The organism is Reyranella sp. (assembly GCF_004297405.1).
Taxonomy (GTDB): Bacteria; Pseudomonadota; Alphaproteobacteria; order Reyranellales; family Reyranellaceae; genus Reyranella.
The window spans coordinates 1-42,156 of sequence record NZ_SCVC01000027.1 but is presented as its reverse complement, the minus strand read 5'-3'; the positions used below and the strand labels follow the sequence as shown (position 1 = coordinate 42,156).

The window sequence follows — 42,156 nt, the reverse complement described above, 5'->3', positions numbered from 1 at the left end:
CTTCAGACAGACGCTCAGACGTGACCGAATAGGGCAGGTTGCCCACAAACAATTTGCGACTCATTCAAGGCTCTGGGCTAGAGGAAGGATCGAGCGGAGTCCGGCGCGCGCTTGCTGGACTGATGTGTCCAAGCGTTTCGTTGACCTTTGACAGATGACCAAGAATCTCACGGAAGACGTTGACCGGTATCGCGCTCCGCGACCGCGCCGAGACTCATGATGATGCTCGTCGGCTAGTGTCGCAATGCAGCACTTATGCGCTGAATCCCGCCGTGAGTCTACGGCAGGGTTGAGACAGTGGGAGTCACGTCACACAATCGCCACGAGAACGGGAGGGACCCTAGATGATTGTCGACCATCGTACGTACGAACTGCAGCCGGGCCGACTGCGCGAATTTTTGGCACTTTACGAAAAGGAAGGACTGCCGGTTCAGATGAAGCATCTCGGCAATCTTGTCGGATATTTCACAACCGAGGTCGGCAATGTGAATGAGATTGTTCACATCTGGGCTTATGAAGACCTTGCTGATCGCACCAAGCGTCGCGCGGCGATGGCGGCAGATCCCGCCTGGCAGTCTTATTTGCAGAAGAGCCGAGAATTCATGAAGCACATGAACAACAAGATATTGGTGCCAACCTCCTTCTCACCCACGAAGTAAGGGAAAGATACTAGATATGGCCACCGTACACCCGCGCCGCAGCGGCGCGCAGGTTCTGATCGACCAGCTTCGCATCCACGGCACCGATACGATCTTCGGCGTTCCCGGCGAGAGCTATCTCGCAGCGCTGGATGCGCTCTACGCCCAGCGTAATTCCATCCGCTACGTGATCTGCCGCCAGGAAGGCGGCGCCTCCTACATGGCCGAAGCTTACGGGAAGCTGACAGGCAAGCCCGGCGTCTGTTTCGTCACGCGCGGTCCAGGCGCCACCAATGCCAGCGTCGGCGTGCATACCGGCTTCCAGGATTCGACGCCCATGATTCTGCTGGTCGGCCAAGTGGCGCGCGAGCAGACCGAGCGCGAGGCGTTCCAGGAAATCGACTATCGCCGCATGTACGGCCAGATGGCCAAGTGGGTCACCCAGATCGAGGACGCTCGCCGCATTCCCGAAATCGTGAGCCAGGCTTTCCATCGCGCCGTCAACGGTCGGCCCGGGCCGGTGGTGATTGCGCTGCCGGAAGATATGCTGACCGACGAGGTCGAAGTCGCCGACGGTGGTCCGTTCAAGATTTCGCGAGGTGCGCCAGCGCCTGAGGACATGGCGACGTTCCGCGATCTGCTCGCCGCGGCGAAGCAGCCGCTGGTCATTCTGGGCGGCGGCGGTTGGGACGCGAAGGCGTGCGCCGACATCAAGGCGTTCGTCGAAGCCAATCACCTGCCGGTGACGACGGCGTTCCGCAATCAGGACCTGATCGACAATCGCCACGCCAACTTCGTGGGAGATCTCGGCCTCGGCGTGAATCCGCCGCTCGGCAAGCGTATCAAGGAGAGCGATCTGATCATCGCCATCGGTCCCCGTCTCGGCGAGGCGACGACCGGCGGCTACACCATGTTCGACTTGCCGGTGCCGGCGCAGAAGATGGTGCACGTCCATGCCGGCGCCGAAGAACTCGGCCGCGTCTATCAGGCAACCTTGCCGATCAACAGCGGCATGGCGCAGTTCGCCGCCGCCGCGAAGGCGATGAAGCCGGTCGATGCCTCTGCGTGGAAGACTGGTGTCGCCACGGCGCGTGCTGACTATCTGAAGAACATCGAGCCCTCGCCGCAGCCCGGCTCGGCCAATCTGGCCGAGATCGTGGCTTGGCTGAACAAGCGTCTGCCGGACGACGTGATCGTCACCAACGGCGCCGGCAACTACGCGGGCTATGTTCACCGCTTCTTCCAGTATCGCGGTTTCCGGACGCAGCTTGCCCCGACCAACGGCTCGATGGGCTACGGCGTGCCGTCGGCGGTGGCGGCCAAGATCGCCGCTCCCGGCCGCACGGTGGTGTCGTTCAGTGGCGACGGCTGCTTCCTGATGAACGGTCAGGAATTCGCCACCGCGGTCCAGCATGGCGCCAATGTCGTGTTCATCGTGGTCGACAACGGCATGTACGGCACGATCCGGATGCACCAGGAGCGTGAGTATCCGACGCGTGTGCACGGCACGGAACTCAAGAATCCCGACTTCGCCGCCTATGCCCGTGCCTTCGGCGGCCATGGCGAGACGGTCGAGAGGACGGCGGACTTCGAGCAGGCCTTCGAGCGTGCGCTCGCTGCCGACCGGCCTTCCATCATCCACGTGAAGACCGACGCCGAGGCGATCACTTCGCGCATCACCTTGACCAAGCTGCGTGAGCAGGCGCTCGCCAAGCACAAGCACTGAACTGTTTATCGGCCTCCTTCCCCGCCGTGCGCGGGGAAGGAGACGCCGGACCAGGGGGCTTGCGCGGGCCCGGTTCGGCCTCTATAGAGACGCCCGTGGTGATTTGAGCCGACCGGCTTGCGACCACGTTAAACATCGCTAAAAGGTCGGAGTGCTCGCAAAGCCCCCGTCCTTCCAGGTCGGGGGTTTTTCGTTTGCGGTCCTGCGCGCAGGCCGCGGACGAGAGGAGAGAGTGTGATGGACGGAGCAATTCCCAGGAAGAAGACCGAGGCCGATACCAGCAAGTGGCGGCCGCAGACCCGTGCGGTGCGCAGCGGGCAGATCCGCAGCAACTTCGACGAGACGTCGGAAGCGCTGTTCCTGACGTCGGGCTACGCCTATGCCAGTGCCGAGGAGGCCGAGGCCACCTTCAAGGGCGAGAGCAGCCACTATCAATATTCGCGCTTCGGCAATCCGACCGTCAGCATGTTCGAGAACCGGCTGGCCGCTCTCGAAGGGGCCGAGGCTTGTCGTGCCACTTCGACCGGCATGTCGGCCGTGTTCTTCGCGCTGTTGGCGCTGCTTAAGGCCGGCGATCGTGTGGTGGCCGCGCGCCAGCTCTTCGGCTCCTGTCACTACATCGTCTCCGATCTGCTGCCGAAGTACGGCGTGCAGAGCGAGCTGGTCGATGGTGGCGATCTCGCGCAATGGGAGAAGGCGCTCAGCAAGCCCACGCAGGCGGTGCTCTTCGAATCGCCCTCCAATCCGATGCTCGATATCGTCGACGTCAAGGCAGTGTGCGATCTCGCGCACAAGGCTGGCGCCAAGGTCGTGCTCGACAATGCCTTTGCTACGCCGATCCTGCAGCGGCCGCTTGAGTTCGGCGCCGACGTCGTCGTCCATTCGGCCACCAAGTACATCGACGGCCAGGGCCGCACGCTGGGTGGCGCAGTGCTCGGCAGCAAAGAGTTCATCCTCGACAAGCTGCAGCCGATCATCCGCAACTGCGGTCCGTCGCTCAGCCCGTTCAACGCCTGGGTGTTGGTGAAGGGTCTGGAGACGCTCGGCATTCGGATCGAGCGCCATTGCGTCAACGCCCGCCGCGTCGCCGATGCGCTGGCAGCCCATCCGGCGATCGGTCGCGTGCTCTATCCCGGCCGTCCTGACCATCCGCAGCACAAGCTCGCGGCCAAGCAGATGTCGGATTTCGGCGGCGTGGTGACGTTCGATCTCAAGGCTGGCAAATGGGCCGCGTTCGAGATGCTGAACCGTCTGCAGATCGTCGACATCTCCAACAATCTTGGTGACGCCAAGAGCCTGGCCACGCATCCGGCGACGACGACGCATATGCGCATCGGTGCCGAGGAGCGCACCAAGCTCGGCATCACCGACGGCACCATCCGGCTTTCGGTCGGTCTCGAGGATGCCGAAGACATCATCGCCGATCTCGTTCAATCTCTCGGAACCTGAGACGGAGCAACTGAGATGACAGCGGTCGAAGTGACAATGGCCGAGGCGTCGGCCCAAACGGCTGGCGCCGCGCCACTGTCCGCGACCCTGTGGGCGGAGAACGCCGATCTGGCCGAGCGCATTCGGGCGCACGGCTTCGTGCGCGGACTGGCTGACGGCAGCCTGCAGATCCAGCGCTTCAAGGGATACGTCGCCCAGGATGCCTACTTTCTCGAGGCCTTCGCGCGTGCCTACGCCTTTTGCCTTGCCAACTCGACGTCGCGCGAAGATCTCTATGGTTTCGCCGATCTGATTGCCGGTGTCCTGGAGGAGCTCAAGCTCCACAAGCGCTATGCCGAACGCTGGCAGGTCGATCTGTCCTATGTGACGCCGGTCGAGGCAACGAAGGCCTATGTCGACTTCCTGCTGGAGACGGCGCGGCGCGGCGATCTCGGCGAGACGATCGCGGCCATGACGCCCTGCATGCGCCTCTATGCCTTTCTCGGCCGCTCGCTCGCTGCCGCCAAGGTGGAGCCACTCTATGCGGAATGGGTGAAGACCTATGCCGATCCCGGCTTCGAGGCGCTGGCGGCAGGGGTCGAGGCGCTGCTCGATCTACATGCCAAGGATTGCGATGCCGTCCGCGCTGCCTATCGCCGCGGCATGGAACTCGAATACGGCTTCTTCGACGCCAACATCTGAAGGCGTTACAGCGCCGCCAGTTTTTCCATCGAGCGCTCGAGCGCGCCATGCAGGTCGGTGGTGAGCTTGGCGCCCATCGCCGTACGTACTTCCTGCTCTGCTGCCGCCCAAAGCGGCAAGGCGCGCTTGAAGAGCGCACGTCCTGCCGGTGTGGCGACCAGCTCGTGACGGCGCTTGTCGGCGGCCGTGGCGCGTTCGACCACTCCCGAACTCAGCAGCGGCCGCAGGTTGCGCGTCAGGGTCGTGCGGTCGGTGGCCAGCAGGTCGGACAGCTCGGTGATGGTGACTGGACCCCGGGCGGTCACGAATCCCAGCAGTGAGAATTGCGAGATCTTGAGGCCGGTCGGCGCGAGGTGCCGGCTGTAGATCTGCGTCACGCGCCGCGCGGCGCTGCGGACCCGAAAGCAGGTGCAATCGGCAGGCGAAGGCCGGATCGGGAGCGGTGTGTTCATCGCTGTGAGCTTAGCTTCGGTGGGTTGCGCCGGCAAAGCATTACTGTGTATATGCACGCAAAATTGAGATGGAGAAGAGCATGGCCGCGACGGCGGGATATGGCGTGGTGCCGATCGAACAGGTGCGTCCGATGGACGGGCTGGCGCTCTTCGAGGCCATGCGGGAGGGCCGCCTTCCGGCGCCGCCGATCTCCAGGGCTCTGGGCATGTCCCTCGAAGAGGTCGAACTGGGCCGCGTCGTCTTCGGTTACCGTCCAGTGTTCGACCACTACAATCCGTTGGGCACGGTCCATGGCGGCATTGCCGCCACCCTGCTCGACTCGGTGATGGGCTGCTGCATTCACACCACCCTGAAGGCAGGGACCGGCTACACGACCGTCGAGATCAAGATCAACTATGTGCGCGCCATGACCGACAAGACCGGCCCGGTGCGGGCCGAAGGCAAGATCATCAATGTCGGTTCGCGCATCGCGACGTCGGAAGGCCGGCTCACCGACGCGTCCGGCAAGCTCCTGGCGCACGGCACCACGACCTGCCTGGTTTTCCCGATCTAGGTCGACGACAGGTTGAGGCCGACGATCCCGATCACGATCACGGCGATCCACATCAGGCGGTTTGCCGAGGCAGGCTCGGCAAAGAGCAACATGCCTGCGAGCACCGTGCCTGCCGCGCCGATGCCGGTCCAGACGGCGTAGGCGGTGCCGACTGGCAACACCTGTAGCGCCTTGGTCAGCAGGTAGACGAAAGCTGCGAGCAGCAGCAGCGACGCAGCCGTCCACACCGGATTCGCAAAGCCCTGCGCCTTCTTCATCGTGAGCGCCCAGGCGACGTCAATGAAGCCCGACGCGACGAGGTAGATCCAACCCCAGCTCGTGCTCATGACGGCGTTACTTCAGTTCGGACCATCGTGGGTTACCGATTTGTGAGTGAATGCAGATGCATTGATATGGATGCAATTGCATTAAATTTCAAGTCAGCCGATGCGGCCTCGACCGCCCTTCGGCGGTGCGGAGAGTTGCGATAGTCTGGCCTCCGCATGCAGCCCTCCGCCGAACAACGACTGCTGAAACTCTCCATCGCAGTGACAATTGCCGTGGCGGCGGCTGGCGTGCTGTTCGGCCTGCTGTCGGGTTCCATGTCGATCGTGTTCGACGGCGTCTTCGCCGCGATCGATGCCGCGATGTCAGGCCTGGCGCTGTTCGTGTCGCGGCTGGTCAGCCGCGTGACCGAGAACCGGCGATTCCAGTTCGGCTACTGGCATATCGAGCCGATGGTGCTGGCCTTCAACGGCGGCACGCTGATGCTGCTCTGCTTCTATGCCTTCCTGAATGCCATCGACAGTTTCCTGGCCGGTGGCCGCCAGCTCAATTTCGACTGGGCAATGGCCTACGCCGTCGTCGTCTGCGCCGTCTGCTTCGCCATGTTCTTCTATGAACGTCATGCCAACAGGCATATCGGCTCGGATTTCATACGGCTGGATGCGCAAAGCTGGCTGATGTCGGCCTGCATCACTCTGGCGCTGCTGGTCGCCTTTGCCATTGCCTGGGTTCTTACCGACACGCCCTATGCGCGTTTCACACCATACGCCGACCCTGTCGTGCTGGCGCTGCTGACCTTGGTGCTGGTCTTCGTGCCAATCCACACTGTGCGCAAGGCTTTGACCGAGATCCTGCTTATCACGCCGTCGGAACTCGACGACCATGTGCGCAAGGTGATGGACGATGCCGTGGCGCGTTACGGTTTTCGCACTTACACGAGCTACGTCGCCAAGGTGGGACGCGCGCAGTTCATCGAGATCCATATTGCCGTGCCGGCCGATACGCCGATAGACAGTGTCGCCAAGGCCGATGCCATCCGTCGCGAAATTGCGGCAGCCATCGGCGAGGAAGGGCCGCATCGCTGGCTCACGATCGATTTCACTGCCGATCCGCAGTGGCTCTAGCCTGTTTGACCTTTTGGCGGGAAACTCCCATCTCACTGTCGCAAGGAAATCATTGAGCGATGTACTCCGCCACAACCCGTGCCATTGTCGTCACGGTCACACCGCAATATCTGCCTGACCAGTCAGATCCTGCGAAATCGCAGTTTGTCTGGGCCTATCAAGTCCGCATTGAAAATAAGGGCGATATCGCGGTGCAGTTGCGCAGCCGGCATTGGAAGATCACCGACGGGCTCGGCCGCCAGCAGGAAGTGAAGGGCCCCGGCGTGATCGGCAAGACACCTTTGCTGCGCCCGGGTGAAATGTTCGAGTACACTTCCGGCACACCGCTCTCCACGCCATCGGGCTTCATGGGCGGCACATATCAGATGGTGAGTGAGTCGGGAGAGGCCTTCGATATCGAGATTCCCACTTTCTCGCTGGACACACCCAGCTCGCAACGGCGGCTGAACTGAGCAGCGCGGCTGAGGGGTATGGGCAAAGGAGAGCGATGATGAACAAGATCATGAAGAAGAGCGAGGTGGTTTCGCTCGCCACTGGTCTGACACGGCCCTCACGCGACGAGGCCGAAGCCGCGGTGCGTACGTTGATCCGCTGGGCTGGTGACGATCCTGACCGTGAGGGCCTGATCGGCACACCCGATCGCGTGGTGCGTTCCTATCAGGAGTTCTTCTCGGGTTACGACGAGGATCCAGCCGAGATGTTGCAGCGGACCTTCGAGGAGGTCGAGGGCTACGACGAGGTCGTGGCACTGCGCGACATCCGCCTCGAGTCGCATTGCGAGCATCACATGGTGCCGATCATCGGCCGGGTCCATGTCGGCTACCTGCCGGACAAGCGCGTGGTCGGGATCAGCAAGCTCGCCCGCGTGGTCGACGCCTATGCCCACCGTCTGCAGATCCAGGAGAAACTGACGGCGCAGATTGCCAACACCCTTCAGGACGTGCTGCAGCCGCGCGGCGTCGCCGTCGTGATCGAGGCGGCGCACCAATGCATGACCACGCGCGGCGTGCACAAGTCGGACGTCACGATGGTGACCAGCCGGATGCTGGGTGCTTTCCGCGATAATGGCGAGACACGACGCGAATTTCTGACCATGATCGGTCGCAACACGATTTGATCGCGACAAGGACATCATGGCCGGAGAGATCGTCAGTTCCGTCGAAATGCTGCGCAGGCTCGTGGCGTTCGATACCACCTCGCGTAATTCCAACCTCGCCCTGATCGACTATGTCAGGGACTACCTCGCCGGACACGGCGTCGAGAGCAAGCTGGTCCCGAACGAGGATGGCTCCAAGGCCAACCTCTTCGCCACCGTCGGCCCCAATGTGAAGGGTGGCGTCGTCCTCTCGGGCCACACCGACGTGGTGCCGGTCGACGGCCAGCCCTGGACGACCGATCCGTGGACGCTGACCTTGAAGGACGGCAAGTATTACGGCCGCGGCACTTGCGACATGAAGGCGTTCTACGCCATCGCGCTCGCCATGCTGCCGGAGTTCAAGAAGGCCCCGCTCAAGAAGCCGATCCATTTCGCGCTTTCCTACGACGAGGAGATCGGCTGTTTCGGCGCCCATTCGCTGGCTGCGCGCATGGCGAGCGAGGTGCCGAAACCCAAGGTCATCATCATCGGCGAACCGACGATGATGACGGTGGTCCACGCCCACAAGGGTAGCCAATCCTACGTCACCAAGTTCACCGGCTTCGAGGCGCATTCCTCGATGACCCATCTCGGTGTAAGCGCCATCCACTTCGCCGGTGAATTCATCCACTACCTCAACGAGGTGCAGGAGGAGCTCGAGGCCAAGGCGCCGAAGGACAGCGAGTTCATGCCGGCGGCCGCGACCTTCAACGTCGGCACGATCGTCGGCGGCACGGCGGGCAACATCCTGGCGCGCGAGTGCGAGGTGCTGTGGGGCTATCGCGAGCTGCCGACACGGCCGATCGAAGAGTTGGGCGAACGCGCCAAGAAGTGGCTCGCCGAGGAACTGCTGCCCAAGATGAAGGCCAAGCATCCGTCGGCCGCCATCGAGACCGAACTGCGTTCCTCGACCCCGGCCTTCTCGCCTGAGGGCAACGACGACGCCAAGACCCTCGCTGGAAGCTGGTCGGGTTCGAACACGGTCGGCAGCGTGGTCTACGCCACCGAGGCCGGCATCTTCCGCAAGACGTTGGGCGTGCCCACGGTAGTCTGCGGTCCGGGAGACATTGCCCAGGCGCACCAGCCCAACGAGTTCATCCTCGAGCCGCAGATCGGCGCCTGCGAGGAATTCATGAAGCGTATGCTGGAGTGGGCCTGCCGAGACTGAGGCCCTGCCGCCGGCCCAGAATGCCGATATTCTCCTTAGTATAAAAAAGTAATCTGGAGGGCCTTGAAGCTCTCCAGATTTTTTTTGCCCGACCCTTGTTTTTAAATCCGATCAAGATATATCTTAGACATGTTCAAACATAAAAGGATACGGTCAATGCGACCCTCCCATCATCATGGCCATGAGGGCCACAGACATCATTTCGGGCGGCGCGGCCCTGGCCATCATGGCCGAGGCTGGGACAGCGGTTCCGGAGAGCGCCGGGGCGGGCGCCGCCGCGTCTTCGACTCGGCCGAACTCCGGCTGGTGCTGCTCAAGCTGATCGCCGACCAACCCCGCCACGGCTACGAACTCATTCGGGCCATCGAGGATCTGACCGGCGGCAGCTACGTACCGAGCCCTGGCATGGTCTATCCGACGCTGACGATGCTGCTCGAGATGGGCCACGTCGCGGAAGCCAAGTCGGAAGGTCCGCGCAAGGCGTTCGCGGTCACCGAAGACGGCATTTCCGAGCTCGCTGCAAAGAAAACGGAAGTCGACGCGCTGTTCGCCCGACTGGCCGAACTCGCCAATCAACAGGAGCGCACCGACTCGGCGCCGATCCGTCGGGCCATGTCGAACCTTCGCGCCGTGCTGATCCATCGCCTGGGCCGAGAGGACATCCAGATGCAGACGCTCCATGAAGCGGTCTCCATCATCGACGAGGCTGCCCAGAAGATCGAACGGCTCACCTAAATAGGAGATTTCGATGACGATCCTCAGCACCGTGCGCGTGCCCACCACCAACGGCAGTCGCTACCTCCAGCAGCTCTGCAAGCACTGGAGCCACAACCTCGCCGTCGAGTTCACGCCGGAGAAAGGCAAGGTCGTGTTTCCGCGAAATGCCCGCGGCGCCGACTGGCCGGGCGACGCGACGCTGTTGCTACAGGCAAACGGTGACAACCTGGAATGCCGCCTGGAGGCAAGCGTCGAGGGGCAGTTGACGGCTCTGAAAGATGCTGTTGCCCGCCATATCGATCGCTTCGCCTTCCGCGAGGCGCCGCTGAAATTCGACTGGACCGACGCCTAGGCGTTTGCGACTACGCCGCGGAGGCGTAGATCCGGTCGAGATCGCGATCGTCGTAAGTGTATTCGGTCGAGCAGAACTCGCACTTCACCGCGACCCGTCCGGTCTTGTCGCGCAGGTCGTCGAGTTCCTCGCGCTTGATCGATCGCAGCACGCGGTCGATGCGGTCGCGGCTGCAGCGGCAGCGCGCGGCAAAGGCGCGGGGCTCGAACTGGCGCGGCCGTTCCTGGTGGAACAGGCGGTAGAGCAGCTTGGTGCCGGGCAGCGCGGGATCGAGCATCTCAGCCTCAGTCGCCGAAGCCATCAGAATGACGGCCCGTCGCCAGTCATCCTCGCGCTGTTCCAGATCGACGTCGATTCGTCCGGCATCGAGTTCCGGCATCTGCTGAACCATCAACGCCGCGGCATGCCAATGATGGCCGCCCTCGCTCGCCTCGCGGCGCGCGGAAATCTTGATGCCGGTCGGAAGCTGCTCGGACTGGCGGAAATAGGTGTGGGCGCAGTCGGCCAGAGTAGCGCCTTCGAGCGGCACCACGCCCTGGTAGCGCTCGGTGTGCTGGCCCTGGTCGACGGTGAAAGCGAGCCGACCCTGGCCGAACAGCTTCGGCACGTAGCCCTCGGGCGCATCCTCGTTGCCGCTACCCAGCGCCACCGCAAGCTTCCAGGAGTCGAACTGGGCGTAACCACGCAGCGCGCCATCGGTCGTGAGGTCGGTGACCAGCAGGCGGATCGGCCCGTCCCCCGAGATCTGGAGGGTGAAGATGCCGTCGTACTTCAGCGAGGTCGCCAAGGTAACGCAGAGCACCATCGCTTCGGCCAGCGGCCGCGCCACGGCCAGAGGATAGCCGTGGCGTTCGATGATCTCGTCCAAGGCATGGCTCAGCCGGACCAAGCGGCCGCGCACGCCTAACGCATCGAGCTGGAAGGGCAGTACGCGATCCCAGTCGGTGGAGGGAGCACCGTCGGAAGGGGAGCCTTCCGACGTCTTGCTCATGAAAGGCACCAGGCGAGGATGCTCTTCTGTGCGTGCAGGCGGTTCTCCGCCTCATCGAACACCACCGACTGCGGCCCGTCGATCACCTCGGCGGTGACCTCCTCGCCGCGATGTGCCGGCAGGCAGTGCATGAAGATGGCATCCTTCTTGGCCTGCTTCATCAGGTGCTTGTCGACCTGATAGGCGCGCAGGAGATTGTGTCGTCGCGCGGCACTCGGGCTCTGCGGATCCTCGTCGCCCATCGACACCCAGGTATCGGTGACGACGCAATCGGCGTCCTTCACCATCGCCTCGGGATCGTGGCCGATCGAGATGCGGCCCTTCGACTTCTCCGCCCACTGGACGACGTCCTGCGGCGGTTTGAGTTCGGTGGGGCAGGCGATGCGCAGTTCGAAATCGAACTGCACGGCGGCATGAATCCAGCTCGTCGCCATGTTGTTGCCGTCGCCCGACCAGGCGATAGACTTGCCCTGGATCGAGCCGCGATGCTCCTCGTAGGTCATGACATCGGCCATGAGCTGGCAGGGATGCGTCTTGTCGGTGAGCCCGTTGATCACCGGCACGGTCGCATACTTCGCCATTTCGAGGAGTTTCTCCTCGACGGTGGTGCGCATCATGATGATGTCGACGTAGCGGCTCAGCACACGTGCGGTATCGGCGATCGTCTCGCCGCGGCCGAGCTGCGTGTCACCGCGGCCGAGCATGATCGTCTCGCCGCCAAGCTCGCGCATGCCGACTTCGAACGACACGCGGGTGCGTGTCGACGGCTTCTCGAAGATCATGGCGAGGGTCTTGCCGGCGAGCGGCTTGTCGTGCCCGCCGTTGGACCTTGCCTTCTTCATCGCCTTGCCCTGATCGAGGATCTGGCGAAGCGTTTTGGGATCGACCTGGTCGAGGTCGAGAAAGTGTCTAGGCGCAGCCATGGTGCCTACTCGGCAGCCTTGGACGACTCGAACGAGACGGCAGCCTTCTCGAGGATGGCGATGCCCTCGTCGAGTGCGGCCTTGTCAGCGATCAGTGCCGGGAAGACGCGGATCACGTTCTCGCCCGCCGGTGGCACGAGCAGCCCCAGCGATTGCAGGCGTTCGACCATCTCGCCGGCCGGCACCACGCAGCGCAGGCCTTGCAGGAAGCCGGTGCCGCGCTGTTCGGCAAACACCTTGGGGTGCTTGGCGACCAGCTTCTCGAGTTCGGCCTTGAGGTACTTGCCGCGCTCGTGCACGCCCTCGATGAAGCCGGGCTTCAGCAGTTCGTCGAGCACTGCGTTGGCCACGCCCGTGGCGAGCGGATTGCCGCCGTAGGTCGAGCCGTGCGTGCCCGGCACCATGCCGACGGCCGCCTTCTCGGTCGCCATGAAGGCGCCGATCGGGAAACCGCCACCCATGCCTTTGGCGATCGCCATGACGTCGGGCGCGACGCCCGACCACTCGTAGGCGAACAGCTTGCCCGTCCGGCCGAAACCCGTGTGGATTTCGTCGTAGAACAGCAGCAGGCCGAACTCGTCGCACATCGCGCGCAGCGCCTTAAGGAACTCGGGCGTCGTTTCGCGAATGCCGCCTTCGCCCTGGATCGGCTCGACCAGGATGCCGGCGGTCTCGTCGTCGATCATGTCGCGCACGACGTTGGCGTTGTTCAGCGGCGCATGGCGGTAGCCGGGCGCCGGCGGGCCGAAGCCTTCGAGATACTTCTCGTTGCCGGTCGCGGCGAGCGCATTGAGCAGGCGGCCATGGAACGCCGCCTGGAAGCAGATGATCTTGTACCGCTTCGGATGGCCGTTCATGTACTGATACTTGCGTATCAGCTTGATGCCACCCTCGATCGCCTCGGCACCGGAATTACAGAAGAACATCGTGTCGGCGAAGGTGAGGTCGGCCAGCCGCTTGGCCAGCTTCTCGCCATTGCCGATCCGGAACAGGTTGGAGGTGTGCCAGAGCTTCGAGCCCTGCTCGGTCAGAGCCTTGACCAGGGCGGGGTGGCAGTGGCCCAGCGCGTTCACGGCGATGCCCGAGGTAAAGTCGACATAACGTCGGCCGTCCGTCGCGTAGAGATAGTTGCCTTCTCCGCGTTCGAACACGACGTCCTTGCGACCGTACGTCGGCATCACAGCCGTAATCACAACCAGTCCTCCGTCAAAAGTAAAAAGCCTCGCCAGAGCCGGCGATTCCGGGATGGAAACTCCGGGTTTTGGCGAGGATCGGGCACTATCTTATCCGGGTTAGGGTGTGTCAACTTGAGCACTCCAGGTGGGAATTGATGCGAAGGGCCCGCCTTGAAGGGGGGGCAGCCCCTCTGCTAGGAGACCCGCCTTCCGATGAAATCGCTGCCCACTCGCAATTCCAAGCTCGCCTTGCACCGCGCCGGCTTCGCCTCGGTACCGGCGATGCTCGACTATGCGGCCGAGGGCGAGACCGGCGTGACCTTTTATAATGCCAAGGGTGAGCAGCTCTCGGCCTTGCCGTGGAGCGACGTACGTCAGCGTGCCCATGTCGTGGCACGCAAGTTGATCGGCGCGGGATTTGCGCGCGGCGAGCGAATTCTGATTACGGCCGATACCTGGCCGGGTTTTTTCGATTCTTTCTTCGGCGCGCAATATGCCGGCCTCCTTCCTGTGCCGGTGTCCATTCCGGTCGGTATCGGTGGCAAAGAAGCCTATCTCGACCAGCTTCGCCGCCAACTCGACGCCTCCGGTGCGGTGGCCGCCTTCGGTCTCGACGACCTCGCGGGCTATCTCGGCGAAGCGGCCAAGGAGTTCCCTGGGGTCCGCCTCCATGGCGGCATGGACGTGCTGCACGAGCTGCCCGAGAAGCCGGTCGATCTTCGTCCGCTTGGTGTGGACGATCTTTGTTACATCCAGTTTTCATCCGGCAGCACGCGCCATCCGCACGGTGTGCAGATCACCCAGCGCGCGCTGATGGCCAACCTCGCCGGCATGACGGGCCCGGCCGGTCTTGACGTCGTCGTGGGCGATCGCGCCGTGAGCTGGCTGCCGCTCTATCACGACATGGGCCTGATCGGCTTCCTGATGGCACCGCTCAGCGCCCAGCTTTCGATCGACTATATGACGCCGCGTGACTTCGCCCGCCGGCCGATGCAGTGGCTCAACCTGATGTCGCGTAATCGCGGCACGATCTCCTACAGCCCGAGCTTCGGCTACGACCTTGCCGTCCGTCGTGGTGCCGCCCAGGTGCCGGCCGATCTCGACTTGAAGAGTTGGCGGCACGCCGGCATCGGCGGCGACATGGTGCGCGCCGATGTACTGGAGCGCTTCGCGTCGACCTTCGAAGGCGCAGGCTTCAACAGTAAGGCCTTCATCCCGAGCTACGGCATGGCCGAGGTGTGCCTCGCCATCACTTTCAGCCCGCACGGTACAGGCGTGCGCACGGATACGGTCGATCGCACGACGCTCGCCGAAGCCCAGCGCGCAGTGCCCGCCGCCGATCCTGCCGACGACCGCCAGGCGCGCCGCTTCGTCCTGTGTGGGCGCGTGCTGCCGGGACATCAGCTCGAAGTACGTGGTGCCGACGGCGAGGTACTGGCCGACCGCGAAGTGGGCCGCATCTTCGTTGCCGGGCCCAGCATCATGCCTGGCTATTTTGGAGAGCCCGAAGCCAGCCAAGAGGTCCTGTCGGCCGATGGCTGGCTCGATACCGGCGACCTTGGCTACACGCTGGCGGGTGAAATCGTCGTCACCGGCCGCGCCAAAGACCTGATTATCGTGAACGGCCGCAACGTGTGGCCGCAGGATATCGAATGGGCGATCGAGGCCAAGCGCCTGACCAAGAACGGTGACGCTGCTGCCTTCTCGATAGACACGGGCGAGGGCGAGCGCGTGGTGGTGGCCGTGCTGGCGCGTGTTTCCGGCGAGGAGGCACGGCTGGCCTTGGCGCGTGATGTTGCCGGCGCCGTGCGCGAAGCGATTGCCGTCGACTGCGATGTGGCATTGGTGCCGCCGACGGTCGGCCTGCCGACCACGTCGTCGGGCAAGCTGTCGCGTGCGCGGACCAAGGCCAACTATCTCGCCGGTCTCTACGCGTCGGCGTCGCCGTCCTTGAAACCCGCAGCGGCCTGATCCGGCGATGAGCAAGCTGGTCGCCGTCACCGGTGTCACCGGTTTCGTCGGTCCGCACCTCGTAGCTGCTCTGGCGCGTCGCGGTTGGCGGCTTCGCCTCCTGGTGAGACGCTGGTCGCCGTTGCCGTCGCTGGCCGGCATCGATGCCGAGATCGTCATGGGCGACGTTCTCTCCGAACCCGCCTTACGGGAATTGGTCCGTGGGGCGGATGCCGTGGTCCATGCTGCGGGCCTGATCAAGGCCCGCACGCCGGCTGACTTCATGTCCGTCAATCGGGACAGCGCCGCGCTTCTCTCGGCCTTGGCGTCCGAGGCGACACTTGTCCTGCTTTCCTCGCTCGCCGCCCGTGAGCCGCAACTCTCGGCTTACGGTGCCAGCAAGAGGGCGGGGGAGGTGGCCATCGCGGCCCGGAGCGGCCCCTGGCTCGCGGTGCGGGCGCCGGCCGTCTACGGGCCGGGTGATCGGGAGACTTTGGCTTATTTTCGTTCTGTGAAACTCGGGTTGGCGCCGCAGCCCTGGCTCTCGTCAGCGCGACTGTCCCTGATCCACGTCTCAGATCTGGCCGAGACCCTGGCGCTGGCTGTCGAGCGGTCGCCGGAGCGGTCGATCTACGAGATCGACGACGGCACGGCGGGTGCATATTCCTATGCCGACATGGCCCGGGCGGCGGGGGCGGCGCTGGGGCGGCAGCCCTGGCATGTGAAGGTCCCGCGGCCGATTATGGCCGGTATTGCAGTGTGGAACGGGCTTCGCCAGTCATTGGGCGGGCCCACCCAGATCCTGACCCAGGGCAAGGTCGCCGAGATTTTTCACCAGGACTGGTCCGTCCATGATCGCCGGCTCGCCGCCGCCATTGGCTTCCAGCCGCGTTATGACCTGACGGCCGGCTTCCGTGACACCGTGCAGTGGTATCGCAGCCAGCATTGGCTTTAGGGCCTGTGAAACACTGCGTAACAAATTGTTATTTCACAAGGAATCCGGGTTTCTGGCACAAGTTGCCCGCCTGACCCCGGGACCCGGAGAGCGTTTTGCGCACTGCCCATCAAATGATCGTCGAGAACGACGGCATCGCCGACACCCTCGAACTGCGCCGCGGGAGCACGCTCGCGCGTGGCGAAGTCATGGGTGAAATCTGCCATCACCTGTCGCCGTTCCAGGTTGGTGAGAAGCCGATCGCCGGCGACACCGTGATCGCAAAGGACCTGACCATCGATTCGCTGGCGATCATGGACATGGTCATGGAACTCGAGGATCGGTTCGACGTCTCGATTCCCATGAACGTCGTGGCCGAGATCCATACCGTCGACCAGCTCGCGGATACCATCCTGAAGCTCCACGCCCGGCGTTAGCCATGGGCCTGTTCGATCGCCATGCGGGCCTGCTCGAGGCCTATCGCGACGTTCGGACCACCGGTTACGATCCGTTCCAGATCCGTATGGAACGGGTCCTGTCGCCGACCGAAGCCATCATCAACGGGCGCAAGACGCTCCTGGTCGGCACCAATAATTATTTCGGCCTGACCTTCGATTCCTCCTGCATGGAGGCCGCGATCGAGGCCATTCGCGCCGAAGGCACCGGCACGACCGGCTCGCGCATCGCCAACGGCAGCTACAACGAACACGTAGCGCTCGAGCAGGAGATCGCCGAGTTCTACGGCAAGAAGCATTGCATGGTCTTCACGACCGGCTATCAGGCCAATCTCGGCATCATCTCGACCCTGGCGGGCGAGGGTGACCAACTCCTGATCGACGCCGACAGCCACGCTTCCATCTACGACGCCTGCAAGATGACGCAGGCCGAAGTCGTCCGCTTCAAGCACAACGATCCGTCGAGCCTGGAGGCGCGCCTGCGCCGGCTGGGCGACCGGCCGGGCAATCGGGTGGTGGTGCTGGAAGGCATCTACTCGATGCTGGGCGATACCGCGCCGCTGCGCGAGTTCGTTGACGTCTGCAAGAAGTACAACGCCTACGTTCTGATCGATGAAGCCCATTCGCTGGGCGCACTGGGCGAGACTGGCCGTGGCCTCTGCGAATCGACCGGCGTGATCGACGATTGCCACTTCATTGTCGGCACCTTCTCCAAGACCCTGGGCGCCATCGGCGGCTACTGCGTCTCCGACGATCCGGATTTCGACATCCTGCGCGTCACCGTCCGCTCCTACATGTTCACGGCCTCGCTGCCACCGTCGATCGTGGCGTCGGTGCGCCAGGCGCTCAAGGTCGTGAAGGCCAGGCCGGAGCTGCGCAAGCAGCTCTGGGACAATGTCGCCACCCTCTATGACGGGCTCGCCGCCCAAGGCTTCAAGCTCGGCCCCGAGCATGGCCCGGTGGTCGGCGTGCACCTGCCCGACCGCATGGTCGCCATCGGCTTCTGGCGCGCCATGCTCGATGCCGGCATCTACGTGAACGTCGCCGTGCCGCCCGCTACGCCGAACGGCGTGTCGCTGCTGCGCTGCTCGGTCTGCGCCGTGCATACGCCGGAGCAGCTCCAGCACATGGTCGAGGTCATGACGGGCATCGGCCGTCAGCTCGGCGTTATCGACGACCGCACGCGCCGCGTGGTTGGCGGCGCCCGCTAGGGGCGGCCGCCATGTTCACCCTGGCTCATCTGTCCGACCCGCATCTGCCGATGCCGCGGGCACGCATCGTCGATCTTCTCGGCAAGCGCGCCACCGGCTACGCCAATTGGTGGCGCAGCCGCGTCGGGATGCATCGGCCCGAAGCGCTGGCCGGCATCGTGGCCGACATCAAGGCAGAGAATCCCGATCACATTGCCCTGACCGGCGATCTGGTGAACGTCTCGCTGCCCGAGGAATTCGAGCGCGCTTCGCAGTGGCTGACCGGGCTCGGCTCACCCGATCGCGTTACTCTCGTGCCGGGCAATCACGACGTCTATGTCGCCACGAAGTGGGGGCAGGGGCTCGGCCGGTGGGGCGCCTATATCTCCGGCGATGGCGCGCCGCCGGCTTCTGGATTCGATGTCTTTCCAACTGTACGTCGCCGTGGGCCAGTGGCCCTGGTGGGGCTGAACAGCGGTGTGCCCAAGCCGCCCTTCTTTGCCACCGGCACCCTCGGCGCAGCGCAGATTGCGGCGGCCGAGAAGCTCCTGGCCGATCTCGGCTGCGAAGGGCTTTGCCGGGTGGTGTTGATTCACCATCCGCCGCTCACGACCGAGAAACACTTCAAGCGGCTGACCGACGCGGCCGAGTTCCAGGCGATGATCCGCAGGGTCGGCTGCGAGATCGTCCTGCATGGCCACAATCATCGCAGCGAGGTTGCGCGCATCGCTGGTCCGCAGGGCGCTGCCGTGCCGGTGGTCGGCGTCACCTCCGCGTCAGCCGCACCGGGTAGCAAGTACGGCCGCGCGCGCTATCACCTGCTCGGCATCGAGCGGGCAGGAGCGGGTTGGCGGATCGGCGTCCAGCTCCGCGCCCTGAAGGCCGACGGTACGGGCTGCGAGCCCGATGGTCGCATCGTGTTCGAGAGTGGCGAGCCGCTCGCCCAGGCAGCTTGAGGCGTAAATGGCTTCGTCAGACATCGTGGTAACGCCGGTTCAGGGCAAATCCGACCTCAAGGCCTTCATCGATCTGCCCAAGCGGCTTTACGTTGGCCAGAAAGGCTACGTGCCGCATCTCGACCTGGAGCGGAAGGAAGCCTTTTCGCCGGCCAAGAATCCCCTGTTCCACCATGTCGAGGTCCAGTTCTTCCTGGCCCGCCGCGCCGGCCGTGTGGTTGGCCGCATCACCGCTCAGGTCGATCGCGCCTATCTCGAACGCTACGCGGACAGTACCGGCCACTTCGGATGCGTCGTCGCTGAGGACGATCCGGCGATCTTTGCGGCGTTGTTCGCTGCCGCCGAAGCCTGGCTGAAGGCCAAGGGCATGACGCGCGCGACCGGACCATTCAGTCTCTCGGTCAACGAGGAAGTCGGGATGTTGATCGACGGCTTCGAGAGCCGGCCGGTCCTCATGGTTCCCTGGGATCCTCCTTACGCCGGTGGCCGGGTCGAAGCCTGCGGCTACACGAAGATCAAGGATCTCTTCTCCTACGACTACGACGTCCAGAACGCGCCCGAGACGATCGGCGCCAAGCTGCTGGCGCGGGCGGGCATGGGCAACCGCGTAAAGGTGCGCACCGCCAACATGAAGATGTTCGATGCCGAGGTCCGCACCTTGGTCGGCGTCTTCAACGATGCCTGGAGCGACAATTGGGGCTTCGTGCCCTTCACCCAGGCTGAAATCGACCACGCCTCCAAGGCGTTCGGGCCGGTGATCGTGCCGGAGCTCGCGGTCTTCGTGGATGTCGACGACGAGACGGTAGCCTTCATCGTGGCCCTCACCAACCTCAACGAGGCGACCCGTGACTTCAACGGCAAGCTGGGGCCGGTGAATCTGGCGAAGCTTCTCTACCGGTTGAAGATCGCCGGCGTCGGCAGTACTCGTGTGCCGCTGATGGGCGTGAAGAAGAAGTTCCGCAACCATCCGCTGATGGGAGCAGGACTGGCGATGATCGCCATCGATCACTTGAGGCAGAACGGCAAGCGACTGGGCAAGACCTCGGCCGAGCTGGGCTGGATCCTCGAAGACAACAAGGCCACCAACAACATCATCCGGTCCGTGGGCGGCGTTCACTACAAGACGCATCGCATCTACGAGAAAGCTCTGGTGGGGTGAGCGCGCCAGGTTCCACGCCGCCCGGCCCGGGTTCACCTGGTCCCGTTCCCCGAGTCTCGGCCTTCGCACCGCTCGCCAACAAATCGTTCCTGGCGATGTGGACGGCCAACCTGATGTCCAACGTCGGTGGCTGGATGCAGAACACCGGCGCGGCCTGGGAGATGACCAGCCTGACGCAAGAGCCGATCTTCGTGGCCTTGCTGGCTGCGGCCGGCACCCTGCCGATGTTCCTGTTCTGCTTCTTCGCCGGCATCCTGGCCGACCGCTTCGACCGCCGCCGCTACATCATCTGCTGCCAGATCTGGATGATGGCGGTGGCCGCGACGCTCGCGGTCCTCGCCTTCCTAGGCAAGCTCGACCATTGGAGCCTGCTCGGCCTCTCCTTCTGCATGGGGCTGGGCAACGCCATGAACGCGCCGGCCTGGCACGCCGTCGTGCCGGAGATCGTCTCGGGGCCGCAACTCAGACCCGCCATCGCGCTGAACAGCGCCGGCTTCAACCTTGCCCGCACCATCGGGCCGGTCATCGGCCAGCTTCTGCTCAGCCTGGTCGGCGTGTTCCTGCTCTTCGCGATCAACACCTTCACCTACGTGGGCGTCATCTTCGCCATGCGAGCCTGGAAGCGGCCGGCCGAGGCGCGGGCCGCCCAGCGTCGCGAGGGCTTCGCGGAAGCAGCCCGGGCGGGTATCGCCTTCGTGCGCGGCTCGGCCGAATTGCGGGCGATCTTCGCTCGCGGTCTCTGCTTCTTCGTGCCCGGCATTGCCCTGGGCACTCTGTTGCCGGTGATCGGTCGCTTCGAGCTCGGCCTCGACGAGTTCGATTTCGGCATCCTGTACGGCGTATTTGGCGTCGGCGCGGTTGCTGCCGCCTTCGCCATGCCGAGGATCAACCGCCTGCTGGGCGCCGATCGCGCCAACATCTGGGCGATGGGTGTTTCTGCCGCCGCCACGATGCTTGCGGCGCTGGCGATGGTGCCCTGGGTGGTCGGGATCGTCGTCGCCATCAACGGTGCCTGCTGGATCACCGTCATCGCTAACAACGGCACTTCAGTGCAGATGATCCTGCCCAACTACATGCGCGCGCGGGGCATGGCGGTGCACCAGATGGTGTTCTTCGGCGCGATGGTCGTGGGCTCCCTGCTGTGGGGAAAGATCGCCAATCTCTTCGGCGTACAGGCTGCGCTGATTGCCTCGTCGTTGGCATTGGTGCCGCTGACCGTGCTCGCCGCGTCGATCCGGCTGCCGGGCTCGACGACGCCGCGTGTCTGACACGCTTTTGTGCCCTTTCCACCACAAGCGACTCAAAAATTTACGAGGCGGGGCAGAATCTTCTTGTAACCGTGTCGATTAGTTGTAGATAGCCAACGTACAAGACGCCCACGCACGTGCCGCTGGCCCTTAGTGGTTACGCAACGACGGAAAGTGTTCTTTTTGGCAGTGCCGGCTTCGAGCCGGGTCCGGGAAGGAGCTTCTGAGATGGTTGCTTACCGCGCGGGGCGCGTTCCCCGCTATTATGTCATTTGCCCGGTGAATTCCGGCCGGGCCACGTCAGACACACCTTTTGTGTTCGCTCTGCCGCTCAAGCGGCATCAGACCCCGTCGAGTATCGGCTGACGCATGCCGTCGGTCGGGCGCAGCCCGATCTGACGCCATACGTCCCGTTCGACTTTTGCACTGACAATTTGACGATTTGACGGGGAACCCCCCAGCGATGACCGAGCGTATTTTTCGTTATCTCCGTGAGCAGCAGCCCGAGACGCCGTGCCTGGTGATCGACCTCGATGTGGTCGAGAACAACTTCCGGCGCATGCGTGAACTGCTGCCGGCCGCCCACATCTTCTATGCCGTGAAGGCCAATCCGGCGGCGCAGATCCTGTCGCGTCTGGCGACGGCTGGCTCGAAGTTCGACACCGCCAGCCGCGGCGAGATCGAGCTGGTGCAGGCCAACGGCGTCTCGACGGACCGCATCTCCTTCGGCAACACGATCAAGAAGGAAAAGGACATCGCCTGGGCCTATCAGCAGGGCGTGCGCCTGTTCGCCTTCGACAGCGAGGCGGAGCTGCAGAAGCTCGCCCGCGTGGCGCCGGGCGCCCGCGTGTTCTGCCGCGTGCTGGTCGATTGCGGTGGCGCCGAGTGGCCGCTCAGCAAGAAGTTCGGCTGCGCGCCGGAGATGGCCAAGGACCTGCTGCGCAAGGCCAAGGAGTGGGGGCTCGATGCCTATGGCATCTCCTTCCATGTCGGCAGCCAGCAGACCGACCTCGACCAGTGGGACAAGGCGCTGGCCCAGGTCTCGCAGATGTTCTTCGCCCTCGCCGAAGAAGGCGTGGACCTGCGCATGGTCAACCTGGGTGGCGGCTTCCCGGCGCGCTACCGCGCGGAAGTGAACAGCATCGAGGCCTACTGCGAGGCGGTCGGCCGCGCGCTGGTGCGCCACTTCGGCAACCGTATGCCGGAGGTCATCATCGAACCGGGCCGCTCCATGGTGGGCGACGCCGGCGTGATCCAGAGCGAAGTCGTGCTGGTGTCGCGCAAGGCGGCCAACGACCGCAAGCGCTGGGTCTACCTCGACATCGGCAAGTTCTCCGGCCTGGCCGAGACCATGGACGAGAGCATCAAGTACCGGCTGCGGACGAGCCGCGACGGCACGCGCGTCGGCCCCGTGGTGCTGGCCGGCCCGACCTGCGATTCGGCCGACATCCTCTACGAGAAGACGGAGTACAAACTGCCTCTGTCCCTCAAGCCGGGCGACAAGGTCGAGATCCTCTCGACCGGCGCCTACACGACGACCTATTCGTCGGTCGCCTTCAACGGTTTTGCGCCACTCAAGGCGGTCTGCATCTGAGCTGACACACTTCAGGCGTACGGAATAACGGGGCCTTGAGAAAGGCCCCGTTGCTGTTTATCGACCACCCCTAACCAAGGACGAGGGACGCTGAAATGGCGAAGAAAGTCGCGCGCGGAGCTTCCAGCAAGAAGGCCGTCGGTAAGAAGTACCTCGACTTCAAAGGCCGCCTGGTCATGATCGGCTTCGGCTCGATCGGTCAGGGCGTGCTGCCGCTGATCCTGCGCCACATCGGCATCAAGCCCGAGCAGATCACCATCATCACCGACGACATGCGCGGCGGCGAAGATGAGGCGCAGCGCTACGGCGTCGAGTTCGTCGAGAAGCGTCTGATTGAGTCCAACGTCCGGTCGACGCTGGACAACCGGCTGGGCCAGGGCGATTTCCTGCTCAATCTCTCGGTGGAGGTCGCCTCGACGGCGCTGATCGAGCTTTGCCAGAAGAAGGGCGTGCTCTACCTCGACACCTGCATCGAGCCGTGGCCGGGCGGCTATTCGGACCCCAACCTGTCGGTCTCGCGCCGGTCGAACTACGCGCTGCGCGACACGATGCTGAAGCTCAAGTCACGCTTCAAGGGCGGCTCGACGGCCGTGGTTGCCCATGGGGCCAATCCCGGCCTGGTGTCGCACTTCGCCAAGCAGGCGCTGGTGAACATCGCGCGCGATACCGGTGTGAAGGCGCCCGTGCCGACCACGCGCGAGGGCTGGGGCAAGCTCGCCCAACGCCTGGGCGTCAAGGTGATCCATATCGCCGAGCGCGACACGCAGGTCTCGCCGAAGCCGAAGGAAGTGGGCGAGTTCGTCAACACCTGGTCGATCGACGGCTTCATCTCCGAGGGCGGCCAGCCCGCCGAGATGGGCTGGGGTACGCACGAAAAGGCACTGCCGCCCGACGGCAAGCGTCACACCTTCGGCTGCGACGCAGCGATCTACCTCAACCGTCCGGGCCTGCTGACCCAAGTGCGCACCTGGACGCCGATCGAGGGGCCGTTCCACGGCTTCATCATCACGCACAACGAGTCGATCTCGATCGCCGATTACCTGACCGTGCACGACGGCAAAAAGGTCGCCTATCGGCCGACGGTGCACTACGCCTATCACCCGTGTGACCAGGCAATCATGTCGATGCACGAGCTTGCCGGAAAGAACCTGAAGCAGCAGAAGCGCCAGCGCCTGATCGTCGAGGAGGTCACCTCGGGCCGCGACGAGCTCGGCGTGCTGCTGATGGGCCACAAGAAGGGCGCCTACTGGTACGGCTCGCAGATCGACATCCACGAGGCGCGCAAGGTCGTGCCCTACAACAACGCGACCTCGATCCAGGTCGTGGCACCCGTGCTCTCGGGCATCATCTGGGCGCTCGAGAACCCGAACGAGGGTATCGTCGAGGCCGATGAGATGGACTTCGCGCGCAACCTTGAGATCTGTATGCCCTATCTCGGACCGGTCGTCGGCAAGTACAGCGACTGGACCCCGCTGCAGGGCCGGGGCGAACTCTTCCCCGAGGATCTCGACAAGTCCGATCCCTGGCAGTTCAAGAACTTCCGGGTCGTCTGATCGGTCGTTAGGAGGAGTGGAGCCCTTTCCCGAGGGCTTCACTCTCTATCGCATTCGCGGAGAGCATGGTCACGCCCTTCGAGGGAACTGACGATGCCTGCAGCGACAAATCGGCCTTCGAAGCGTGACATCGGAGGGTGGAACAGGCGATGGGAAGCTCGCGCCCGTAGATAGGCGTGAATTCTCTTGGCAGAATGGCATGGCGGACCTTGGCAGGGGCGACATGTCGTGAGTTCGGGAGAAATATTCGGCTACATCGCATCGGCGTTGGTGTTCGCCACCTTCTACATGCGAACCATGCTTCCGTTGCGCGTGGTGGCCCTCGCGAGCAACGTAGCGTTCATTACTTACGCCCTGATTGATGGGCTGACGCCAATCCTGATCCTGCACGGGGCGCTGCTGCCACTGAACCTGCTGCGGCTCCTGCAGATTCGCGAATTCACTGCCCAAGTGGAAAGAGCCGCGACCCAGGAGTTTTCGGCGCAGGCCATCCTGCCGTTCATGAGCAAGCGGGTCGTCCGGGCAAAGGACATCCTGTTCTCGGCAAACGAACTGGCGGATGAACTCTACTATGTCGTCGAAGGTGAGTTGTTTCTTCCCGAAGTTCAGAGGACCGTCAGCTCCGGCTCATTTCTTGGTGAGTTCGCACTCTTCTCTGAAACAGGGCGCCGAACCGCTACTGCCATAGCAGTCACTGACTGCACGATCATGGCGCTGACCAAGAAGGCGGTGTTTGCCGCTCTCCTGCAACACCCTACGCTCGGCATCCACCTGCTGAAGCTGGTTACCGTCAGAATGCTCCAGAATGCGGGGGTGAGTGACCGACATCTGATGCCGGTCGATGGAGCATCGCCCGGTAAGGACGCGTCGGTATTATCTCCCCGGTTCCTGGATCGGTTCGGGCGAAAGAGCAGGATTGCTCTGGTCACAGTACTGGCGGCCATACCGATCGTGGCAGCCGTCTATCAACCAATATACGTCGTGCTTGATCGCGACGCCGCGGTAACCTCCTGGCTCAATGTCGCCACGGCGCCGATTGCAGGCACCGTGGAAGGCTTCGAGACGCGGGCAGGCCAGAAAGTAGACGTCACGGGGGTGGTGGCTCGAATTGTCAATCACAGTTCCGATCGCAGCGCTGTGATTCGTGCTGAAGGCCAGGAACGTAGAGCAGAAGCCCGACTGACACAGATCGGCCACTACAATGAAAGAGTTCTGCAACTCAGCAAGGAATGGGCGGACCGCAAGGCACGCTACGCCGAAGGCTTTCGTCGTGATTTGGATCTCGAGATTCAGGATCTTGAACAGCGGCTCGCTCTTCAAAGCGAGCGGGTCAAGCTGGCGGACGCATCGGCGCAAAGAAGACGCGCGCTGAGGGTTTCGGGCACGGCTTCTCAGGCCGACGAAGATCTCGCGACGGCGAGCCATCGCGAAGTACAAGTCACGCTCACGCAAATGACCAAGGCACTCGAGCGTGTTCGCGAGCGCCGCCGCCTGGCCGGAACCGGCGTGTTCATTCAGCAGGACGGTAAGGAACCGGAATGGTCGTGGCGAAGCATCGACGAGATTGATCTCGAGGCGGCCAGGGCCAAACGTGCGGTGGTCGATGCGCAGGAAGAACTCAGTACCGCCCGCTCGATCTTCGACCAAGAGCGCAAGAACCTGGAAGCGTCGACGACAGTGTCAGTTCGAGTTGCTGCGGGCATGACGATATGGTCGACCGCGGTGACGAACAATGCATCTGTTACGCAAGGCGAGAAGCTATTCTCCTGGATAGACTGCAACACATTGCTCGTCGACGTGCCCGTTACGGAGACCCTTGCGGCGCTGTTGTATGAGGGGATGCGTGCCAACGTATCTCTTGAAGGCGATCCGCAGGTGCGAAAGGCAACCGTGCTGTTCACGCGCGGAGCATCGTCGCGCCTCGGGGGATCTGATCTGGCGAGTGTTTCCCGGGGCCACAAGCTCGGAACCGCACAGGTCCTGGTTGTGCTTGTCGATTCCAGGAATATTTCTGGATGTCCGATCGGTCGACGGGCCTACGTTGGCTTTCCCGACGTCAGGTTGCTTCAGTACATAAGCGCCTATGTGCCTGGGCTTTAATCGCAGATCGTCGCCACAGGCGCGCCTAGGGAGCTTCCAAGGCCTGGCCCAAGTACCGCTCTAAAAGATGCAGTCAGCCCGAGTGGCCGGCTGAATGGGATCGGCCGGCATTTCGAGGCGGCAGTGATAGTCGAACGCGGCGCGATACGGCGCGGCAATGCGCGCCTTCGCCTGAATGGGGAGAACGAAGCGACCACCGCGACGGTCAACCTGCTGGCGGCCATAGCCGAGGTTGGTGCCGTCCGCGAAATAGGCCTCAAAGAAAGAATGTCCTGCCGACGAGGTAAATTCCACGATCAGGATGGCGCCGTCGATACATTCGAAGCGCGGGCCGCTGCGCAGGACACCCGTTTCCGTGGTCTTCCCCGAGGGGCCGGAGATCGTCCAACGTGAGCTTGAGGAGGTTCGCGAGGACTCGGCCGCTAGAGTACCGCAGGTCAGCGCATTCGGAGTCTGGCTGCTCACGGACTGGCTATGCGCCTCGCCTGCAAGGATCGCCGTCAGCAGGAGTAGGCCGGCTCCCCACCTTATTTGGGTGGCTTTGCGGTGCCCTGATTGAGGAAGCGCCAGCGCACCATCATGTGCGCGCTTCAGTTCATCCATTTCCAAGCGCCTACATGCTGCGACGAAAGGTCGACGGGGTGATCCCCATGGCATTGCGGAAGCGTGCAGTAAAGGCTGATGGCGTCTCGTAGCCGACGCTCAATGCGATCTCGGTGATGCTGAGCTCTGAATTCACCAACAGATCGCGCGCACGGGCGATTCTTTGCCGCGTCAGCCATTGATGCGGCGAGTGCCCGGTCGCGCGCCGGAATGCCGTGCAGAAGTGGAAGCGGCTGAGGCGGACAAGCCCAGCGAGTTCGTCGAGCCCGATCTGCCGTTCTAGATTGTCGCGCATGAAAGCCGTCACTTTTCGCACCTGCCAGTCGGCAAGCCCGTGTCTTGGGGTCGGTGTCGGTAAGGCGTCGAGCGACGAGTGACCTCGGATCAGACGCAAGCAGAGAAGATCGATCGCCTGCTCGACAAAGAGGCGCGACGAGCTGCTGTCGCGGGCGGCCTCATCGCTCAGAATTTCGAGCAGGCCGGCTGCTGCCGAATCCTCGAAGGCGACCCGGACCAGCAGCTCGACGGCCTTCCCAGCGGCGACCTCGTCGGCGCAGGCTTGGAGGTGTTCCTGTGTCAGGTAGACGTGAGACACGACGACCTGGCCGCCAATCTCCCAGTGTCCGTCGTGCCCTTCGGGGATCAGTGTGAAGGCCCGTCGCTGCGTACGAGACGCGAAGCGCTTCCTTTCGACGCGCCAGCTGATCTCCTCCTCGCCGGAGTGGCAGCCAACAACGACATGACCGGTCATGCCGCGCATGTAGTTGTACAAGCCGCCATGGACCCATCGTTGGGTCAGGCGCGTGTCGCCCCGCAGGATCTCCGGTGCCAGGACCGGAGGGGCGTCGAGGATACGCGCCATCTCGGATGGACCGTCTGGCCGAATCCGAGCCGGCGGTCTCCGGCTATGTCGAAGCGTGGGGCTCGTTGTGGAAATCCCCAACCGATCGGGCATAGGCTGATCTCCCGCAAGTCATGTCCGATTTGCGGGAGAGTGCATCATGCTGCCTAATGTTCGCAACCAGACGTTAGTATCCCCTTGCGACTAAGGAGCCACTCGCGTCCAGAGGTCGTTGAACTCGATGCTGTCGTAGAAAGCGGATGCTTTCACCACCTTGCCGTCGCGCATCTCCAGGAACCAGGCATAGGTGTTGGTGTAGGGCTTGCCGTCGCGAGCGATTCCGGCTGCGTCAAAGAAGATGATCACCGTGTTGCCGTCAGCGTAGATGTTGCGGATTGCCGGCTTCAAGCCTTCCTTCATGCGCGCATTGAACGGCCGGATGACCTCGCGCAGGAAATCCTCCTTGCTGCTGTAGGTCTTCGAAGCGGCCGAGCGGCCAACGATCGTCCAGCTCGCCTCGTCAGCTAAAAGCTCGAATGGATTGCCGGTGCCGTTTCGCCAGGCATTGAAACGGTCCTCGACGAGGGCCTTGTTGCGCGCCGGCACGTCGTCCTTCGATTGCGCCATGACAATGGTCTCCTGTAACGGGGTCGTAACGAAAAGCAGCAGGGAAAGGATCAATGCACGCATCGGCATATCCTCAGATCGTGTTTTCCCAGGCTTGGAGCTGATGCTGCTTCAGCATGTCCTCGGTGGCTTTCGGAACGACGTTGCGGAACTTGCCGGTGTCGGCGGGCACGATCTCGATCATGCGGTCGATCATCTCCTTGGCGTCGAGGTGGCCGTCGGGTGCGTTCAGGAAGTCATCGAACGCTTTGCGCAATGTCGCGCGCTTGGTGAAGTTCTTGGAGTCATCCAACCAGCGGAAGGGGGTGTCCGCCATCGTCTCGTTGTAGCCCGTGAAGTAGGCACCCGGATTGATGGTCTGGACCTTGATGCCATAGGGCACGAGTTCCTGCTGCATCGCTTCGGCGATCGATTCGAGGGCGTGCTTGGTGGAGACGTAGACGCCCCAGTTGGCCGGCGTGAACAGGCCGCCCATTGAGGAGGTGAAGACGACCTTCGCCTTCTTCTTTGCCGTGATCCAGGTTTTGATGAAGCTCTGAGCGAGAGCGAGCGGCAGGAAGACGTTCACTTCATAATTGCGACGCACGAGGTCCAGGGGAATCTCGAACACCGGTCCGCTTTCGCCCATTCCAGCGTTGCTCCACAGCACATCGATGTCCCATTTCTGGGCTGCGGCCATGTCGTAGCTGTCGAAAAGGTCGAGCTTCTCGACATGCAGGTTCTTCAACCCCAGTTCGCGCACCTTGCCGCGCAGGGCGGCGACCTGCGGCGAGATCTGTGCCGTCGCGATGACAGTGTGTCCGTTGCGCGCCATTCCGATGGCGGCAGCTTCGCCGAAGCCCGAACCGGCACCGGTGATCAGGATCGTCTTGCTCATGTTGTCTCCTGTTTGGCTATGAAGGCCGCGACGGCCGCTGAAGCTATTTCCACGTCTTGCGCAACGGTGCCGCCGGAGACGCCGACTGCGCCGACGAGATTGGTCCGAGAATCGTGGAGTGGGATGCCACCACCGAAAGGCGCGAGGCCTCCGTTGGTCAGTTCGAGGCCTGGAGCCGGCGCGCCGGGCTTGCAGTACTCCCAGATCGCCTCGCTACGCGTGTTGAACAGGACTGCCGTGGTGGCTTTCCGGGTGGCGACGTCGATCGATCCGAGCACGGCGCCATCCATCCGGCTAAAGGCTTTGAGATGTCCGCCGCCATCGAGGATCGCGATGTTGACGGCGATGCCGAGGTCATCGGCCTTCGCTTCTGCGGCGGCGACCAAGGTGCGCGCCTGATGCAAGGTGATCATGGTTACGCTTCCCTGTTTGGTCGGCTGGAGTGCCGCTTCCGGCTTGGCTGTAGGATCACCTGGATGGCTGCGCAGCGCTGTTCGGACTTTGCGGTGACTGTTGCGATGTTGCGATCCGCCGCTCGGATCAGGCGAAAGCGTTGGTTCTTCGGGTCACTGAAGGAACACAGGCTCGCTCCGAGCGTTGATGTCTACTTGCCCGCTAATTTGGAGAGGACCGACGAATGAAGCGTGCTGCGTTGATTGTGGGATTAGCCCTAGCGACTGCCGGATGTGCGCAGTTTGGGCAGGTCGGGCAGCAAGAAGCAGCACTCTCCAAACCAATTACCCAGTCCGAGATCGATTGGTCGAAGAAAAGCGGCAGGAACACCGTCAGTGGCTTGGCCGTCATGAAGTCGGCCAACGGCGAAAGCCATTCCTGTGCCGGACAATCGGCGAATTTGATCCCCGACAGTGCCTACGCCCAAGCGAGGATGACGGCGATCTTTGGCAACGCAACGAAGGGTATGCGTGCCGCCAGCCGCGGCCCCGTCAAATTCGAGCGGGACGACCCGCTCTACGTCTCGTCATTGCGCACGAGCCGCTGCGACGTGCAGGGCAGCTTCTCCTTCGCGCAAGTGCCCGACGGCATCTGGTATGTGACGACGAGCGTCAAATGGCAGGGCGCGAGCGCCTCACAGGTCGAAGGCGGGTCGATGATGCAGCGCGTCGATGTGCGGGGCGGGCGACTCGTCAAGGTCGTGCTGCCCTAGCGGCCGGTGATCAATTCCGGTTCACCGATATCAGCGGTAGGTTGAAGCTCGCGCTCTCGCCTTGGATGTCGGGCGGCAGCGGCGTGTAGGGCGAGCCGGCGCGAACGCCGGCCAACACGCCTCTGTCGAATTCCGGAACGCCGCTCGACCGGATGACCTCGACCGCGAGCAACTGTCCGTTTCGCGCGATGGTGACGCGCACTACTGTCGTTCCGCGACTGGCATTCGTGTTTGCCTGATAGCGATAGCCCTGAAGCTTCATCGCGACTTGCCATAGGTAGTTGTCGGCCGCGCGCGAGCGATTGTAGGCGTCTGCGGGATTGACGAAGTGCGATGTCGTTGGCGCGTCGCGCGGATTGGGCACCGCAGGCGCGCGTCGCTGCTGGCCAGGCGGGAGGGGCGAGGGGCGCACGTCCTGCCGCGTTCCCGGCGCCGGCCTCGCCGGCGGGGGTGGTGGCGTTGCCAGCGCATGCTGCTCCGGCGGCTTCGCGGGTGTCGGCGTCGGAGTGTGGGCGGGCTTGGGCGGCTCGGCGACCGTGGGCTGAGGTGGATTTGCCTGCAACGGCGGCAAGTCATCCGGCGAGGGCGGTTGAGGCGCGGATGCTTCCTTGCCAGGCGGCGCCTGCGGCGGCACTTGCGTGGCCTTATCGGCCGTGGTGGCGGCCGGTGGCTTCAGGCCCATGTCGAGCGGAGGTTGCGGCGCCGGCTGAGGCGCCTTTTGCGGCGGTGGAGGGGGTGGCGGTTCGGGTGGCTTGGGCTGTTCGAAGGAGACCATGACGGGCTCTTCGGCGGGGGACAGCTGCGGCCGGTTCTCGACCAGCCACCATATCGCCAGCACTACCAGTGCGTGCAATAACACAGCCAGCGCCAGCGCGACCGGAGACATCCGGTCGGAGCGATACGAGGAGGCGCTGGCGGCATGGGCCACGAAAGAATTCCACCAAACAAATCAGGGGTTTGCGCTCACGGGAGCGGCGCCGATTTTACGAGACCGCCCCTCAGAAGAAAATGAAAGTGAGCACCACGAACAACGGCAAAAGGATGGCAGAGGACCAGGCCATATAGCCGAAGAAGCTCGGCATGCGGATGCCGGCTTCCTCGACCACCGCCTTGACCATGAAATTGGGCGCATTGCCGATGTAAGTGTTGGCGCCCATGAACACCGCACCGCAGGAAATGGCCGCCAAAGTACTGGCGAGTGCGCCCATCAGAAGGTGGGGATCGCCGCCAGCCAGATTGAAGAAGACGAGGTAGGTCGGCGCATTGTCGAGGAAGCTCGAGAGGATGCCCGTCAACCAGAAGTACCAGACGTTGAGCGGCTGACCATCCGGGCCCGTCACCAGGGAGACTAGCGGCGCCAGCGCGCCGTCCGAACCGGCGCGCAGGATGGCCAGGGCCGGCGCGATGGTGACGAAGATGCCGGCGAACAGCTTGGCGACTTCGGCCATCGGCCCCCAGGTGAAGGCATTGTCTGTACGTGTCTTGCGGGGCGTCAGCTTGAGCGACAGACCGATGACGGCGACCAGGGCGAGGTCGCGCAGCACATGCTGGAGCTCCAGCGGGACGTGGTAGACCGTGAAGTGCACACCGGGATTCCAGGTGCCGCTCGCCAGCACTATGCCCACCACGATCGCCAGCAGGATGATGTTGACGCCACCCTCGATGCGGATCGGAGACTCCGGCGTCGGGTCGGGTTTCTTGCGGCCTTCCTTGCGATACCAGTAGCTGTCGATGCCGTAGAACAGCGTGAGCAGGACGACGGCGCACAGCAGCATCTCGCTGAAGAGATGTTCCGTCGTCCAGAAGAAGCTCACGCCCTTGAGGAAGCCGAGGAAGAGTGGTGGATCGCCCAGTGGCGTCAATGCGCCGCCGATGTTCGACACCAGGAAAATGAAGAACACGAAGACATGGATCTTGTGACGCCGGTCGTCGTTGGCACGGATCATTGGTCGGATCAGCAGCATCGACGCCCCGGTCGTACCCATCCAACCAGCCAGCACCGTGCCGATGGCCAGAAGTGAGGTGTTCATCGATGGCGAGCCGTAGAGGTTGCCGCGGATATGAATGCCGCCCGTCACCGTGAACAGAGTCGTCAGCAGGACGATGAAGGGAATGTAGTCGAGCAGCAGCAGGTGGGTGATTTCATAGAGTGCAGTCGGCACGCCGTAGAGTGCTGCGAACGGCACGACCACCAGGGCCGCCCACCCAGCCGACACCTTGCCGAAATGGTGATGCCAGAAACGCGGCGCGGCGAGCGGCATGATCGCGATGGAGAGCAGGATGCCGACGAAGGGCAGGATCCATGACAGACCGAGATGGCGTCCGTCGATCGCGGGCGTTTCGGGACCCGCCGCCAGCGCGGGGAGCGCGACACCAAGCGCGAGCACGGCCCCGAGCGCGAACAGAAGACCAAACTTCAAGAGGATCACGCGATGTAAGTCGCCGACACGCCACCATCGACGGTGAGCGTGTGACCGTTGACGTAGGACGCGGCAGGTGACGCCAGGAAGACGGCGGCGCCGGCAATCTCCCACGGCTCGGCCCAGCGTTTGGCTGGGCAACGGTCGCGCAACCGCTTGCCGGCCGTCGAAGCGATCAACGCCGCGTTGGTCTCGGTCGCAAAGAAGCCTGGTGAAAGCGCGTTGGAGGTGATGCCCTTGGCGCCGAACTCCGAAGCGAGGGCCCGGGCCAGCGCCGCGAGCCCTGCCTTGGCCGCGATGTAGGAAGAGGCGCCAGGCGCGGCGAGATCGGCGGCAATCGAACTCACGAGGATCAACCGGCCCCAGCCGCGTTCGACCATGCCGGGCAGGAGATGGTGGATTAGGGCCTGGCCGGCCGACAGGTCGGTGTCGACCAGCCGGGCGAAATCGTCGGGCTGGATCTCGGCGAAGGGCCGCCGGTCGCGTTCGCCGACATTATGCACCAGGATGTCGATTCGTTCGGCTGTCGCCACCTCGGCGGCCATCGCAGCCCTGTCGGCCATCTCGAAGGCCAGCGCCTCGGCTTCATGACCAGCGGCGCGCAACTCGGCCAGCCGGGGCGTGAGCTGGCTGTGCGAGCGTCCATGCAGCAGGATGCGAGCGCCGGCTTCGGCCAGGCCCTTGGCCATTTCCCAGCCGAGCCCCCGGGCCGAACCGGTCACCAGGGCGGTGCGGCCATCGAGACGGAACTTGTCGGGAAAAGTCGACATGGGAGGGGGTACTCGTTTATTGCGACGATCGAGTTAGCTTTGGATTGGTGCATGCTGCAACTGCCTAAAGTCATCGGTCATCGCGGTGCTATGGCCTATGCGCCGGAGAACACGTTGGAGTCCTTTCGCGAGGCGCACCGCCGTGGCGCGACCTGGGTCGAAATCGACGTCAAGCTGACGTCCGACGGCGTGCCGATCGTGGTGCACGATGATTCTTTGAAGCGGACCACGGGTGTCGACCGACTGGCGGCGGAGACGCCGGTGGCCGAATTGCCAGCGTCGGTGCCGACCTTCGAGCAGGCCATCGCCTGCTTCGGCGAGCTGGGGCTGGGCTGCAACATCGAGATCAAGCCCTGCAAGGGCCGCGAGGAGGAAACCGCGCGCGTTGCCGTCGCCACCCTGCGTCGCCTCTGGCCGGCCAACCTGCCCGCGCCACTGCTCTCGAGCTTCAAGGACGCCTCGCTGGCCGCGGCCTGCGCCGCAGTGCCGGAATTTGCGCGCGCCCTGTTGGTCGACGAGCTGAAGGACGACTGGCGGGAACGCGCCCGCGCCGTGGAGGCCGTCGGTATCAACACCAGCGGCAAGCGGCTGACGGCCCCCCGTGCTGTCGAGATCAAGCAGGCCGGCTACCTGCTCAGCACTTACACGGTCAACGACCCCGACGTCGCCCGGGTGCTGGTCGCCATGGGCACGGATTGCGTCATTACCGACATGCCGGACGTCATTCTGGCGGCGCTCGCCCGCTAGTCGACCATTTGGGGGTTGCGTTCGCACCGCAGTCTTGGTGGACTGTCATCAGACTGAAACAAAACAGACACATCGCAGTCTTGTCGTCCGCCGATACAACGGTGGGGCTTCATTGGGAGGTTTTTCGATATGACACGGATTCTTTTGTCTTCCGTCGCTGCGGCGGCGGTTCTCGCGAGCGCGCCTGTGGCGTTCGCCCAGACCGAGATCCAGTGGTGGCACGCCATGGGCGGCAACCTGGGTGATGCGGTCAATGCTCTGGCCGAGGGCTTCAACAAGTCCCAGACCGAGTACAAGGTGAACCCGGTCTACAAGGGTTCCTATACCGAGACGTTGACCGCGGCGATCGCGGCCTTCCGCGCCAAGCAGGCGCCGCACGTCGTGCAGGTCTTCGAAGTCGGCACCGCCAACATGATGGCTGCTAAGGGCGCGGTCTATCCGGTCTATCAGCTCATGGCCGATGCCAAGGAGCCGTTCGATCCCAAGGCCTATATCGGCCCGGTCTACGGCTACTACTCCACGACGGACGGCAAGCTGCTGTCGATGCCGTTCAACTCCTCGACGCCGGTGCTCTACTGGAACAAGGACCTGCTGCAGAAGGCCGGCCTCGATCCCAACAAGCCGCCGAAGACCTGGCCGGAGCTGGGTGAGATGGCCAAGAAGGCCGTCGCGGCCGGTGCCAAGTGCGGATTCACGCCGCAGTGGCAGACCTGGACGATGATCGAGAACTACGGCGCCTATCACAACTTGCCGTATGCCACTAAGGACAACGGCTTCGGCGGTATCGACATCGAGCTCAAGTTCAACGACGCGCCCCGCGTGAAGTTCATCCAGATGCTGGCCGACTGGAGCAAGGACAAGACGTTCGTCTACGGTGGTCGTGAGGGCAAGTCGACGGCGCTGTTCAATGCGGGTGACTGCGCCTTCCATATCGCTTCGTCCGCCACGGCCTCGGCGATCGACAAGGCGCTGGGCACCGGCAAGTTCGGCATCGCGATGATGCCCTATTCGCCGGATGTCGCGCCCAAGCCGCAGAACTCGATCATCGGCGGCGCCACGTTGTGGGTGCTGCAGGGCAAGCCGGCGGCTGAGTACAAGGGCGTCGCCAAGTTCCTGAACTATCTCGCCAGCACCCCGGTGCAGGCCAAGTGGCACCAGGAAACGGGCTACGTGCCGGTCACCATGGCCGCGGCCGAGGTCACCGAGAAAGACGGCTTCTACAAGAAGTTCCCGGGCCGCGAGATCGCTGTCCAGGAGCTCACGCTCAACCCGCCGACGGCCAACTCCAAGGGCCTGCGCATCGGCAACTTCGTGCAGATCCGCGACATCGTCGATGGTGAACTCGAGAACGTGTGGTCGGGCAAGAAGGACGCGAAGACCGCGCTCGACGACGCCGTGAAGGCCGGCAACGAGCAGCTCAAGCGCTTCGAAGCCGCCAACAAGTAGGCTGATGAAGGAGCCCCCGCCCGCAAGGGTGGGGGCTTCCTCCAAGCGACATGGAAAAGCGCGTCACCTTCAACCAGCGTTGGCTGCCTTACCTTCTGGTGGGACCGCAGATCATCATCACGCTGGTCTTCTTCTTCTGGCCGTCGGGCCAGGCGATCTACCAGTCGGTGCTGATCGAGGATGTCTTCGGCGGCAATTCCAAGTTCGTATTCCTCGACAATTTCATCCACCTCTTCAGCGACCCGGGCTACTACCACTCGGCGCGGCTGACCGTGGTGTTCAGCTTTCTGGTCGCCGCCATCGGGCTCGCCGTTTCGCTGCTGCTGGCGGTGATGGCCGACCGCGTCGTCCGCGGCGCCACCGGTTACAAGGCCTTCCTCGTTTGGCCCTATGCCGTGGCGCCGGCCGTCGCGGGTGTGCTGTTCGGCTTCCTGTTCAATCCTTCGGTTGGCATCGTCGCCTGGATGCTCCAGGGCATCGGCATCGAATTCAACTACGTGATCAACGGCAATCAGGCCCTGCTGCTGGTGGTGATCGCCGCGGTGTGGAATCAGATCAGCTACAATTTCCTGTTCTTCCTGGCCGGCCTGCAGTCGATCCCGAAATCGCTGATCGAGGCGGCGGCGATCGACGGCGCGGGCCCCGGCCGGCGCTTCCGGGACATCATCTTCCCACTGCTCTCGCCCGTCGGCTTCTTCCTGCTCGTCGTCAATATCATCTATGCCTTCTTCGGCACCTTCGGCGTGGTCGATTCGCTGACCAAAGGCGGACCGGGCAAGGCCACGGAAATCCTGGTGTTCAAGGTCTTCAACGACGGCTTCCGCGGCCAGGATCTTGGCGGCTCCTCGGCGCAGTCGGTGATCCTTATGGTCGTGGTCATCGCGCTCACCTTCGTGCAGTTCCGCTTCATCGAGCGCCGGGTACACTACTGATGGTCGAGAACCGGCCTTTCCTCACGATGCTGAGCCACCTCGTCGTCATTCTCGGCCTGGTCATCATCGCCTTCCCGGTGTGGATGACTTTCGTGGCCTCGACGCATAGCCAGCAGACCATGCTGCAGTCGCCGATCCCGCTGCTGCCCGGTCCCTACCTGATCGAGAACTACACGCAGGTGCTGACCGAGGGCTATGGCCGCGTCGGCAGCACGCCAGTCATGATGACGCTGACCAACAGCCTGATCATGGCGCTGGGCGTGGCCATCGGGAAGATCGCCATCTCCATCATCTCGGCCTTCGCCATCGTCTACTTCCGCTTCCCCGGCCGGATGTATTTCTTCTGGGCGATCTTCGTCACCCTCATGCTGCCGGTCGAGGTCCGCATCGTGCCGACCTACGGCGTGGTCGCCAATCTCGGCATGATCGACACCTATGGTGGCCTGATCATCCCGCTGATCGCTTCGGCTACAGCCACCTTCCTGTTCCGGCAGTTTTTCCTAAGTGTCCCCGACGAGCTCACCGAGGCCGCCCGGGTCGATGGCGCCTCACCGATGCGCTTCTTCTGGGACATCCTGCTGCCGATGAGCCGGACCTCGATCGCGGCGATGTTCGTCATCCAGTTCATCTACGGGTGGAACCAGTATCTGTGGCCGCTGCTGATCACCACCAAGGAAAGCTATTACACCGTGGTCATGACGGTCTCGCGCCAGGCCAATGTCGTCGATTCGGTGCCGAGCTGGAACCTGCTGATGGCCATGGCGATGCTGGCCATGCTGCCGCCGGTTCTGGTCGTGGTGTTCATGCAGCGTCAGTTCGTGCGCGGACTTGTCGAGACGGAGAAGTAGACCATGGCGCAAGTCCATCTGCGCGGCGTCAAGAAGAACTACGACAAGCTCGAGGTCATCCACGGCATCGACATGGAAATCGCCGATGGCGAGTTCATCGTCATCGTCGGTCCCTCGGGCTGTGGCAAGTCGACCTTGCTGCGCATGGTGGCGGGCTTGGAGCGCATCACCGGCGGCCAGATCGCGATCGGCGATCGTGTCGTCAACGAGCTGGAGCCCAAGGATCGCGACATCGCGATGGTGTTCCAGAACTACGCGCTCTACCCGCACTTCAGCGTCTACGAGAACATGGCCTATGGCCTGAAGATCCGCGGCCTCTCCAAGGCCGAGATCGACCAGCGCGTGCAGAAGGCTGCCAAGATCCTCGAGCTGGGTGCGCTGCTGCAGCGCCGGCCGCGTCAGCTTTCGGGTGGCCAGCGCCAGCGAGTCGCGATGGGCCGTGCCATCGTGCGCGAGCCGGCCGTCTTCCTGTTCGACGAGCCGCTCAGCAACCTCGACGCCAAGCTGCGCGTGCAGATGCGGCTGGAGATCAAGCGGCTGCAGCGTGAGCTCGACGTCACCTCGATCTATGTCACACACGACCAGGTCGAGGCGATGACCCTGGCCGACAGGCTCATCGTCATGAACGCCGGCGTCGCCGACCAGATCGGCACACCGATGGATGTCTATGAGCGGCCGGCCTCGGTCTTCGTGGCGGGTTTCATCGGCTCGCCGTCGATGAATTTCCTTGCGGGCAAGGTGACGGCCGACCGTCGTGCCGTCGATCTCGCCGGCACCGGCGCACAGCGCATCACATTGCCGCTCGGCCTGCCGACGACGGCCGCGGCCGGCACGCCGGTGGCGCTGGGCATCCGGCCGGAGCATCTGCATCCTGATCCCGATGGCTCGCTGGAGTTCGAGATCGAGCTCGCCGAACCGCTGGGCGCCGACACGCTGCTGCATGGCCGGTTCGGCGAAGCGCACGAACTGGTGACGGTGCGGCAGGGCGGGCATGTCCAGGCCAAGCCCGGCGAGAAGCGCCGGTTCAAGGCCGAGCCGGGTCATCTGCATGTCTTCGATTCGCAGACCGGCAAGCGGATCGCCGACGCCTGATGACTGCTGCAACGACATTGTGGGCCCGCATCGAGCTGGCGGGCCGGCCGCGCATCGGCACGGTCGATGGCGAGACGATCCGCCTGCACGAGGGCACGCTGTTCGATCCCGGTCCGGCGACCGGCGAGAGTGTTGCCGTTGCCGAGGCGCATTGGTTGACCCCGACCGAGCCCACCAAGATGGTGGCATTGTGGAATAACTTCCGGGCCGCAGCGGAAAAGAACGGATGGGCGATTCCGGCCGAGCCGCTCTTCTTCCTCAAGGCCCCCAGTTCCTACGCTGCGCATGGTGAGCCGATCCGTGCGCCCCGATCCTATGATGGCCGGGTGGCCTACGAGGGCGAGCTGGGCATCGTCATTGGCAAGACCTGTCGGGCCGTTTCGGCCGTAGACGCCGCGGACCATATCCTCGGCTACACCTGCGTGAACGACGTCACGGCGCTGGAATTGCTGAACCGCGATCCAACCTTCCCGCAATGGACCCGTGCCAAGAATTTCGACACTTTCGGGGTCTTCGGCCCGGTGGTCGCGACGGGTCTCGACCCGTCGACGCTCACTGTTCGCACGCTGGTCAACGGCCGGGAGCGGCAAAACTACCCCGTGACTGACATGGTCTTTTCACCGGCCGAGCTGGTCAGCCGGATTTCGCAGGATATGACGCTGGTGCCCGGGGATGTGATCGCCTGCGGTACGTCGCTCGGTGTCCTGCCGATGAAGCCGGGCACCGTGGTCGAAGTGGCGATCGATGGCATTGGCGTGCTCCGCAATGTCTTTGGCGGTCAGCCGGCATGAGCGACCAATGGCCCGCTTGCAGGACGTTTCTCTTTTCGGGATATCTCACCCATGGCTGACTCGGACGAAAACGGTTTCCTCGACGGGCTCTTTGAAAACAATCGGGCCTGGGCGAAGCAAGTAGAAGAGAACAATCCTGGCTTCTTCGACAAGCTGGCCAAGCAGCAGGCGCCGCGCGTGCTGTGGATCGGCTGTTCCGACAGCCGGGTGCCGGCCAACGAGATCATCGGCATGCTGCCGGGCGAGGTCTTCGTCCATCGCAACGTCGCCAACCAGGTGATGATGGTCGACTTCAATTGCCTGGCCGTCCTGCAGTATGCGGTCGAGGCGTTGCGAGTGCGCCATGTCGTCGTGTGCGGTCATTATGGCTGCGGCGGCGTGAAGGCCTCGCTCAAGAACCACGAGCTCGGTCTGCTCGACAATTGGCTGCACAGCATCAATGTGCTGGGCCGTCGCCATCATGACCAGATCACCGCCCTGCCGCACAAGGCCGAGCAGGTCGATGCGCTTTGCGAGATCAACGTCATCGAGCAGGTCCGCAATGTCTGCCGGACGTCGATCGTGCAGCATGCCTGGCGTCGTGGGCAGGAACTCTCGGTGCATGGCTGGATCTACGGCATCCAGGATGGGCTGCTGCACGATCTCCACGTGACGGTGAACGAGGCCAAGGGCGTCGACGAGAAGCTCTCCGAGGCAATTGCGGCGCCACGGTTGGTGCACAAGGACGAACGCCGCTGATGAACATCGAGGCCGCGGTGGCCCTGGCAAAGGGGCTGCTCGAACAGCTTTTCATGTCGTCGGCGCCGACGCAGCTTCTGGTCTTTGTCGTCCACGGGCTGATCGTCTACGCCATCGCCTTCACTTTCCTGTCGTACTTCAACCGCAAGCCCGAGGTGCTGCAGTGGACGCCGGTGGCGCCGTTCTTTGCGGCGATCTCGATGGTCTTCGCGCTGTTCCTTGCTTTCCACGCTGCCGACATCTGGACGCACAAGCGCGAGGCGGAACGCGCCTTCATCCAGGCGGGCTCCGCGATCAAGCGCTTCGACGAACTGGTTGGGCCTTCGCAGCTCAATCTACCGGAAGCGCACCGCGAACTCGGTCGTTACGTGAAGTATGTGTTCAAGGACGAATGGCGCAAGAACCGGAACCAGAAGGGCAGCGATCGCGCCGAGGGCGCCTTTCGCAACCTTCAGGAAGTCGTGCTCAAGGCCACGCAGACACTGCCGTCATCCACCGCGACCCAGCTGAATGTGCTGATGAATGACATCGCGCGCACACGATCGGACCGTCTGTGGATCGGCGGTAATCACACGGAGGTTTCTTCGTGGCTGGCCGTTGCCTTGCTGGGCTTCCTGACTCATCTCGCCGTGGCCTCGGTTCATTTCGACCGGCGGCGCGCTGGCGCGGTCGCGCTAGCGTTGCTCGCCTCGACAACGACCATTGCCTACTGGTCTCTGGGGATCGTCGCCGATCCTTATCGTCACTCAGGCCAGCTCAATCCATCGGCCTGGATCGACAACCTGCCCGAATAGGGCGTCTCCCGAATTTATTCAGGCGCACATGCTTTTCTGTACCTACAACATCCACTACGGCGTCGGCGCCGACGGCAAATACGACGTGGCGCGCATCGCCGATACGGTCGCGAAAGCCGATATCGTATGTATCCAGGAGGTCGTCGCGGGCTGGTCGAGGAACGACTTCGCCGACCAGACAGAGCAGATCGCCCAGCAGCTCAATCGCTACCACTGGTATCACGGCGCCATGGAGGCAGACGCGAGCGAAGTCGGCGCCGATGGCCGGATCGTCAATCGCCGCCGTTCCTTCGGCAACGCGGTGATCTCGCGCTGGCCGATTGCCTGGGCACGCGGACATATGCTGCCTAAGACACAACTCGTGGACTGCTTCGATCTGCAGCGCGGCTTCGTCGAGGCGGCAATCGACGCGCCCTCGGGACCGCTGCGCGTCTACAGCGTGCATCTCAGTCATGTCGGTCCACAGCAGCGCCTGCCCCAGGTTCGCGCTTTGATGGATACAGTCGCCAATGCCGAACGTACCGGACCGACCTGGGACAGCGCCGCAGGCGACATGTTCATGTTCCAGGAGCGCCGCCCCGACGTTCCGCGGTCCGCCATCGTGGCCGGCGATTTCAACTTCGCGCCGACTCATCCGGAATATCCGCTGGTCTGCGGCGAGATGAGCGTCTACGGCCGCCTCGGCACCACGATGCATCTCGCCGATGCCTGGACTGCCGTAGGCAACAGCGAGGATGGCGTCGAGTCCTTCCCCAACGAAGGCCGCATCGACCATGTCTTCGTCACACACGATCTCACGCCTAAGGTGAAAAAGGCCTGGATCGGCCACGGCGTCATGGCCTCCGACCACTGGCCGCTGTTCGTCGAGTTCGACCTCTAGAAGGCCATGATCAGGATGAAGCCCAGCGCGTTGGTGATGACGCCCGAGGGCACCCAATCGACCTGGCGTATGAGGTAAGGCTCGACGCTGATGTGCTT

General features: G+C 63.4%; 44 protein-coding genes and 1 riboswitch. Of the genes, 31 read left to right on the top strand and 13 right to left on the bottom strand.

The window, feature by feature from the left end; translation table 11 throughout:
* Nucleotides 1–344 precede the first annotated feature (344 nt).
* The 4 genes from EPO50_RS16990 to EPO50_RS16975 all read left to right on the top strand — a co-directional run bounded on the left by EPO50_RS16990 (nt 345) and on the right by EPO50_RS16975 (nt 4,494).
* On the top strand, nt 345–659 hold the full coding sequence (locus tag EPO50_RS16990; protein ID WP_020699410.1) for an NIPSNAP family protein: 315 nt from the start codon (nt 345–347) through the stop codon (nt 657–659).
* A gap of 16 nt (nt 660–675) precedes the next feature.
* Complete coding sequence (locus EPO50_RS16985; RefSeq protein ID WP_296346134.1) at nt 676–2,364, top strand: thiamine pyrophosphate-binding protein; 1,689 nt, start codon at nt 676–678, stop codon at nt 2,362–2,364.
* An 85-nt stretch (nt 2,365–2,449) separates the two neighbouring features.
* A riboswitch (SAM riboswitch) is annotated at nt 2,450–2,526 on the top strand.
* Nucleotides 2,527–2,601: 75 nt separating this feature from the next.
* On the top strand, nt 2,602–3,813 hold the full coding sequence (metZ, locus tag EPO50_RS16980; protein ID WP_296346132.1) for an O-succinylhomoserine sulfhydrylase: 1,212 nt from the start codon (nt 2,602–2,604) through the stop codon (nt 3,811–3,813).
* Nucleotides 3,814–3,828: 15 nt separating this feature from the next.
* Nucleotides 3,829–4,494, top strand: a complete 666-nt coding sequence (locus EPO50_RS16975) for a TenA family protein (protein WP_296346130.1) — start codon at nt 3,829–3,831, stop codon at nt 4,492–4,494.
* 5 nt (nt 4,495–4,499) lie between these two features.
* Here the strand turns inward: EPO50_RS16975 and EPO50_RS16970 are convergent, their stop codons facing one another.
* Nucleotides 4,500–4,946, bottom strand: a complete 447-nt coding sequence (locus tag EPO50_RS16970; RefSeq protein WP_296346128.1) for a MarR family winged helix-turn-helix transcriptional regulator — start codon at nt 4,944–4,946, stop codon at nt 4,500–4,502.
* 80 nt (nt 4,947–5,026) lie between these two features.
* Between EPO50_RS16970 and EPO50_RS16965 the strand changes: the two genes are divergently transcribed.
* A complete protein-coding gene (locus EPO50_RS16965; protein WP_296346126.1) occupies nt 5,027–5,500 on the top strand; it encodes a PaaI family thioesterase in 474 nt (157 codons plus the stop codon).
* Here the strand turns inward: EPO50_RS16965 and EPO50_RS16960 are convergent.
* On the bottom strand, nt 5,497–5,826 hold the full coding sequence (locus tag EPO50_RS16960) for a multidrug efflux SMR transporter (protein WP_296346124.1): 330 nt from the start codon (nt 5,824–5,826) through the stop codon (nt 5,497–5,499). The two genes, EPO50_RS16965 and EPO50_RS16960, sit on opposite strands and share 4 nt — an antisense overlap.
* A gap of 156 nt (nt 5,827–5,982) precedes the next feature.
* On the opposite strand from EPO50_RS16960, the gene EPO50_RS16955 reads away from it, so the two are divergent.
* The 6 genes from EPO50_RS16955 (at nt 5,983) to EPO50_RS16930 (ending at nt 10,260) form a co-directional block, all read left to right on the top strand.
* On the top strand, nt 5,983–6,888 hold the full coding sequence (locus EPO50_RS16955) for a cation diffusion facilitator family transporter (protein WP_296346122.1): 906 nt from the start codon (nt 5,983–5,985) through the stop codon (nt 6,886–6,888).
* Between the two features lie 59 nt (nt 6,889–6,947).
* Nucleotides 6,948–7,340 (top strand): Co2+/Mg2+ efflux protein ApaG, encoded by a 393-nt coding sequence (gene apaG / locus EPO50_RS16950; RefSeq protein ID WP_296346121.1) that lies wholly within the window; start codon nt 6,948–6,950, stop codon nt 7,338–7,340.
* Between the two features lie 35 nt (nt 7,341–7,375).
* Nucleotides 7,376–8,005: a GTP cyclohydrolase I FolE gene (folE, locus tag EPO50_RS16945; protein WP_296346119.1), complete on the top strand. Its 630-nt coding sequence runs from the start codon at nt 7,376–7,378 to the stop codon at nt 8,003–8,005.
* A 16-nt stretch (nt 8,006–8,021) separates the two neighbouring features.
* On the top strand, nt 8,022–9,191 hold the full coding sequence (gene argE, locus EPO50_RS16940; protein WP_296346118.1) for an acetylornithine deacetylase: 1,170 nt from the start codon (nt 8,022–8,024) through the stop codon (nt 9,189–9,191).
* A gap of 156 nt (nt 9,192–9,347) precedes the next feature.
* Nucleotides 9,348–9,926: a PadR family transcriptional regulator gene (locus tag EPO50_RS16935; RefSeq protein WP_296346115.1), complete on the top strand. Its 579-nt coding sequence runs from the start codon at nt 9,348–9,350 to the stop codon at nt 9,924–9,926.
* A gap of 13 nt (nt 9,927–9,939) precedes the next feature.
* Nucleotides 9,940–10,260, top strand: a complete 321-nt coding sequence (locus EPO50_RS16930) for a DUF2218 domain-containing protein (protein ID WP_296346113.1) — start codon at nt 9,940–9,942, stop codon at nt 10,258–10,260.
* Nucleotides 10,261–10,270: 10 nt separating this feature from the next.
* Here the strand turns inward: EPO50_RS16930 and EPO50_RS16925 are convergent, their stop codons facing one another.
* From EPO50_RS16925 to EPO50_RS16915, 3 genes are read right to left on the bottom strand one after another with little or no spacing between them, the layout of a single operon-like run.
* The gene (locus EPO50_RS16925) at nt 10,271–11,251 is read right to left on the bottom strand and encodes an Hsp33 family molecular chaperone HslO (RefSeq protein WP_296346111.1); all 981 of its coding nucleotides are present in this window, start codon (nt 11,249–11,251) and stop codon (nt 10,271–10,273) included.
* Nucleotides 11,248–12,174 carry an ornithine carbamoyltransferase gene (gene argF / locus EPO50_RS16920; protein ID WP_296346109.1) on the bottom strand — a complete coding sequence of 309 codons (927 nt, stop codon included), beginning with the start codon at nt 12,172–12,174 and terminating at the stop codon, nt 11,248–11,250. The genes EPO50_RS16925 and argF overlap by 4 nt, the downstream gene beginning before the upstream one ends.
* Nucleotides 12,175–12,179: 5 nt before the next feature.
* Nucleotides 12,180–13,352, bottom strand: a complete 1,173-nt coding sequence (locus tag EPO50_RS16915; RefSeq protein ID WP_296346141.1) for an aspartate aminotransferase family protein — start codon at nt 13,350–13,352, stop codon at nt 12,180–12,182.
* 210 nt (nt 13,353–13,562) lie between these two features.
* Between EPO50_RS16915 and EPO50_RS16910 the strand changes: the two genes are divergently transcribed.
* The 10 genes from EPO50_RS16910 (at nt 13,563) to EPO50_RS16865 (ending at nt 26,487) form a co-directional block, all read left to right on the top strand.
* A complete protein-coding gene (locus EPO50_RS16910; RefSeq protein WP_296346107.1) occupies nt 13,563–15,320 on the top strand; it encodes a fatty acyl-AMP ligase in 1,758 nt (585 codons plus the stop codon).
* Nucleotides 15,321–15,327: 7 nt separating this feature from the next.
* Nucleotides 15,328–16,254: an NAD(P)-dependent oxidoreductase gene (locus EPO50_RS16905; protein ID WP_296346106.1), complete on the top strand. Its 927-nt coding sequence runs from the start codon at nt 15,328–15,330 to the stop codon at nt 16,252–16,254.
* Nucleotides 16,255–16,349: 95 nt separating this feature from the next.
* Nucleotides 16,350–16,670, top strand: coding sequence for an acyl carrier protein (locus tag EPO50_RS16900; RefSeq protein WP_296346105.1), 321 nt, complete (start codon nt 16,350–16,352; stop codon nt 16,668–16,670).
* 2 nt (nt 16,671–16,672) lie between these two features.
* Nucleotides 16,673–17,899 carry an aminotransferase class I/II-fold pyridoxal phosphate-dependent enzyme gene (locus EPO50_RS16895; RefSeq protein WP_296346102.1) on the top strand — a complete coding sequence of 409 codons (1,227 nt, stop codon included), beginning with the start codon at nt 16,673–16,675 and terminating at the stop codon, nt 17,897–17,899.
* Between the two features lie 11 nt (nt 17,900–17,910).
* Complete coding sequence (locus tag EPO50_RS16890; RefSeq protein WP_296346100.1) at nt 17,911–18,834, top strand: metallophosphoesterase; 924 nt, start codon at nt 17,911–17,913, stop codon at nt 18,832–18,834.
* Nucleotides 18,835–18,841: 7 nt separating this feature from the next.
* Nucleotides 18,842–19,993, top strand: coding sequence for a dATP pyrophosphohydrolase (locus EPO50_RS16885; RefSeq protein WP_296346098.1), 1,152 nt, complete (start codon nt 18,842–18,844; stop codon nt 19,991–19,993).
* Nucleotides 19,990–21,261, top strand: coding sequence for an MFS transporter (locus EPO50_RS16880; protein ID WP_296346096.1), 1,272 nt, complete (start codon nt 19,990–19,992; stop codon nt 21,259–21,261). Before EPO50_RS16885 ends, EPO50_RS16880 begins: the two co-directional genes overlap by 4 nt.
* A gap of 442 nt (nt 21,262–21,703) precedes the next feature.
* The gene (locus tag EPO50_RS16875; RefSeq protein WP_296346093.1) at nt 21,704–22,834 is read left to right on the top strand and encodes a type III PLP-dependent enzyme; all 1,131 of its coding nucleotides are present in this window, start codon (nt 21,704–21,706) and stop codon (nt 22,832–22,834) included.
* A 176-nt stretch (nt 22,835–23,010) separates the two neighbouring features.
* Nucleotides 23,011–24,387 carry a saccharopine dehydrogenase C-terminal domain-containing protein gene (locus EPO50_RS16870; protein ID WP_296346140.1) on the top strand — a complete coding sequence of 459 codons (1,377 nt, stop codon included), beginning with the start codon at nt 23,011–23,013 and terminating at the stop codon, nt 24,385–24,387.
* 228 nt (nt 24,388–24,615) lie between these two features.
* Nucleotides 24,616–26,487 carry a cyclic nucleotide-binding domain-containing protein gene (locus EPO50_RS16865; RefSeq protein ID WP_296346091.1) on the top strand — a complete coding sequence of 624 codons (1,872 nt, stop codon included), beginning with the start codon at nt 24,616–24,618 and terminating at the stop codon, nt 26,485–26,487.
* A 60-nt stretch (nt 26,488–26,547) separates the two neighbouring features.
* On the opposite strand, the gene EPO50_RS16860 is transcribed toward EPO50_RS16865, so the two are convergent.
* The 5 genes from EPO50_RS16860 to EPO50_RS16840 form a co-directional block, all read right to left on the bottom strand.
* Complete coding sequence (locus tag EPO50_RS16860; RefSeq protein ID WP_296346089.1) at nt 26,548–27,090, bottom strand: hypothetical protein; 543 nt, start codon at nt 27,088–27,090, stop codon at nt 26,548–26,550.
* A 10-nt stretch (nt 27,091–27,100) separates the two neighbouring features.
* Nucleotides 27,101–27,850, bottom strand: coding sequence for an AraC family transcriptional regulator (locus EPO50_RS16855; protein WP_296346087.1), 750 nt, complete (start codon nt 27,848–27,850; stop codon nt 27,101–27,103).
* Between the two features lie 285 nt (nt 27,851–28,135).
* Nucleotides 28,136–28,558 (bottom strand): nuclear transport factor 2 family protein, encoded by a 423-nt coding sequence (locus EPO50_RS16850; protein ID WP_296346138.1) that lies wholly within the window; start codon nt 28,556–28,558, stop codon nt 28,136–28,138.
* 73 nt (nt 28,559–28,631) lie between these two features.
* Nucleotides 28,632–29,435 carry an SDR family oxidoreductase gene (locus EPO50_RS16845; RefSeq protein ID WP_296346085.1) on the bottom strand — a complete coding sequence of 268 codons (804 nt, stop codon included), beginning with the start codon at nt 29,433–29,435 and terminating at the stop codon, nt 28,632–28,634.
* Nucleotides 29,432–29,848 (bottom strand): heme-binding protein, encoded by a 417-nt coding sequence (locus EPO50_RS16840; RefSeq protein ID WP_296346083.1) that lies wholly within the window; start codon nt 29,846–29,848, stop codon nt 29,432–29,434. Before EPO50_RS16840 ends, EPO50_RS16845 begins: the two co-directional genes overlap by 4 nt.
* 224 nt (nt 29,849–30,072) lie before the next feature.
* On the opposite strand from EPO50_RS16840, the gene EPO50_RS16835 reads away from it, so the two are divergent.
* Entirely contained in the window at nt 30,073–30,600 is a 528-nt protein-coding gene (locus EPO50_RS16835) for a hypothetical protein (protein ID WP_296346081.1), read from the top strand.
* A 10-nt stretch (nt 30,601–30,610) separates the two neighbouring features.
* Here the strand turns inward: EPO50_RS16835 and EPO50_RS16830 are convergent, their stop codons facing one another.
* The 3 genes from EPO50_RS16830 to EPO50_RS16820 form a co-directional block, all read right to left on the bottom strand.
* Nucleotides 30,611–31,486, bottom strand: coding sequence for an energy transducer TonB (locus EPO50_RS16830; RefSeq protein ID WP_296346079.1), 876 nt, complete (start codon nt 31,484–31,486; stop codon nt 30,611–30,613).
* A 112-nt stretch (nt 31,487–31,598) separates the two neighbouring features.
* A complete protein-coding gene (locus tag EPO50_RS16825) occupies nt 31,599–33,020 on the bottom strand; it encodes a sodium:proton antiporter (protein ID WP_296346077.1) in 1,422 nt (473 codons plus the stop codon).
* Nucleotides 33,021–33,025: 5 nt separating this feature from the next.
* Nucleotides 33,026–33,790: an SDR family oxidoreductase gene (locus tag EPO50_RS16820; RefSeq protein ID WP_296346074.1), complete on the bottom strand. Its 765-nt coding sequence runs from the start codon at nt 33,788–33,790 to the stop codon at nt 33,026–33,028.
* Nucleotides 33,791–33,841: 51 nt separating this feature from the next.
* Here EPO50_RS16820 and EPO50_RS16815 point away from each other — a divergent pair, with 51 nt between their 5' ends.
* The 9 genes from EPO50_RS16815 to EPO50_RS16775 all read left to right on the top strand — a co-directional run bounded on the left by EPO50_RS16815 (nt 33,842) and on the right by EPO50_RS16775 (nt 42,058).
* Entirely contained in the window at nt 33,842–34,537 is a 696-nt protein-coding gene (locus tag EPO50_RS16815) for a glycerophosphodiester phosphodiesterase family protein (RefSeq protein WP_296346072.1), read from the top strand.
* Between the two features lie 129 nt (nt 34,538–34,666).
* Nucleotides 34,667–35,983, top strand: a complete 1,317-nt coding sequence (gene ugpB, locus EPO50_RS16810) for a sn-glycerol-3-phosphate ABC transporter substrate-binding protein UgpB (RefSeq protein WP_296346071.1) — start codon at nt 34,667–34,669, stop codon at nt 35,981–35,983.
* Between the two features lie 50 nt (nt 35,984–36,033).
* Nucleotides 36,034–36,915: a sn-glycerol-3-phosphate ABC transporter permease UgpA gene (gene ugpA, locus EPO50_RS16805; RefSeq protein WP_296346069.1), complete on the top strand. Its 882-nt coding sequence runs from the start codon at nt 36,034–36,036 to the stop codon at nt 36,913–36,915.
* Nucleotides 36,915–37,763 carry a sn-glycerol-3-phosphate ABC transporter permease UgpE gene (ugpE, locus tag EPO50_RS16800; protein ID WP_296346067.1) on the top strand — a complete coding sequence of 283 codons (849 nt, stop codon included), beginning with the start codon at nt 36,915–36,917 and terminating at the stop codon, nt 37,761–37,763. Before ugpA ends, ugpE begins: the two co-directional genes overlap by 1 nt.
* A 3-nt stretch (nt 37,764–37,766) precedes the next feature.
* Complete coding sequence (locus EPO50_RS16795; protein WP_296346064.1) at nt 37,767–38,855, top strand: sn-glycerol-3-phosphate import ATP-binding protein UgpC; 1,089 nt, start codon at nt 37,767–37,769, stop codon at nt 38,853–38,855.
* On the top strand, nt 38,855–39,646 hold the full coding sequence (locus EPO50_RS16790; RefSeq protein WP_296346062.1) for a fumarylacetoacetate hydrolase family protein: 792 nt from the start codon (nt 38,855–38,857) through the stop codon (nt 39,644–39,646). Before EPO50_RS16795 ends, EPO50_RS16790 begins: the two co-directional genes overlap by 1 nt.
* Nucleotides 39,647–39,697: 51 nt before the next feature.
* The gene (can, locus tag EPO50_RS16785) at nt 39,698–40,384 is read left to right on the top strand and encodes a carbonate dehydratase (protein WP_296346060.1); all 687 of its coding nucleotides are present in this window, start codon (nt 39,698–39,700) and stop codon (nt 40,382–40,384) included.
* On the top strand, nt 40,384–41,178 hold the full coding sequence (locus EPO50_RS16780) for a hypothetical protein (RefSeq protein WP_296346058.1): 795 nt from the start codon (nt 40,384–40,386) through the stop codon (nt 41,176–41,178). Before can ends, EPO50_RS16780 begins: the two co-directional genes overlap by 1 nt.
* Nucleotides 41,179–41,206: 28 nt before the next feature.
* Nucleotides 41,207–42,058 (top strand): endonuclease/exonuclease/phosphatase family protein, encoded by an 852-nt coding sequence (locus EPO50_RS16775; RefSeq protein ID WP_296346056.1) that lies wholly within the window; start codon nt 41,207–41,209, stop codon nt 42,056–42,058.
* Nucleotides 42,059–42,156 lie beyond the last annotated feature (98 nt).

Bases quoted from the DNA above. Each gene is read 5' to 3' on its own strand.
- EPO50_RS16870 (WP_296346140.1), top strand. From the start codon at position 23,011: ATGATCGGCTTCGGCTCGATCGGTCAGGGCGTGCTGCCGCTGATCCTG.
- EPO50_RS16820 (WP_296346074.1), bottom strand. From the start codon at position 33,790: ATGTCGACTTTTCCCGACAAGTTCCGTCTCGATGGCCGCACCGCCCTG.
- argE (WP_296346118.1), top strand. From the start codon at position 8,022: ATGGCCGGAGAGATCGTCAGTTCCGTCGAAATGCTGCGCAGGCTCGTG.
- EPO50_RS16935 (WP_296346115.1), top strand. From the start codon at position 9,348: ATGCGACCCTCCCATCATCATGGCCATGAGGGCCACAGACATCATTTC.
- EPO50_RS16895 (WP_296346102.1), top strand. From the start codon at position 16,673: ATGGGCCTGTTCGATCGCCATGCGGGCCTGCTCGAGGCCTATCGCGAC.
- argF (WP_296346109.1), bottom strand. From the start codon at position 12,174: ATGGCTGCGCCTAGACACTTTCTCGACCTCGACCAGGTCGATCCCAAA.
- EPO50_RS16985 (WP_296346134.1), top strand. From the start codon at position 676: ATGGCCACCGTACACCCGCGCCGCAGCGGCGCGCAGGTTCTGATCGAC.
- EPO50_RS16855 (WP_296346087.1), bottom strand. From the start codon at position 27,850: ATGCGCGGCATGACCGGTCATGTCGTTGTTGGCTGCCACTCCGGCGAG.
- folE (WP_296346119.1), top strand. From the start codon at position 7,376: ATGATGAACAAGATCATGAAGAAGAGCGAGGTGGTTTCGCTCGCCACT.
- EPO50_RS16970 (WP_296346128.1), bottom strand. From the start codon at position 4,946: ATGAACACACCGCTCCCGATCCGGCCTTCGCCTGCCGATTGCACCTGC.
- EPO50_RS16960 (WP_296346124.1), bottom strand. From the start codon at position 5,826: ATGAGCACGAGCTGGGGTTGGATCTACCTCGTCGCGTCGGGCTTCATT.
- EPO50_RS16840 (WP_296346083.1), bottom strand. From the start codon at position 29,848: ATGATCACCTTGCATCAGGCGCGCACCTTGGTCGCCGCCGCAGAAGCG.
- EPO50_RS16955 (WP_296346122.1), top strand. From the start codon at position 5,983: ATGCAGCCCTCCGCCGAACAACGACTGCTGAAACTCTCCATCGCAGTG.
- EPO50_RS16850 (WP_296346138.1), bottom strand. From the start codon at position 28,558: ATGGCGCAATCGAAGGACGACGTGCCGGCGCGCAACAAGGCCCTCGTC.
- metZ (WP_296346132.1), top strand. From the start codon at position 2,602: ATGGACGGAGCAATTCCCAGGAAGAAGACCGAGGCCGATACCAGCAAG.
- EPO50_RS16835 (WP_296346081.1), top strand. From the start codon at position 30,073: ATGAAGCGTGCTGCGTTGATTGTGGGATTAGCCCTAGCGACTGCCGGA.
- ugpA (WP_296346069.1), top strand. From the start codon at position 36,034: ATGGAAAAGCGCGTCACCTTCAACCAGCGTTGGCTGCCTTACCTTCTG.
- apaG (WP_296346121.1), top strand. From the start codon at position 6,948: ATGTACTCCGCCACAACCCGTGCCATTGTCGTCACGGTCACACCGCAA.
- EPO50_RS16925 (WP_296346111.1), bottom strand. From the start codon at position 11,251: ATGAGCAAGACGTCGGAAGGCTCCCCTTCCGACGGTGCTCCCTCCACC.
- EPO50_RS16910 (WP_296346107.1), top strand. From the start codon at position 13,563: ATGAAATCGCTGCCCACTCGCAATTCCAAGCTCGCCTTGCACCGCGCC.
- EPO50_RS16975 (WP_296346130.1), top strand. From the start codon at position 3,829: ATGACAGCGGTCGAAGTGACAATGGCCGAGGCGTCGGCCCAAACGGCT.
- ugpB (WP_296346071.1), top strand. From the start codon at position 34,667: ATGACACGGATTCTTTTGTCTTCCGTCGCTGCGGCGGCGGTTCTCGCG.
- ugpE (WP_296346067.1), top strand. From the start codon at position 36,915: ATGGTCGAGAACCGGCCTTTCCTCACGATGCTGAGCCACCTCGTCGTC.
- EPO50_RS16905 (WP_296346106.1), top strand. From the start codon at position 15,328: ATGAGCAAGCTGGTCGCCGTCACCGGTGTCACCGGTTTCGTCGGTCCG.
- can (WP_296346060.1), top strand. From the start codon at position 39,698: ATGGCTGACTCGGACGAAAACGGTTTCCTCGACGGGCTCTTTGAAAAC.
- EPO50_RS16885 (WP_296346098.1), top strand. From the start codon at position 18,842: ATGGCTTCGTCAGACATCGTGGTAACGCCGGTTCAGGGCAAATCCGAC.
- EPO50_RS16965 (WP_296346126.1), top strand. From the start codon at position 5,027: ATGGCCGCGACGGCGGGATATGGCGTGGTGCCGATCGAACAGGTGCGT.
- EPO50_RS16860 (WP_296346089.1), bottom strand. From the start codon at position 27,090: ATGGATGAACTGAAGCGCGCACATGATGGTGCGCTGGCGCTTCCTCAA.
- EPO50_RS16780 (WP_296346058.1), top strand. From the start codon at position 40,384: ATGAACATCGAGGCCGCGGTGGCCCTGGCAAAGGGGCTGCTCGAACAG.
- EPO50_RS16930 (WP_296346113.1), top strand. From the start codon at position 9,940: ATGACGATCCTCAGCACCGTGCGCGTGCCCACCACCAACGGCAGTCGC.
- EPO50_RS16830 (WP_296346079.1), bottom strand. From the start codon at position 31,486: ATGTCTCCGGTCGCGCTGGCGCTGGCTGTGTTATTGCACGCACTGGTA.
- EPO50_RS16915 (WP_296346141.1), bottom strand. From the start codon at position 13,352: ATGCCGACGTACGGTCGCAAGGACGTCGTGTTCGAACGCGGAGAAGGC.
- EPO50_RS16845 (WP_296346085.1), bottom strand. From the start codon at position 29,435: ATGAGCAAGACGATCCTGATCACCGGTGCCGGTTCGGGCTTCGGCGAA.
- EPO50_RS16790 (WP_296346062.1), top strand. From the start codon at position 38,855: ATGACTGCTGCAACGACATTGTGGGCCCGCATCGAGCTGGCGGGCCGG.
- EPO50_RS16815 (WP_296346072.1), top strand. From the start codon at position 33,842: ATGCTGCAACTGCCTAAAGTCATCGGTCATCGCGGTGCTATGGCCTAT.
- EPO50_RS16990 (WP_020699410.1), top strand. From the start codon at position 345: ATGATTGTCGACCATCGTACGTACGAACTGCAGCCGGGCCGACTGCGC.
- EPO50_RS16875 (WP_296346093.1), top strand. From the start codon at position 21,704: ATGACCGAGCGTATTTTTCGTTATCTCCGTGAGCAGCAGCCCGAGACG.
- EPO50_RS16775 (WP_296346056.1), top strand. From the start codon at position 41,207: ATGCTTTTCTGTACCTACAACATCCACTACGGCGTCGGCGCCGACGGC.
- EPO50_RS16890 (WP_296346100.1), top strand. From the start codon at position 17,911: ATGTTCACCCTGGCTCATCTGTCCGACCCGCATCTGCCGATGCCGCGG.
- EPO50_RS16795 (WP_296346064.1), top strand. From the start codon at position 37,767: ATGGCGCAAGTCCATCTGCGCGGCGTCAAGAAGAACTACGACAAGCTC.